Below are 56,350 nucleotides of genomic sequence, written 5' to 3'. Positions count from 1 at the left end.
GCCAGGTCGACCGGGTGATGGAGTCCGGCCACGACCCGCGTCGCTTCGTCGAGGACCTGCTCGAGCGCTATCGCGACCTCATCGTCGTGGCCGCGGTCGGCGAGCGGGCGGGAGGGCTCCTGCGGGGCATGCCGGAGGACCAGGTCGAGCGGCTTCGCCAGCAGGCGTCGGTCTATGGTCCGAGCACGCTGACCCGGTGCGCGGACGTGGTCTCCCGCGGGCTCTCCGAGATGACGGGAGCGGTGTCCTACCGCCTGCACCTGGAGCTGATCTGCGCCCGGCTGCTGCTCCCGGCCGCCGCGGGGGAGGAGGGGTATGCCGCGCGCCTGGACCGCATCGAGCGGCGCCTGGCCGCGGGGCCGGGTGGCCCTCCGGGCCCGCAACCGGACTCCGGCGCTGCCGCATCCCCTGACTCCGGCCGTCCCGCATCGTCCCGGCCCTCGCGGCCGCCTGTCGAGTCCCCTGCGGCGTCCGCGCCCGTGGCGGCCGCTCCTACCCAGCAGGGCCCCGGGCGGCAACCCGACTCTGCACAGCCGGCCCCGGGGCAGCAGCCCGTCGCCGCTCAGCAGCCCGGCCCCCAGGGGCAGCAGCCGCCCTCTGCACAGGTCCCGTCGCCCGCGTCGCCCCACTCCGCCCCCACACCGCCTACGCAGGCACCCTCACAGCCCGTGCCGTCGCAGCCCGGTCCACCGGTAGGGTCTGCCCCGCAGCCGCAGGAGCAGCAACCGTCAACCCCGCCGGCCGCGGGGGCACCCGGCTCGCTCGACACCGACGCGGTCCGCCGGTCCTGGCCCGAGGTCCTCGACAAGGTCAAGGAGATCCGGCGGGTCACCTGGACGCTGGTCTCGGTCAACAGCACCGTGCTCGACTACGACGGGCGGCGGGTGCTGCTCGGGCTGAGCAGCGAGGGCCTGGCGATGACCTTCAACCAGGGCGTCCACGCCGAGGTCGTGCGCCAGGGCCTCATCGACGCCATCGGCCTCGACGCCCGCGTCGAGGGCACGGCGGCACCCGGAGGGGGCGGTGGCCAGACCGCACCGACCGGCCGCGGCCCGGCGGCAACCGCTGGTGGCGCCGCGGGTATGGGCGCCGGCTCAGCCGGGTCATCGGCAGGACCCGCGTCATCGGCACCGCCCGGAGAGCCGACAGCAGCACCGGGGCCATCGGCGGCCGCGACACCCAGTGCGGCGGAGCAGCTCGGTGTCACCAGGGGCCCCACGTCGGGGCACAGCCCCTCAGCCGGCCGTTCCGGCCCACCGGCGGGTGCGCCGCCCGCCCAGGAGTGGGCCGAGTCGGCGCGTGAGGCACCGCCCGCCTGGGCGACCGATCCGGTTCCGGACGCGCCCGGGTGGGGCGGTGCGTCCCCGGACGCCTCCCAGGCCGGTCAGGAGTCGGCGCAGGCGTCCTCCCCGGAGCCGGTGGTCTCGCCCGGGTCGGCCGCGTCGCGGGGTGCGGGGCCGGCCGGCGGGCCCGCCGCCCCACGGTCCGCTCCTGCTCCGGCGCCCGAGGCGGCCCCCGCACCGGTGCGCCGACCGGGAGGCGACGTGCCCCGGGACGACGACGAGGACCTGGAGAGCTCCGGCGCGGTCGGGCTCCCGGTGATCGAGAGTGTCCTCGGCGGTACCGTGATTGCTGTCGACGACGACCCGACCCACTGACTGCTGGATCGCCCGGACTGCTGGAGGCCCCATGCTCTATCGCGCGCTGCGTGTCGTGGTGCGGCCGACCGCCCTGGCCATCTGGCGCCCGGACGTCGTCGGCACCGACAACGTGCCCGCTGACGGCCCGGTCATCCTGGCCAGCAACCACCTCTCGTTCGCGGACAGCCTCGTCATCCCGCTGACCTCGCCGCGGGAGGTCTCGTTCCTGGCCAAGGACGACTACTTCACCGGCACGGGCGTTCGCGGCATGATCAGCCGTCAGTTCTTCACCGCGATCGGCAGCATCCCGGTCGACCGGGACGACACGCGCGCCGCCCAGCGGTCCCTGGACCTCGCGCTCGCCCACCTGCGGACAGGGGGCGCCTTCGGCATCTACCCGGAGGGGACCCGCTCCCGTGACGGCCGGCTCTACCGCGGTCGCACGGGCGTGGGGTGGCTCGCCCTGACTGCCGGGTGCCCCGTCGTCCCGGTGGCCCTCGCCGGCACCGACCAGCTGCAGCCGGTCGGCTCGCGGCTGCCCAAGATCGTGCGGATCCGGGTGGAGTTCGGCGCCCCGATCGACTTCACCGGACGCTTCGACTCCGTGCCGGCCGGCCGCGCCCGGCGGGAGGCCACGGACGAGATCATGGCCGCGATCCACGCGATGTCCGGCCAGGAGCTGGCGGGGAAGTACAACGAGCGCGCTCCCGAGCAGGGCGCATGACGGGCTCTCCGGCGGAGGCGGCCGTCCGACCTTCCGCACCGGGACGCGCGGCGCCGCGGCACCCGGTGGTGCTCTTCGACTTCGACGGGACGCTCGCCGACACGATCCCGCTGATCCTCGCGTCGTTCCGGCACACGGTCTCGGACGTGCTGGGCGAGGACGTCACCGAGGAGGAGGCGAGGAGCTGGATCGGCCGGACCCTGGACGACATCTTCTCCGAGCGTTACCCCGACCATGCCGACCTCCTGACCCAGACCTACCGCACCTGGAACCTCGCGAACCACGACGAGCTGATCCGGCCGGTCGAGGGCATCCCGGAGCTGCTGGACACCCTGGTGGCGGCAGGCTCCCGGCTCGGCGTCGTCTCGTCCAAGGGTGCCCACGTCGTGCGCCGGGGGTTGGCGGCGGTGGGGCTGGACCACGACTTCGAGGTGGTCGCCGGGCTCGAGGCGACCGCGCTGCACAAACCGCACCCGGACCCCCTCCTGTATGCCGCCGGGGTCCTGTCGGTCGCACCCGCCGACTGCGCCTACGTCGGTGACGCGGTCGTGGACGTCCGGGCCGCGCTCGCCGCCGGCATGCGTCCGGTCGCCGTCACCTGGGGTGCCGGCACGGCCGCCGAGCTGACCGCGGCGGGTCCCTCCGCCGTCGCCTCCACGGCCGGTGAGCTGGTCGGCATCCTCACCTGACGGTGGCGCCTGGCGTGTTTCCCAGCCGGAGCGCCTAGAGTCGGACCACTGTGTATGAAGGTGTGGTCCAGGACCTGATCGACGAGCTCGGCCGACTCCCCGGCATCGGGCCCAAGAGCGCGCAACGAATCGCCTTCCACCTGCTGGCGGCAGACCCCGACGACGTCTCGCGGCTCGTCGCGGCGCTCACCGAGGTGAAGGACAAGGTGCGCTTCTGTGAGCTCTGCGGCAACGTCGCGGAGTCCGAGCGCTGCCGCATCTGTGCGGACCCGCGCCGCGACCAGGCGCTGATCTGCGTGGTCGAGGAGCCCAAGGACGTGGTCGCGATCGAGCGCACCCGTGAGTTCCGTGGGCTCTACCACGTGCTCGGCGGGGCGATCAGCCCGATCGACGGCATCGGGCCCCACGACCTGCGGATCCGTGAGCTGATGACGCGGCTGGCCGACGCGACCGTCACCGAGGTGATCATCGCCACCGACCCGAACCTCGAGGGTGAGGCGACCGCGACCTACCTCGCCCGGATGCTCGGGACGCTCGGGATCCGGATCAGCCGCCTGGCCTCCGGCCTCCCGGTCGGCGGCGACCTGGAGTATGCCGACGAGGTCACCCTCGGCCGGGCGTTCGAGGGGCGTAGGCTGATCGAAGCGTGACCCGCTAGGAACGCACCAGGGGAGGCGTCGTGAGTGAGTCGATGGACCGGGAGCTGACCGTGCTCGCCGAGGAGAGCGCACGTGAGGCCAGCACCTACCTGGTCGCGCTGCGTGAGCTGGCCTCCGGAGGTGCGCCGGACACCGCTCTACCGCTGCTCCTGCTCGCCTCGACCCAGCTGCAGGCCGCTGGCGCCCGGTTGGGGGCCATGGTCGACGTGGTGCCGCGTGAGCAGTTCGAGACCGACGCAGGACCGGACGCCAACGTCGAGGGCATCCGCACCGGCCTGCACGACCTGCTCGACGGCGTCGACGACTACGTCGAGGTGGAGGACCCGGTCGTCTCCGGCGAGGTCGTGCACCTCTTGGTCTCCGACGACCTGGCGCAGGTGGCCGCCGATCTCGCGCACGGTCTGCACCACTACGAGGCCGGCCGCCGGCAGGAGGCCATGTGGTGGTGGCAGTTCAGCTACCTGTCGACGTGGGGCGAGCGCCTCGCCTCCGCCATCCGGGTGCTCCACAGCCTGCTGGCCCACGTCCGCCTGGATGCGGACGAGGAGGTGGTCATGGAGGCCGAGATGGCCGCGCTGCACGCCGCCACGGCTCCGGACACCGACCCGGCGTCGGTCAGCGACACCAGCCCGACCACCGACCCGGCGTCGGTCAGCGACACCAGCCCGGCCACCGACCCCGTCTGAGGGCCACCTCCGCACGTTCCGCCGCGCTCGGCTGATCCCTGGCGACCCCTGCGAGAGCAGTGCTCTTGCGCTCAGGGCGATCACGCGTCATACTCACAAGGAGAGCACTGCTCACACTTTGCGAGGGAGAACCATGGGATCACACGTCATCTTCGGGGCCGGACCCGTCGGCACCGCCCTCGCGCGGCTGCTGCTGGAGCGCGGTGAGGCGGTACGCGTCGTCACGCGCAGCGGGTCGGGCCTCCCCGAAACCGAGCGGGTCGCGGCCGACGCCGCCGACGCCGCGAGGGTGCTCGCGGTGACCGAGGGGGCCGCGGCGATCTACAACTGCCTCAACCCGCCCTACACCCGGTGGGCGCAGGCGTGGCCGCCGATCGCTGCGGCGCTCCTGGGGGCGGCTGAGGCGCGCGGTGCCGTCCTGGCCACGACGAGCAACCTCTACGGCTACGGCCCCGTGTCGGCCCCCATGACCGAGTCCACCCCGCTCACCGCCACGGGGACCAAGGGACGCGTCCGCACCAGGATGTGGACGGAGGCCCTCGCCGCCCACGAGGCCGGGCGGGTGCGCGCGTTCGAGGTGCGCGGCAGCGACTACGTCGGCGGCAGCTCGCTCCTCGGGATGATCGCGCCGCGACTGGCCAAGGGCGCGACGGGGTGGTCACCGGCCCCGCTCGACGTGCCGCACACCTGGACCGATGTCCGGGATGTGGCGACCCTGCTCGCGGCCGGAGCCAGGGACGAGCGGGCGTGGGGTCGGGCCTGGCACGTGCCGAGCGGTGAGCCGTTGACGCTGCGCCAGCTGACGGCCGTTGCGGCCGAGCAGCTCGGTGTCCCGAACAGGGTGCGAGAGGTGTCCTGGCCGGCGCTGTGGACCGGAGGGCTGGTCGTGCCGGTGCTGCGGGAGCTCCGTGAGACCCGGCACCAGTTCACGGCCCCGTTCGTCCTCGACTCCACGGCGGCCCAGGAGACGTTCGGGCTGCACCCGACCCCGATCGAGGACTCGGTGACCCACGACCTAGCCGAGGCGGGCCTGACTGACCGGCAGCCGGCCAGCTCGTGACGCCGGCTCCTCACCGCGAGTCGGCGTCTCCGCCCGCGGCCGCCGCCCCCGACTGTGGTGCTCCTGCCTAGGACGTGGTTCGGTCGGCCACGGCGACCGGGTGCTCGTGCGAGCGCGCGGCGAGCACCGCGCGCACCAGGAGGGCCGCTGTGATGACCAGCCCCACGATCGTCGTCCACAGGCCGTCCGCGATGAAGACGAGGACCATCGCGACCAGGGTGGGCACCAGGTAGATGAAGGCCTGGGCGACATACCCCCCGAAGGACGGCATCGTGACGCCGGCGCCGTCGGCCACGGCCTTGACCATGAAGTTCGGGCCGTTGCCGATGTAGGTGATCGCACCACAGAAGACGGCACCCAGGCTGATGGCGACCAGGTAGGGCTCGTAGATGCCGGTGTCCGCGACGGACGGCTCTCCGCCCAGCTCGGAGGCCATCTCGAAGAACGTCACGTAGGTCGGGGCGTTGTCGAGGACCGAGGACAGGCCGCCGGTGAAGATGAAGAAGGTGACCTCGCTCAGGGGCAGCTTCGGTGCCAGCTGGGAGAGGTACTTCAGGGCGGGGATCATCGTGAGGAAGATGCCGATGAAGATGGCGGCCACCTCGAGGATGGGTCCCCACTTGAACTTGTTGTCGGTGAACCGCGCGACCTTGTCGCCGGTGAGGTAGGAGAGGGCTGCCACGCCGAGCATGACGATCTCGCGCAGCGGGACCCAGTCCATGAAGGCGGCGTGCCCCTCCTCGATGGCGTGGATGTCGATCGACGGGGCGAGGGCGACGGCCGCGACGATGACCGCCAGGTAGAGGAAGTTGACGGTCCCCTTGACCCCGAGCTTGGTCACCTGGGTGCGGTCCATCCGCAGCGCCTCGGGGCTCTCCTTGGCGTGGTACTTGCAGTCCAGCGCGTAGTAGGTCGCCAGGAGCAGGACGTTCACGAAGAGCCACATCGGCCACAGGCCGAACGTCCAGGTGAACGGCACCCCGCGGAGCATCCCGAGGAACAGCGGTGGGTCACCGAGCGGCGTGAGCAGGCCGCCGCAGTTGGCGACGACAAAGATGGTGAAGACCACCGTGTGGACTCGGAACTTGCGCTCGCTGTTGGTGTTGAGCAACGGCCTGATCAGCAGCATCGCGGCCCCGGTCGTGCCGATGAACGAGGCGATGACGCCACCGAAGGCGAGGAACAGGGTGTTGTTGCGCGGGGTCGCCTCGATGTCGCCCTTGAGGAAGATGCCGCCGGACACGACGAACAGGGCGAGCAGCAGCGCGATGAACTGCCCGTACTCGATGAGCGCGTGGACGACGGCCGAGGTGTCGCCGCCGATGATGAACCACAGGGCGACGGGCACACCGAGCACGAGCGCGACGAGCAGCTGGACGCGCTGCTTCTCCCACAGCTCGGACGTGGCCGGGATGAGTGGGGCCAGCGCGATCGTGCCGAGCATGGCGACGAACGGCAGGACGCTCCACCACTGGACTTCCATGTCCCCTCCGATTTCTGACGCTTGGGGTGATGACACCTTAATGACCCCGGGACGGGACCGCGCAAACCGCCCTGGTCCGCCACCGGTCGGCACGCCGCTACCCTGACGGCGGACAGCCGGCCCGGCGGGGCCGGCCCGAGCACGAGGACGCGGACCGGATGCACCTGACCTGGAGCGGCTTCTTCGACGCGGATCCGGGCTGGATCACCGTCGGTGGCCCCGACCACCTGATCTACGTGTCGCTGCTGCTGGGCACCGGTGCGCTCCTGATCGGGTGCCGCGGCTGGGTGCGGCGCCACGCCACGGTCGTGCGCCGGGCCGTGGCCGGCGTCGTCGTGGTGCAACAGGTCACGCTCTACGGCACCTACCTCGCTCAGGGGGCCGGCGTCGACGACGCGCTCCCGCTGCACTCGTGCCGCATCGCGATCCTGCTCGGCCTCATCTGGTTGCTCACGAGGTGGCGGCCCGCGCTCGATGTGGCGTTCTACCTCGGCCTCTACGCCTACGCCAGCTTCAGCTACCCGCAACAGGTCCAGCCCGTCGACAACGTCCTCGGGTGGAGCTTCTGGGTCAACCACGCGGTCACCCTCCTCCTGCCGGTCTTCGCCTGGCTCACCGAGCGCTGGCGGCCGACCGTCCCTGCCCTGTGGCGGGCGTTCGGCTGGTTCCTCCTGTACTACCTGGTCGCGCTGGTCACCAACGCACTGACCGGCGGCAACTACTTCTACCTGCGGGACCGGCCGGTGGCGGGGTCCTGGCCCGACTGGGCCTACCTGCCGGGCGCGGCCCTGGCGACGCTCGCCCTGTTCTGGATCGGGTATGCCGTCGCTCGCCTGGTCGGTGCGCGGACCGGGACGTGGGTGGAATCATGGAGCGGTGGCGATGAAACCGGAGCTGGTGCAGCGGGCCTACGACACGGTGGCGCGGGACTACGCCGAGCGGCTCCCGGACACCCGGACGGAGGCGCCCCTCGACCTGGCGATGGTGGATGAGCTCATCCGTGCGGTCGGCGGCGGCGTCGTGCTCGACGCCGGCTGCGGCGCCGGCCGGATGAGCCGTTATCTCGCCGACCGAGGGTGCCGCGTCGAAGGGGTCGACCTCTCGGCCGGCATGGTCGAGCAGGCCCGGGTCGTCCACCCGGACCTGACCTTCGCGGTCGCAGCGCTCGAGGCGCTCCCGCACCCGGACGACGCGTTCGATGGGGTGCTGCTGTGGTACTCGATCATCCACACGCCCCCGGAGCGGCTGCCCGGCATCCTCTCCGAGGTGGCCCGGGTCGTGCGGCCGGGTGGGCACCTGCTGGTCGGGTTCCAGTGCGGAACGGGCGTGCAGGACCTCGCTGCTGCCTACAGCACCTTCGGGCACCGGGTCGTCCTGGAGCGCTACCGGTACACCGCGGACCAGGTCAGCGCGGGGATCAGCCAGGTCGGGGGCGAGGAGCGGGCCCGCCTGGTCCGCGCCGCCGAGGGCCCAGAGACTGACCAGCAGGCCGTGATCCTCGCGCAGCTCCCCTCGTCGGACTGAGGCCGGCGGGACCGTCGCAGGGAGGAGGGGACACCGACCCAGGTCGGTGTGCAGCACGCCACCGCTCACCTACGCTCACACCATGCAGCGCCTGTCGACCCGAGCCTCGTGGTGGATGACCGCGGCGAGCTTCTCGTGGGTGTGGGGCCTGCTCTCGGTGGCCTGGCCGCCGCGCTACGCGCTGTGTCTCGGCTTGGCGGTGTGCTTCGGTGTCACCACCTGGGTGGCGACCCGGTGGCCCTGGCCGGGGGTGGTCCTCACCTCAGCGGGTCTGGTGACGCTGGGGCTGCTCGGGATCGGCACCGAGGAGCCGGCGCCCCTGGGGCCGTTGTTCATCGTCATCGTCACGGTCAGCTACCTCGTGCCGCCGCGCTGGAGCGTCCTCGTTGTGCCTGTCCTGCTGACCGCTACCGCCCTGCCGGCCCGGTGGGACCCGGCGAGCGTCGTCTTCGGGGGCGCCCTGCTCTTCCTCCCGTGGTGGTTCGGCGTGCAGGTCCGGGTGCGCGATGCACGTCGCCGGGAGGCGGCCGAGGACCTCCGGCGCCTGACCGGGGTCGACCCCTCGGCACTGGCGCGGCAGGCGGCCGTGTCGGAGCGGGACGATGTGGCCGCCTCTGCCTTCGCGGTCCTGGGGCACGCGGTGGGCCTGATGACCGAGATGGCCGTGGCAGCACGTGAGTCGCTCGATCTCGAGGCGATCGACTCGATCCACCGCAAGGGAGAGGAGTCGACGCAGCGACTCCGAGCGCTCCTCGTCCTGCTGCGGGACGAGGCACCTCCGGTGGAGGCAGGTGCCGGGGCGCAGCCGCCTGCCGGTCCACCGGCACGGCCCGAACGTGCCGGGTGGTGGCAGGCCGCCCTCGGTGGGTGGCCCGCCCTCCTGATCCTGCTCGACGTGGTCACCGCGCCCTTCCTGTCGGCCGCGCTCCGGGGGACGAGCGGCGCCGTCCACGCGACGCCGCTGTTCCTGCTGCTGGTGGTGCTCCCGCTCATGGTCGCGGTCGTGGTGCGGGACCGCTGGCCGGTGCCAGCGCTCCTCGGTGCGTCGGTCGTCCTGGCACTCGGCGCGGTGGCCGGGATCGCGGAGGTCGGCCGGGACGGCCTGTGGCTGATGATCCTGGCCATGGCGCTGTCGTGGTCGGCGGGCCGGGCCGGGACTCCGCGTTCCCTGGCTGCCTGGTTCGTCTTCACGATGACCCTGGGCTTCCTGGTCTGGAGCGACACCCCCTACTACCTGCCGATCTACCTCGCGATGGAGGCCCTGCCCTTCGGTGCGGCGGCCGTCTGGTCGGGGCACCATGCCGCCGAGACGGCGCACCTGGGCCAGGCACAGGCCAGACAGGCGGAGATCGAGGCCGCCGAGCGGGCAGCGGTGTCCCAGGAACGGCTCCATCTCGCGAGGGACCTGCACGACGCGGCCAGCCACGCCGTCGGGACGATGATGATGCAGGCCAACGCGGCCCGCGTGCTGCGAGAACGCGACCCGGACGGGGCGCGGGCGGCGCTGGCCGCCGTCATCGACATCGGCAGGGAGGCGGCTGCCGAGCTGCGGGCGATCAGAGGATTCTCAGGCGAGGTGCCGCAGGGGAGCCTGCGCTCGCTGGGTCGTGGTGCGGACGGGGCCGGGGACGTGGCCGAGGCGATCGCACCGCTGGTGACCGCGGCCCGTCGCACGGGAGCGCACGTCCGGACCGACCTCGACCTGAGGGCCGTTCCCTCACCGGAGGACGTGGTGCTGCTCCTGCGGGTGGTGCGCGAGGGGCTGGCCAATGCGGTGCGCCACGCCCCCGGGAGCGAGGTGACCGTCGCGGTCAGCGTCACCCCGTCCACGCTGCTGACCGTCGTCGCCAACGGCCCGGCACGACCCGATCCACGACAGGATGGGGCCGTGACAGCACCCATGGGGCTGGGCCTCGGCCTCCGCGGCCTGCGCGAGCTGATCGGTGAGCGTCAGGGCGAGCTGAGCGCTGCCGCGACCCGGGCTGGTTTCGAGCTGCGGGCCAGCTTCCCCTCCCACCACACGCAGCGTGAGGCGGTCGTTCCGTGATCAGAATCGTGCTGGCCGATGACCAGGCCCTGCTCCGGGCGGGACTGCGGTCGGTGCTTGCCGCCGAGGAGGACTTCACTGTTGTCGGTGAGGCGTCCGACGGCGCGCAGGCGGCCCGGACCGCGCAGGCGCTGGACGCTGACATCGTGCTCATGGACATCCAGATGCCAGGAGTTGACGGCATCGAGGGTGTGCGCCGCATGGTTGACAGCGGGGTGCGTGCCAAGGCGCTCATGCTCACCATGTTCGACCTGGATGAGTACCTCTACGGCGCGCTCAAGGCCGGGGCCTCCGGCTTCCTGCTGAAGTCGGCCCAGCCGGAGGAGATCGCGCGGGCGGTGCGCGAGGTGCACGACGGGTCGTTGCTCTTCTCGCCGACGGTCACCCGACGGTTGGTCGAGGCCTACGTCCGGACCCCCCTGCCGACAGAGGGCGTCCCCGAGGAGCTCTCCGCGCTCACGCAGCGCGAGCTCGAGGTGGTCGCGGGGATCGCGAGAGGGCTGTCCAACGTCGAGATCGGGACCGAGCTGTTCCTCGGCGAGACGACCGTCAAGGCGCACGTGAGCCACATCCTCAACAAGCTCGGCCTGCGGGACCGGGTCCAGGTGGTCGTCCTGGCCTACGAGACCGGTTTCGCGGGCCGGGCCGTCTGACGGCGTCGGGCCGGTCCCGAGTGGTGGGACGGGCCAGGCCAACGCGCGGCGTGCAGCCCGGTGGCCCAGACTCGACCTATGAGGACCGTCGGTGTCGAGGAGGAGCTGCTCCTGGTGGACATCCGGGACGGTCGCGCGCAGTCGGTCCAGGGGCAGCTCGTCCTCCGTTCGGCGCTCGGCGGCTCGGGCATGGCGGCCGAGGGTCTGGGCGGCGCGGTCGAGGGGGAGTTCCAGCAGGAGCAGCTCGAGACGCACACCGCCCCGGTGCACAGCCTCTCCGAGCTCGAGGACCAGGTGCGCCACTGGCGCAGCGAGGCGGCCGAGGCAGCGCGCGGAGCCGACTGCCGGATCGCGGCGTTGGCGACCTCGCCACTGCCCACCGGGCCGACCCCCGCCGCGGGCGAGCGTTACGCCTGGATCCGGGAGCGCTACCAGCTCATCGCCCGGCGACAGCTCACCTGCGGCCTGCACGTGCACGTCGCCGTGGACTCCGATGAGGAGGGGGTCGGTGTCCTGGACCGGATCCGTGGCTGGCTGCCGGTGATCCTGGCCCTGAGCACGAACTCGCCCTTCGCCGAGGGGGAGGACACCGGGTTCCAGAGCTGGCGCACCCAGATGATGCGTGGCTGGCCATCGAGCGGGCCGACGAGCCTCTTCGGCTCCGCCGACGCCTACCACCGGCTGGTGAATGACATGATCGCCTCGAGCGTGCTGCTGGACGAGGGGATGGTCTACTTCGACGCCCGGCTCTCGCACCACTACCCGACGGTGGAGGTCCGCGCCGCCGACGTCTGTTCGCGCGTCGAGGACACGGTCCTGATCGCGGCCCTGAGCCGGGCGATGGTCGAGACGGCTGCCGCCGAGTGGGCTGCGGGCGCCCCAGCGAGCGAGGTGCCGACGACGCTGATCGGCCTGGCGACGTTCCAGGCCAGTCGGCACGGGATGACCGGTGAGCTGCTGGACCCGGTGACGATGCGCCCCCGTCCGGCGTGGGAGGTCATGGACTCGCTGCTGGGTTGGCTGCGCCCTGCGCTCGAGGCGGCCGATGACCTGTCGCGGGTCCAGTCGGCCCTCGACGTGATCCGGGCCGAGGGGACCGGCGCAGGTCTGCAGCGGGTCACGCTCGAACGCACCGGACAGCTCGTGGACGTCGTCGCCCAGGCCGTGCGGAAGACCGCCGAGCAGGAGTGACCCGCCGGAGTGGCACTCCCTCCCTCTCAACCTTTCGGCAGGCAGGCCCGTTGTAGAGGATGGGCCCGTCCCGACGCGACGGGCCGCACGGCGAGCCGAGGAGAGCATGAGACCAGTTAATGAGGAGGAGTTCGCAGACTTCGTCCGCGCCGTCTCCCCACGGCTGCTGACCTCGGCGTGGATGCTCAGCGGCGACCCGCACGTCGCCGAGGAGATGGTGCAGGAGGCGCTGGCCCGCGTCTACCCGAGCTGGCGCAGAACGCGGCTCGACAACCCCGCCGCCTACGCCCGGCGCGTGCTCGTCAACCTCAACACCGACCGGTGGCGCAAGGGTCGCCGCGAGGTACTCACCGATGACGTGCCGGAGGTGAGGGCCACCGTACTACCGGGACCCGGTGGCCAGGTCGACCTGGGACTCGACCTGGTCAGTGCCCTCAAGACTCTGCCGCGCCGTGAGCGTGAGTGCGTGGTCCTCAGGCACTACCTCGACCTCTCCGAGAGGGACACTGCGGCAACGCTCGGCGTCTCGACCGGCACGGTCAAGAGCTCGACCTCCCGCGGGCTGGCCGCACTGCGCACAGTCCTCACAGAAGGGACACCCACCCATGCCTGACCACAACCCCGGCGGCAACAACGTGCCGCTGAGCGCCACGGAGCTGTTCGACCGGGCCGCCGAGCTGGCGCCGGCGATGTCCGTAGACCCGGATGCCGTTATCACCGTCGGACGCCGCAGGGTTCGCCGCCGTCGCCTCTCCGCTTTCGGTGCGGGCAGCGTCGCCCTCGCGATGGCCGGTGCCCTGTGGTTCGGTGGACCGCTCGACCCGTTCTCAGACCCTGACGCGCTGCAGCCGGCGGGGATCACCTGGCAGGACGGCGTGGAGGTCGACCTGTTCGACAACCAGCCGCACAGCAGCGAGCTGGGTCGTCAGCACTGGTCAGGTGAACTGCGTAGCGGCGAGGGCGACGCTCAGCCGGAGCTGGTCCTCACGCGCGACGGAGAGCAGCTGGGCCCGATCGCTGCGCAGGACGGTCCCGGGGACGTGATGGTCTTTCACGCCGATGGCCTGGCCGTCGCCGCGTGGCAGTCTCCGACCGGCAGTCTCGGTGAGTGGCCCTTGTGGACGCCTGGGATGGAGGCCGGTCAGGCGTCGTCGGTCGACGTTGAGGGGAGCGAGCTCCACTACGCAGTTGCCGAGTTCGTGCCGGGGGCCGAGCCCGGGCTCGAGGAGCTCTACTGGTTCAGCGAGGACGCTGGCTACGCTGCGAGCGGTGCGCCGGTGGAGAGCACGGTCCTCACGGCCGGGGAGTCGACCTCGATCGTGATGATCGACGAGGCCAAGCAGGTGTGGGCCACGGGCGCACCGATGCCCGGTGCGGCACCTGGCCTCAGGGTTCACGCTGAGCGAATGGTCGCCGGAGCCGGCCTTACCGGCTGGACGGGTCACGTGGCCGCGGCCGCCGCCGTCGGCGTGCTGCCTCCCGGGGCCTCCCTGTCCCGGGACGAGGGCGAGAGCGCCACGTTCGTGGAGGACGGCCTCGGGTCTCACACCGTCGTCCTCGCCTCAAGTCCGGCCACCCGCGCGACGGCACCGGTCATCAGGTTCACCGTGGACGGGAGCGTCCACACTCTGACCGACTACCTCGAGCGCGACGTGAAGACGGTGACTGTGGCCGGCGCAGGAGTGCAGGTGGACAGCACTCCGAATGGGCTCCAGCTCTTCGTGGCTCCCGGGCGGCTCGCGCTCGTCCCGAGCCAGGAGCTGGACGGGGACAGCGCCGTGCTCGGCTCTGTGGGTGACGGTCACCTCCTCGTGGTGCCGGACTGGGAGCCCGACGGGGACGTGGAGGACCTGCGGGTCCTGCGGGTCCAACGGGGATCCGACGCCGAGCAGTGGGCCCCCGTCGACTCCGCCCTGACCACCACACTCTTCGACGGCACACCGCTCATCGTGCTCGGCCTCGATGGCGGCACGCTCGAGGAGGGTGAGTCGGTCGTGGGCGTCGGGGTCGCGGACGGTGACGAGGTCGTGCCCTATCAACTCAAGACAGGAGTCCGCACCGGAGACATCGACCTGTGAGACCCTGGCGGTCATATTGACATTGCTCTATGTGGTTCACGATGATGTCCACATCAACGGATATCAATAGATCGGATCACGATGAGTCAGATTGCGCCCGCGGCCCAGAACGCTGTGCGTCAGGCCCCCGCGCACCTGTCGACGACGGACAAGTACCTCCCGGTGTGGATCGGCGTCGCGATGGTCCTGGGTTTGCTGCTGGGGCGCCTCGTGCCCGGGCTGGGGGAGGCCCTCGGCGCGGTGGAGATCGATGGGGTGTCGCTGCCGATCGCCCTCGGGCTGCTGGTGATGATGTACCCGGTGCTCGCCAGGGTCCGCTACGACCGCCTGGACACGGTGGTTGCCGACCGGCCGCTGCTGCTGAGCTCGCTCGTGCTGAACTGGGTGGTCGGCCCCGCCCTGATGTTCGCGCTCGCCTGGATCTTCCTGGCCGACCTGCCCGAGTACCGCACCGGCTTGATCATCGTGGGCCTGGCCCGGTGCATCGCCATGGTCATCATCTGGAACGACCTGGCCTGCGGTGACCGCGAGGCAGCTGCGGTCCTGGTCGCGCTCAACTCCGTCTTCCAGGTCATCGCCTTTGCCGGGCTCGGCTGGTTCTACCTCTCGGTGCTGCCCGGGTGGCTCGGGCTGGACCAGGCGGCCCTGGACGTGAGCCCGTGGCAGATCGCTACCTCCGTCCTGATCTTCCTGGGCGTCCCGCTGGTGGCGGGTTGGCTCTCCCGGGTCTGGGGAGAGCGCGCCCGGGGCCGCGAGTGGTACGAGGAGACCTACCTCCCGAAGGTCGGTCCCTGGGCGCTCTACGGGCTCCTCTTCACGATCGTGCTCCTGTTCGCCCTGCAGGGGGAGCAGATCACCTCGCGCCCGCTGGATGTCGCACGCCTCGCCGTCCCGTTGCTCGTCTACTTCGCGACGATGTGGGGCGCGGGCTACCTGCTGGGCAAGGGTCTGGGGATGTCGTACGAGCGGACGACAACGCTGGCCTTCACGGCGGCGGGAAACAACTTCGAGCTCGCCATCGCCGTGGCCATCGCGACATTCGGCGTCACCTCCGGGCAGGCCCTGGCCGGTGTCGTCGGCCCGCTGATCGAGGTGCCGGTTCTCGTCGGCCTCGTCTACGTCTCGCTCGCTCTGCGCCATCGGTTCCCACACCAGGAGGTTCCTGAGAATGTCCGCGCCTGAGACTCCCACTGCTATGGCCACGACACCGGATGACGCCTCGGCCGCGGCGGCTGTGAAGGGTGCCATCCATGACCTGGCCTACGCCTTCGAGGGCACCTTCACCGGAGAGGACGTGGAGCAGGCCGTGCGGACCGCATGGTCCGAGCTGGCCGCGGTCTCCCGCGTCCAGACCTACCTGCCGGTCCTAGCCACCCGGCTCGCCCGGGAGCGGCTCACGGCCGCCGCGCAGGCGGAGGGCCGGATCGTCAAGACCGTCCCGGAGCTGCTCTTCGTCTGCGTCCACAATGCCGGCCGCTCCCAGATGGCTGCCGCGCTCGCCGCCCACCTGGCGCCGGGTGGGGTGCACGTGCGGTCGGCCGGGTCACGGCCGACGGGCGAGCTCAACCCGGTGGTGGTCGAGGCACTGGCCGAGCGAGGCATCAGCCTCGCCGAGGCGTTCCCCAAGCCACTGTCCGACGACGTGGTGCGCGCCGCTGACGTCATCATCACCATGGGCTGCGGTGACGCGTGTCCGATCTATCCCGGCAAGCGCTACCTCGACTGGGACGTCGCTGACCCGGCCGACCAGCCCCTTGCCGTCGTCCGGGACATCCGCGACGATCTCCAGCAGCGTGTCTCCGGACTGCTGCGTGAGCTCAATCTCTGATTCATTCCTGCCGAAAGGTCTTCTCTCGTGACCGACAAGCCCACCGTGCTCTTTGTCTGTGTCCACAACGCCGGCCGCTCCCAGATGGCCGCAGCCTTCCTGCAGCACCTGTCAGCGGGACGGGTGGAGGTCCTCTCCGCCGGTTCGGCGCCGGCGGACCAGGTCAACCCCGCGGCTGTGGAGGCCATGGCGGAGGAGGGCATCGACATCGCCGCCGAGCAGCCGAAGGTGCTCACCGACGGCGCGGTGCGCTCCTCCGATGTGGTGATCACCATGGGCTGCGGGGACACCTGCCCGATCTACCCGGGCAAGCGTTACGAGGATTGGGAGCTCGACGACCCGGCCGGGCAGGGGGTCGACGGGGTCCGACCTATCCGTGACGAGATCAGGCGGCGCGTGACCGACCTGATCGAGTCCCTCGGACTCCCGGTCGCCACGAGCTGACGGACGGCGCCGCCGCTGCTGCACTGTCGGGCAGGGAGCCTCAGCACCAGGCGTCGCGGCAGCAGGCGCCGCAGCTCAGCAGCACGCGTCGCGGCTCTTCCGGACCGGGAGCGCGAGGAAGGACCCGACCCGCTCCAGTGCCTCGGGACGGATCGTGTAGTGCACCCAGCGGCCGCGCCTGTCCCGCTCGACCAGCCCCGCGTCATACAGCTTGCGCATGTGGAAGGACAACGTGGGCTGGCTGATCCCCAGGGCGCCCGGCAGATGGCAGGCGCAGGTGGTCCCGGACTCCGACTCGGCGAGGTAGTGGAGCAGCCGCACGCGCGTGGGATCGGCTAGTGCCTTGAACACGACGGCCAGGTCCTCGGCCGGCTCCCGGGACATCAGCTCGCAGTCCGCGCCGGGGCAGCACTCGTCGTCCTCGGTGTGCTGGTGAGCGGTGACCTGGGCCATCGCACCAGCCTACGTCTCATATCGACGACCGTCCATGTTTACCGCGGTGTTGTCCGAGCGCCCGCGGGTGGCTGAGCAGGCTGAGGCCGACAGCGGCCGCGTTGACGGCGGCCAGGGCGAGGAAGGCGACGGAGTAGCTGCCGAGCAGGGCGGCGAGCTGGGCGCCGACCCAGGGGGCCAGGGCGATGGCCACCGTGATCGGCGCGGTGAGCACGGCCGTGAGCTGTCCGTAGTGCCCGGTGCCCCACCGGTCGGTCACAGCCGTGGCCTGGATCAGGGTGAACATGCCGCGGCTGGCGCCGGCGAGCAGCACCACGCACACGATGGGCACCAGGGCCTCCAACAGCCCCAGGGCGGCCGTGGTCACCGCGAGGACCCCGATGACCAGGACGGTCCTGGAGCGGGGAGAAAGTCGTCGGTTCAGCACGCCGAACCCGAGCCGACCGACGACCTGGCCCACGCCGCCCAGGCCCAGCACCACCCCGGCCGTGGTGAGGCTGATCTCCCGCTCGGCCAGCAGCGGCACGAGGTTGACGACGACCGCGAAGGCCGAGAGCGCCGTGAGGGTGAGTGCCCCGACCAGCGCGATGAAGGCGGGGCTGACGATCACGGTGCGGGGTCGGGACCGAGCCCCCGTCGCTGTGGGAGCGGACGGCCAGGATCCGCGCAGGCCCCACAGGTGGGCGGGCACGGTCACCACCGCGAGGACCAGCGCGAGGACCAGGAAGGTGTCCCGCCAGCCCAGCCATCCCGACAGGGTGGCGGTCAGCGGGGCGAAGACGGTGCTCGCCAGCCCGCCGGCGACGGTCAGGATCGTCAGGGCGCGCACTCGGTCCCCGTCCCCGTGCCACCGGGTGATCGCCGCGAAGGCGGGCGGGTACAGCACCATCGACATCGCGGCACCGGCGACCAGCCAGGCCACCGTGAACCAGGCCAGCCCGGGAGCCCTGGCCACGAGGACCACGGCCGCCGCTGCCAGCACCGAACCGCCGCCCATCAGCCAGCGTGGCCCGTGGCGGTCCACGTGGCGACCGACCCAGATGCCCATCAGCGCCGCCATGAGCTGGCCCACCGTGAAGGCACCCATCACGCGCTCCAGGCCCCAGCCGGTGTCGGCGCTGATCCCTGGTGCCAGCACGGGGAAGGCGTAGAACAGGACGCCCCAGCTGGTGATCTGGGTCAGGCAGAGGGCCCCCGTGACCCGCCGGCGACCGGATCGGTCGAGTCCGGTCGGCTCCGTCGTCCTCGGGGTCACCCTCCGTCCCGCGTCAGCGCGCCGCGGTGGGTGAGAGCTCGACCAGCTGTGCCCCGGTCGGGCCGCAGCAGCCGCCACCGGCTTCGGCGGCAGGCTCGTCGAAGACGCCCGCGCCCCCGCACACCCCGGTCTCCGGAAGGACCAGCTCCACCCGCTCGGCGGCCGCGGTGTCCCCGGCGATCGCGGCCACGATGCTGCGGACCTGCTCGAAGCCGGTGAGGGCCAGGAACGAGGGGGCGCGACCGTAGGACTTCATCCCCGCAAGGTACAACCCGACCTCGGGCTGGGCCAGCTCTCTCACCCCGTGGGGGTAGACCGTGCCGCAGGAGTGCACGTTGGGATCGATCAGCGGGGCGAGCCGGCGAGGTGCCTGCAGGGCGGGGTCGAGGTCGAGCCGGACCTCCGAGAGGTAGGTCAGGTCCGGCCGGAACCCGGTGGCCACCACGACCTCGTCGACGTCCTCGACCCGCTGACCGTCCAGGGCCTCGACCGCGAGCCGACCGGACTCCTGCGCGCGGACCGCGACCGTCCGGAACGTGGTGCGGCGGGTCACGAGTGCGGACTCCACCACCTCCTGGGCCCGGCGCCCGAGCGCCCCGCGCTCGACCAGCTGGTCGTTGTCGCCGCCACCGAAGGAGGCGCCCGCGCGTCGGACCAGCCAGGTCACCCGTGTCCCGGGGTGGTCGACCGCGAGCCCTCCCAGCGACACGAGCGTGCTCTGTGCCGATGCACCGGTGCCGGCGACGACCACGTGCCGACCGGCATACCGCTCGCGCACCACCGGATCGGCCAGGTCCGGGATGCCGTAGGCGATCCGGTCGGCGTGCTCGGTCTCGCCGGCCGCGGGGTAGCCCTCGGTCCCCAGCGGGTTGGGCCTGCCCCACGTGCCCGACGCGTCGATCACGGCACCGGCCAGCAGCCGCACGGGGCCGGCGGCGGTCTGGGCGTGGACGACGAACGGCTCGGCCTCGCGCTCCGCGCCGACCATCACATCGCGACCCGACCGGGCGACGCCGGTGACCCGGTGCCCATAGGCGATCTGTATGCCGTCCTGCTGGGAGAGCGTCTCGGCCAGCGGCTCGAGGTAGACGCTGGCCCAGTCGGCTCCAGTGGGATAGGTCGCCGGGTCAGGGGCCAGCCACCCGTTGGCGTGGAGCAGCTCCACCGCCGCGGGGTCGACCAGCTCGGACCAGGGTGAGAAGAGCCGCACGTGACCCCAGCCCCGCACCGCGGAGCCGGCGGAGGACCCGGCCTCCAGCACGATGGTCTCGAGGTGACGGGCGTGAGCGTGTGCCGCCGCGGCGAGCCCGACGGGGCCCGCTCCGATCACGACAACAGGATGCTGGTGCATGACTTGCTCCTTAGATCGATGGGCGTCGATGGACACAGTATCGACGGGCGTCGATCAACGCAACCATCGATGTGCGTCGATGTATCCTCGGCTCATGACCTCGATCGCCGAGCCTGTCCAGTCCACCGCCCTCACGGCGGACACGGCGGGGACGTATGCCGAGTGGTTCGCCACCCTGGCTGACCCCACCAGGGTGCGGCTGCTGCACGCGGTCGCCACGGCCCCGAAGGGGTCGGTCCGCGTCGGTGACCTGGCGGAGAAGCTCGAGATCAGCCAGTCCACCTGCTCGCACCACGTCCGCAGGCTGGCGGACGTGGGGTTCCTGCACGTCGACAGGGTCGGCACCAGCAGCGTGGTCTCGGTGAACCAGTCGTGCTGCGTCGGCCTGCCGCACGCGGCCGACGTGGTGATGGGCGCCCTGCAGAACGCTCCCTGCTGCCCCGCTGACCTCCCGGACGACGTCTCCGTCCGCGCGATCGAGGACTCGGACCTGCCGGCGGTGCTGGCCATCTACGCCGAGGGGATCGCGAGCGGCAACGCGACCTTCGAGACACGGGTCCCCACCGCGCGGGCCCTGCGGCGCCGCTGGTTGCCCGGCCACGCCTGGGTCGCCGAGCGCGGTGGGGCCGTCGTCGGCTGGACGGCCCTCAGCCCGGTCTCCGACCGCGAGTGCTACGCCGGGGTCGCCGAGTCCACCGTGTATGTCGCGGCGTCGGCTCGCGGCACGGGTGTCGGCAAGGCGCTGCTGTGGCGTCAGGTGAACGAGGCGGACGACGCCGGACTGTGGACCCTGCAGACCTCGATCTTCCCGGAGAACCGCGCCAGCCTGGCGCTGCACCACTCGGCCGGATACCAGACCCTGGCCGTGCGGCACCGCATCGCCCAGCTCGACGGGGTCTGGCGCGACACGGTCCTGCTGGAGCGTCGTCGCGCGGGGGACTGAGCTCCGGCGTCCGTCGTCCTGCGCAGTCGTCCACGTCGAGTCCTCTTGCAGCAACACAAGATGTAGGGGTTACACGGCTGTAGTTCCTGGTATATGGTGTCGACCAGCAGCTGGTTCGACCCTCACCCCCGGGTGGTGGTCGTCGCAAGAGGGAACCCGGTGAGAGTCCGGGACTGCCCCGCAGCGGTGAACGGGAACGACCTTCGCCATACGCACTGGACCGATCCAGGTCCGGGAAGCGGCGAACAGTAGGCGTCCCGGGACGAAGGTCCCGGGGCTGGCCCGTGAGTCCGAAGACCTGCCAGTGCACCGCCGTCCCGACGACGGCGGTGGTCCGCGACCGCGTGGGACGGTCCAGGGCCCGGACTGCGACACCCCGCACAGGGTGCACGGCAATCCCGACCCCTCCCCCCGCGCCGAGCGGTCCTGCTCCGCTTCGAGTTCACGAGGGGTGAACCGATGACACTCACGGTCATCAAGCGCGACGGCACGCGCACGGCATACGACGGTTATGAGGTTGCCAGGTCCATCGAGTCCGCGGCCCGCGGTCTGGACGATGCCCTCACACGCAGCACCCAGCTCCAGACCGAGCTGGAGATCACGCTCTTCGACGGCATCACGAGCGCCGAGCTGGACCAGGCCGTGATCCAGGTGGCGCTCCAGAACGTCAAGGACGACCCGGACTACGACGTCATCGCCGCACGGCTGCTGGTCAAGTCGCTCTACAAGGCGGTCTTCGGTGACACCCACGACCTGTTCGGGGACGGCGACACGGGCACCCTTGCGCGGTTGCACCGGGACCACTTCCCGGGCTTCATCGAGCGCGGCGTGCGCTCGGCCCAGCTCGACCGCCGGCTGACCGAGCTGTTCGACCTGGAGCAGCTGGCCGCCGCGCTGGAACCGTCACGCGACGACCTGCTGCGCTTCATCGGCGCCCAGACGATGCGCAACCGCTACCTGCTGGACGGCGCGGACGGCGAGCCGCTGGAGGTGCCACAGTTCTTCTGGATGCGCGTGGCCATGGGGTTGGCCCTCACCGAGGACGACCCGACCGCGGCCGCTGTCACCTTCTACGACAAGATGTCCCGCCTGGAGTACCTCGCCGCCGGATCCACCCTGGTGAACGCGGGGACGGCGTACTCCCAGCTCTCCAACTGCTTCGTCATGCAGATGGAGGACGACATCGAGCACATCGCCAAGAGCGTGCGCGACGTGATGTGGCTGACCAAGGGCACGGGGGGCATCGGCCTGTCCGTCTCGAAGCTGCGCAGCGAGGGCAGCCCAATCCGGTCGAACAACACCGCCTCCACGGGCCCGATCCCGTTCATGCACACCATCGACTCGACGCTACGCGCGGTGAGTCGGGGTGGGAAGAAGTTCGGTGCCCTGTGCTTCTACATGGAGAACTGGCACCTGGACTTCGCCCAGTTCCTGGACCTGCGCCAGAACTCCGGTGACCCGTACCGGCGCACCCGCACCGCGAACACCGCCGTCTGGATCTCCGACGAGTTCATGAAGCGGGTCGAGCAGGACGAGGAGTGGTTCCTCTTCGACCCGCTGGAGACGCCGGACCTGGTCGAGGCCACGGGCGCGGAGTTCTCCCGGCTGTATGCGGAGTACGTCACCCGGGCGAGGGCCGGGGAGCTGCGCCACCGCCGCCTGAGGGCACGGGAGCAGTTCCGGGCGATCCTGATGTCCCTGCAGACCACGTCCCACCCGTGGCTGACGTGGAAGGACACCATCAACACCCGCGCCCTGAACCACAACACCGGCACGATCCACCTGTCCAACCTGTGCACCGAGATCTGCCTCCCCCAGGACAGGGACAACGTCTCCGTGTGCAACCTCGCCTCGATCAACCTCTCGCGGCACCTCAGCGGTCGTCGGGCCGCCGCGCGGATCGACTGGGAGCGCCTGGCTGAGTCGACGCGCCTCGCGGTGCGACAGCTCGACAACCTCATCGACATCACGATCAGCTCGGTGCCTGAGTCGGAGCGCTCCAACGAGCTCAACCGTGCCCTCGGCCTGGGGGTCATGGGGTTCACGGACGTCATCGAACGCTTCGGCTGGTCCTACGAGTCCGAGCAGGCCTACGACCTGATCGACCAGGTGATGGAGTTCGTCAGCTGGCACGCGATCGACGCCTCGGCCGACCTGGCGCGCGAGCGGGGCGCCTATCCGAACTTCGCGGGGAGCCGGTGGAGCCAGGGCATGGTGCCGATCGACTCCCTGGGGCTGCTCGACGCCGACCGTGGCTCGCCGGTGGAGGTGGACCGGACCACCCGTCTGGACTGGGACACGTTGCGGGACAAGGTCCGCGGTGGCATCCGCAACTCCACCCTGATGGCGATCGCCCCGACCGCCTCGATCGGCCTGGTCGCCGGCACCACGCCGGGCCTCGATCCTCAGTTCAGCCAGATCTTCAGCCGGTCCACCAGCTCGGGCAAGTTCCTGGAGGTGAACCGCAACCTGGTGCAGGACCTGCAGGAGGCGGGTCTCTGGGAGCAGGTGCGGGAGGAGCTGCTGCGGCAGCAGGGCGACCTGTCCGCGGTCGACGGTGTGCCCGCCGAGCTGCGGGAGATCTATCGGACCTCCTTCCAGCTCTCGCCGTATGCCTTCCTGCGGGTCGCGGCCCGGGCGCAGAAGTGGATCGACCAGGCGATCAGTCGCAACATCTACCTGGCCAGTCGGGACGTCGGCGAGATGGTGGACCTGTACTCCGCAGCCTGGCGGATGGGCGTGAAGACCACCTACTACCTGCACATGATGCCCCGCCACCAGGCGGAGCAGTCCACCGTGCGGGTGAACAAGGCGGAGACCGCCGCCGGCGCCGACGGCGGCACCCGCCGGGGCTTCGGCGCCCGCCGGGCCGCCCCGGCGACCGGGGCGACCGTCTCCGGCGACGCGACGGTGCTGGCCGTCGTCGATCCGGAGACGTGCCCGATCGACCCGCAGGAGCGCCTGCAGTGCGACTCCTGCCAGTGAGACGCCGCCCCCGACCTGTTCGCCGGAGCCAGCCCTCCGGCATACCCGAAAGGACCTGACATGACCACACCCAGCCCCGGACCGGGCATCCTCGGCACCGGCATCCAGGAGGGCCTGCTGCTCAAGCCCGTCACCTACCCGTGGGCGATGGAGCTGTATGACCAGGCCGTCGCCAACACGTGGTTCCCCAACGAGATCCAGCTGGGGGAGGACCTGGGGGACTTCGGGCGGATGACCGACGACGAGCGGCACGCCCTGACCTTCCTGATGAGCTACTTCAACCCCAACGAGCTGCTGGTCAACAAGGCCCTCGCGTTCGGGGTCTACCCCTACGTCAACGCGGCCGAGTGCCACCTGTATCTGGCCAAGCAGATGTGGGAGGAGGCCAACCACTGCATGGCCTTCGAGTACGTCCTGGAGACCTTCCCGGTCGATCGCGAGCGGGCCTACGAGTCGCACGTCCGGGTGCCGTCCATGGTGGCCAAGGAGGAGTTCGAGGTCCGCTACATCCGCCGGATGACCGAGCAGACGCTCGACATCACGACCCTCGAGGGCAAGCAGGACTTCGTCCGCAACCTGGTCGCCTACAACGTCGTCCTGGAGGGGATCTGGTTCTACTCCGGCTTCATGGTGGCGCTGAGCTTCCGACAGCGGAACCTGCTGCGCAACTTCGGCTCCCTCATCGACTGGATCGTGCGCGACGAGAGCCTGCACCTGAAGTTCGGCATCAACCTGATCCTGACCGTGCTGGAGGAGAACCCGGAGGTCGCCACCGACGCGTTCGCCGAGGAGATCCGGCAGATGATCCTGGACGGCGTGACCATGGAGGAGCAGTACAACCGGGACCTGCTGCCCACCGGGATCCTGGGGCTGAACGCGGACTACATCAACCAGTACGTGCAGTACCTCGCGGACCGGCGGCTGGAGGAGCTGGGCCTCGAGCCGCACTACCGCGTCGACAACCCCGCGAAGTGGATGGCCGCGGCCAACGACACGCTCGAGCTGGTCAACTTCTTCGAGGCGACCAACACGTCCTACGAGGTCAACGCCCGGGCGCACTGAGCACCGGCCGGAACCAGGACCGGCCCTGACCGCGTTTCCGCAGGTCAGGGCCGGTCTTGTGTGGTCGGGGTGACAGGATTTGAACCTGCGACCTCCTCGTCCCGAACGAGGCGCGCTACCAAGCTGCGCCACACCCCGTGGCTCGTGCCGTGCGGCACGCAGCGTCGGCAATGTTAACCCAGGCCGGGCCGCTGGGCCGAATCGCCCTCAGACCAGGGTGAGCAGGGTCGCCTCGGGCCGGCAGGCGAGCCGGAAGGGCGAGTATGGCGAGGCGCCGAGTCCGGCGGAGACCTCCAGCCAGGCGGCGGTCGGCGGAGCGGTGGAGGAGGGGGCCGCACCGGCGCCGGGCCACCAGCGCGACAGGCCCCTGGCGCGGCCGGTGTCGAGGTCGCAGTTGGTGACGAGGGCGCCGTGGAAGGGCAGGCAGACCTGGCCGCCGTGGGTGTGACCCGCGAGGACCAGCCCGGTCCCGTCCGCGGTCATCGCGTCAAGGATCCGTTGGTACGGCGCGTGAGCCACCCCGACGAACACGTCGGTGCCGGGTGCGGCGGGCCCGGCCACGTCCCGGTAGCGGTCGTAGCCCAGGTGCGGGTCGTCCACCCCGACGAACCCGAGCCGGAGCCCGCCCACCTCGAGGACACCTCGGGCGTTGGTCAGGTCGAGCCAGCCGGCCGACGTGAAGCCGTCCACGAGGTCCTGGGTCGGCAGTCGGTGGCCGGTCAGCTCCGCACCCTTGCGGTGGCTGTCGTTGAAGTAGCGCATCGGGTTCTTGGGCGTGGGCGGGAAGTAGTCGTTGCTGCCGAGCACGAAGACCCCCGGCCGGGTCAGCAGGTCGCGGTAGGTGTCCAGGACGGCCGGCACCGCGTCCTCGTGCGCCAGGTTGTCGCCGGTGGTCACCACCAGGTCCGGCTCGAGCGCAGCCAGGGAGCGCACCCAGTCCTGCTTGGCCCGCTGGCCCGGCACCAGGTGCAGGTCGCTGAGGTGCAGGACGCGGAGCGGCTCTGCGCCGTCCGGCAGGACAGGCACCTCGAACTCCCGCAGCGCGAACGCCCGCGGCTCGACCAGCGTGCTCCAGGCGAGCACCCCGGCCCCCAGGCCGGTCAGCCCGGCTGCCACACGCCATACGGAGTTCATCGCCAGATCATCGCAAATCCGGGCGGCCGCCGCGGTGGCACGGTGAGAGACTGGGCCCATGACCGAGCAGACGGCACTCAAGGACACCCTCCAGCGCGACCTGCACGACTCGATGCGCGCCAAGGACCGGGTGCGCTCGGCGACGTTGCGCATGGCGCTCACCGCGATCTCCAACGAGGAGGTGGCGGGCACGCAGGCCCGGGTGCTCAGCGACGACGAGGTGCTCAAGGTGCTCACCAAGGAGGCCAAGAAGCGCAGGGAGGCAGCCGAGGCCTACGTCGGCGCGGGCCGTCAGGAGCTCGCCGACCAGGAGGAGGCCGAGCTGGCCGTGCTCGAGACCTACCTGCCCGAACAGCTGGACGACGCGGCCCTGGACGAGCTGGCCACGGCGGCGGTCGCCGAGACCGGTGCCACCGGCATGGCCCAGATGGGCCAGGTCATGAAGGTCCTGCAGCCGCGGGTCGCGGGCCGGGCCGAGGGCGGCCGGATCGCCGCAGCGGTGAAGCGGGCGCTCGGCGCCTGACCCACCGGCCCCTGGTCAGTCGTTGTCGCGCGGCGGGCCCGGGATCCCGGGTCGTCCCGGGCCGTTGCCCGGCGGCTCGGGGATGCCGGGCTGGCCGGGCATCCCGGGTTGCGGCTCCTCCACCGGTGGATCCTCCTGCTCCGGCGGGTCCTCCTCCTCCGGTGGCTCGTCCGCCGGTGGCGGCTCGGGGGTGTAGGAGCGCGACGCCACCGAACCGCTGGAGACATAGACGTGCACCGTCTTGCCGGCCTTCATCATCGTCCCGGGGGAGGGGGAGGTGTACAGGACCGTGCCCTCCGGCTCGCTCGAGCGCCGCTCGTGGTCCTCGGTGATGAAGCCCGCCTCACCGAGCATGCGGATCGCGTTCTCCAGCGACTGTCCCTCGACGTCCGGCACCGCACGGTCCTCGCCGTAGAGGATCTCGTTGGACGGCTCGTCGAACTCCTCGACCGGCTCGTCCTCGAGGGCGGTGTCCATGAGCTCCTTCCACAGGATCGCCGCCAGCTTGGAGCCGTAGAACCACCCGTCGATCTCGTGGTCGCCCAGCGTGAAGTCCTTGAGGTCGCCGTCGTACTTGGCGCCTGGGCTGCCGATCCACACCGCGGTGGACAGCTGCGGGGTGTACCCGGCGAACCAGGTGTGCTTGCTCTCGTCGGCGGTGCCGGTCTTGCCGCCGGCGGGACGCTCGTCGTCCAGGACGGCGCGGAAGCCGGAGCCGGGCAGGCTGACGACCTCCTGCATCAGCTCGGCGGTGCCGGCCGCGATGTCGGGGTCGATGACCTGCTCGCACTCGGGCAGGTTGAGCGGGATCTCCTTGCCGTCGGCGTCGACGATCTTGGTCACCGGGACCGGCGGGCAGTAGAGGCCGCCGGCGGCGATCGTCGCGTAGGAGGTCGCCACGGTGAGCGGGCTGGCGTTGTCCGCGCCGAGCACGAACGTCGGAGCCACGCTCGCGCCACCGGCACCGTAGGCCTCACCGTCGGCGGCGTGCAGGCCCATCTCGGTCATCGTGTCGCGGATGTTGCAGGTGCCGACCTGGGAGGCGAGGGTCGCGAAGGCCGTGTTCACCGAGGACATGGTGGCCTTGCGCAGCCGGATCGTGGTCTCGTGGTTGGCGCCCTCGGCGTTGCGCACGGCCCACTCCGCCTCGCCGATGCTGCAGCCCTCCTGGAAGTCCTCGGGCTCGAAGATGACGGCCGGCTGGGTGTCTCCCTCGGGCCGCGAGCCGGGGACCTCGGGGTTGCGCCAGTTGTTGTTGGAGTCGACCTGCACCGCGTCGCGGATGTTGATCGAGGCCTCGACGGGGATCCCGGTCTCCAGGGCCGTGACGATCGTGAAGGCCTTGGCGACCGAGCCGATCTGGAAGCCCTCGCTGCCGCCGTAGCGGCTGTCGACGCTCCAGTTGACCGACGTCTCGCTGAACCGGTCGCGGGACTCCTCGATGTTGTACTCCGAGCTCTGCCCGAAGGCGAGGACGTGACCGGTGCCCGGCTCGACCATGGCGGCCGCGGAGGCCAGCTGGTACTCGTTGCCGGGCGGCGCGAACTCGCGGGTCCTCTCCTCGATCAGGTCGGCCAGTGCCGGGTCCAGGGTCGTGGAGATGGTCAGACCACCCGTGGTCAGCTTCTGCTCCCGCTCCTCGCGGGTCGCGCCGAGTGCCTCGTTCTGCAGCAGCCACTCCGTGACGTAGTCACAGAAGTAGGGGTGGGCGGAGTTCATGCAGGAGCGCTGGCTGTCGGTGACGTTGAGCTCGATCTCGGACTCGCGGGCCTTGCGCCACTCGGGCTCGGTGATCATCCCCTGCTGGTACATCTTGTCGAGCACGACGTTGCGGCGGGCCCGGGAGGCGTCGTAGTCGTGGATCGGGTCGGTGATGCTCGGGGCGCGCACGATCCCGGCGAGCGTCGCCGCCTCGGGCAGGTTGAGGTCGCTCGCCTTCACGCCGAAGTAGTGACGGGCGGCCGCCTCGACGCCGTAGACCCGGTCACCGTAGTAGGCGAGGTTGAGGTAGCCCTCGAGGATCTCGTCCTTGGTCAGCCGCTGCTCGAGGGTCACGGCGTACTTCAGCTCGCGCAGCTTGCGGACGTAGCCCTCGATGCCGCTCCGGGCCCGCAGGGCGTTCAGCGCGGCGGCGTCCTCCTCAGCCAGCGCCTCCTGCTGGAGCCGCAGCTTGACGTACTGCTGGGTGAGGGTCGAGCCACCCTGGGTGCTGTCCGACGTCGCGTTGCTCACCAGCGCGCGGGAGAGGGCCCGCAGGTCCATGCCGCCGTGGTCGTAGAAGCGCTCGTCCTCGATCGCGACCTGCGCCTGCTTCATGAACGGCGAGATCTCGTCCAGGCCGACCAGGATGCGGTTCTCCTGCGCCGGGGTGGCGATCAGGTCACCGTTGGCGGCGACGATCCGAGACTGCTGGGCGAGCGGGTTGCTCTCCAGGTCACCCGGGAGCTCCTCGAACAGGCCGACGCCCTCCCGGGCGGCCGTGCCACCGGCGCCGATGACGGGCAGCAGGAGGCCGGCCCCGATGAGACCCATCAGGACCGAGATCGCCAGGAACGCCCCCAACAGGGAGGTCACGCGGGCAAGGGTGGTGGCACGCATGGCCACAAGGGTACCGGCGCACCCTGGAAATCAGGGTGTGCAGAGCGCCTCGGCGACCTCCCGGAGGGCCGGCAGGTCAGCGATGTCGGCACCGGCCAGGGGGACCTGGACGGTCGCCAGCCGGGGGTGGGCGGCGGCGGTGTCGCGGATCAGGCGTCGGTGCCGGGCGGCCACCTCGGCCCGGTCGGCGTGGACCCGCAGCACGGCGGCCGTATGCCGTTCGCCGGACTCCGCGAGTGTCTCCGCCGCGTCCCGGGCTCGGTCCGCGGAGATCCTGGCCCGGGAGACCGCGACGCGGTTGAGGACGAGCCCGGCGAGCGGCATACGGTCCCTGGCCAGCCGCTGCACGAAGTAGCCGGCCTCCCGCAGGGCGTCGCGCTCGGGGGTGGCCACCACGACGAACCGGGTGCCCGGGTCCTGCAGCAGCCGGTAGGTCTCGTCCGCCCGGGCCCGGAAACCGCCGAACACCGTGTCCATGGCCGCCACGAACGTGCTCACGTCGAGCAGCAGCTGCCGGCCGAGGAGCTTGCCCAGCGTGGCGGCCGCCACGGACATCCCGACGCCGAGGGCGCGGGCCCCGACCCGGCCACCCGCGCGTGCCGGTGCAGTGAGCAGCCGGATGAAGCGCCCGTCCAGGAACGACCCGAGCCGGGTGGGAGCGTCCAGGAAGTCCAGCGCGGACCGGGAGGGCGGGGTGTCGACGACGATGAGGTCCCAGCTGTCCTCGGCGTCCGCCTGCGCCCGGAGCTGTCCGAGCCGTTCCATCGCCATGTACTCCTGCGTGCCCGCGAACGAGGAGGACAGGGCCTGGTAGACCGAGTTGTCCAGGATCTGCTGGGCGGTCCCCGGGTCGGCGTGCGTGAGCACCAGCTCGTCGAAGGTGCGCTTCATGTCGAGCATCATCGCGTCGAGCGACCCGCCCGCCGAGGTGTCGACGCCGACGACCGGGCGGGGGGTGTTGTCCAGCTCGTCCAGCCCGAGTGCCTGTGCCAGGCGGCGGGCGGGGTCGATGGTCAGCACGACGACCCGGCGCCCACGCTCGGCCGCGCGCAGCGCGAGGGCCGCCGCGGTCGTCGTCTTGCCGACGCCACCGGCGCCGCAGCACACCACCACCGAGGTGGTGGAGTCGTCCAACAGCGCCCCGAGGTCCAGGTCAGTCACGGTGCCACCCCCTGCGCGGCGAGCTCTGCGGCCAGCCGGCGCACCGCGTCGGGACCGACGCCCTCGGGCAGGTGCGGCAGCGTCAGCACCGGCCGGCCCGCGCCGACGACGGCGTCCTCGAGCGTCGCCTCCAGGTCCCGGCGGGTCACGGCCTCGGCGGCGGTCTGCACCAGGCCCTCGATCATCGCGGGGGAGGTGCGGATGCCCACCGACTCCAGCCGCTCCGCCAGCCGGGCCGGGTCGGTCTCGCCGGCGGCGACGACCTCCACGTCCTCGCGGACCGAGGCGTCCGGGGTCTGGTTGACCACGAGCGTCCCGATCCGCAGCCGGTCGGTCTCCAGCTCCGCCGCGGCGTCGAGCGTCTCCTGCACCGGGAGCTGCTCGAGCAGGGTCACCAGGTGCACCACGGTGGTGCCGGAGTGCAGCAGCTGGCGGATCGCGTCGGCCTGGTTGCGGATGGGGCCGACCCTGGCGAGGTCGGCCAGCTGACCGGTGACGTCCAGGAAGCGCCCCACGCGTCCGGTCGGCGGGGCGTCCAGCACCACGGCGTCGTAGGCCGGTGGCTCACCGAGGTGGCGTCCGCGCCGCGACCCGGGGGCACGGCCCGAGGCGGTGCGCCGGACCGACTCATAGACCTTGCCGCCGATCAGCACGTCCCGGACCCCGGGCGCGATGGTCGTCGCGAACTCGATCGCTCCCATCCGGTGCAGCAGGTCGCCCGCCCGCCCGAGGCGGTAGAAGAGCCGGAGGTACTCGACCAGGGCGGCGCCGGCCACGATCGACAGGCCCCAGACCTCGCCACCGTCCAGCCCGGTGGAGACCTCCGTCTCCTGGGTGCCCAGCGGGGCGACGTCCAGGACCTGGCTGATGCCCTGTCGCTCCTCGGTCTCGACCAGCAGCACGCGCCGGCCCTCGCCGGCCAGGGCGGTCGCGAGGGCCGCGGCGACGGTGGTCTTGCCGGTGCCGCCCTTGCCCGTGACGATGTGCAGGCGGGGCTCCGCGTCGGTCCCGTGCCAGCTCACGGCGCCGCGGTCCGACCGGTGCCGTGGAGCGCGCGGACCTGCTCCACCACGGTCGGCCACGCCGCGGACCCGGGGTCGATGAGGTCGTAGTGGTCGACGTCCTCCAGGACGACGAGCTGGTCGCGGCCTGCCGTGGCACTGCGCGTCACCCAGGACTCGGACACGGCCAGCGGGACCTCCTGGTCCTCCCGGCCGTGCACCACGCGGACGGGGGCCGGGGTCGGCCCGAGCTCGGCCGGGTCGGCGCCCAGGGACGGCTCACGCTGCCAGTCGCTGCAGCCCATCAGCGCGTCGACCGCACCGTCGTCCAGGCCCAGGCCGCCGATCATCCGCAGGTCGAGACAGCCGGCCAGGCTGACCGCGCCGAGCACCCCGACCGCCTCTGGTCGGTGCAGCAGCCAGACCGCGAGGTGGCCGCCGGCCGAGTGACCGACCAGCACGGTGGGGTCGGGTAGCCCGTCGTCCGCCCGGACAGCGGCCAGGGCCGCCGCGACGTCCTCGCCCGGGCCGGGCCAGGTGCCCCCGGGCATGCCGGTGCGCCGGTACTCCGGCAGCGCCACCGCGTAGCCGGCGTCGGCCAGGGCCGCGGCCATCGGCCGCAGGTGGCTGCGGTCCCACTCCGCCCGCCAGAACCCGCCGTGCACCAGGACCACCGTGACCTCCGACGCAGGACCCAGCCACACGTCATACAGCTGGGTGGGGTCGGGCCCGAAGGTCGTGGTGCGGTCCGGCTCGCGGGCGGGGCGGGTCAGGACGTCACGGGACACGGCACCAGTCTGTACCAGGTGGGGACCGGGTACCTGCCGGGCGTCCCCGGTTGGTACGGTCCGGGGCATGGCAACGTCGCCGCAGAACACACAGACTCCGGAGCACGTGATCATCGTCGGAGCCGGCATGGTCGGCCTGTCCACCGCGTGGTTCCTCCAGCAGCGCGGCGTGAAGGTCACCGTGCTGGAGCGCTCGGCGGTCGCCGCCGGCGCGTCGTGGGGCAACGCGGGGTGGATCACGCCCGCCATGGCGATCCCGCTCGCCGAGCCCGCGGTCCTGCGCTACGGCGTCAAGGCACTGCTGGACCCCTCCGCCCCCTTGCACGTCCCGATCAGTGTCGACCCGCCACTGTGGAGCTTCCTGCTGCGCTTCGCGGCCCGCTGCACCGGCCGGACCTGGCGTCGCACGATGGCGTCCTTGGTGCCGCTCAACGTGGCGGCGCTGGACGCCTACGACGAGCTGGAGACCGACCCTGACCTGAGCGTGCGCCTGACCGCCGGGCCGATCCTGGCAGCGTTCCGGGAGGGCGAGCACGCGGACGGCCTGCTGCAGGAGTTCGAGCACATCCGTGAGGCCGGCCTGGACCTGGAGTTCAGCGACGTGCCGGCGGACCGGATCCGCGAGCTCGCGCCCGTCGTGGCGCCGGACATCAGCCGGGCCATCCGGATCGACGGGCAACGGTTCATGAACCCCGGGGCGTATGTCGCGGGGCTGGCCGATGCGGTCCGCGCCCGTGGGGGAGAGGTCCGGGAGGGCGCCGACGTGCGCGGTCTGCGGCACGGGCCCGGCGGGATCTCCGTCGACCTCGTGGGCGCGCCGCCGGTCACGGGCGATGCCGTGGTGCTGGCGACCGGGGCCTGGCTGCCCACGCTGGCCAGGCAGTACGGCGTGCGCACCAGTCTGCGCGCCGGCCGCGGCTACTCCTTCTCGGTGGCGCAGCCGACCGACGGACGCACGGTGACCAACCCGATCTACTTCCCCTACGAGCGGATCGTCTGCACCCCGCTGGGCGACACCGGCCGGATCCGGATGGGCGGCACCATGGAGTTCCGGCCGACCGACGCACCGCTGTATCCGCAGCGGATCGAGTCGATCGTGGCCAACGCCGCACCGCTGGTCGAGGGCCTGGACCTGGCCGACCGGCAGGACGAGTGGGTCGGCGCCCGGCCGGTCACCGTCGACGGGCTCCCTCTCGTCGGGCCGACGAACGCACCCGGCGTATGGGTGCACGGTGGCCACGGCATGTGGGGGATGTGCCAGGGCCCGGCCACCGCGCGGCTGCTCGCCGAGCAGATGGTCACCGGCGTCACCCCGTCCGCGCTGCGGCCGCTGTCGCCGACCCGCTGAGGCCGCTGTTGCGGACCTGTTGAGACTGCTTTCGCGGACCCGCTGAGCCTGGCGCAGGCACGGGGACGAGAACTACCCACGGTGTGGCGGAATCCCGGGTAGGACCCGGACACGTGCTGCCGTGACCGTCCCGTCACCGGCTCGGTAGAGTCGGGCCATGGCCAACTGGGAATACGCAACCGTGCCGCTCATCGTGCACGCCACCAAGCAGATCCTCGACCAGTGGGGGGAGGACGGCTGGGAGCTCGTGCAGGTCGTTCCGGGCCCCGACGGCACCAACCTGGTCGCCTACCTGAAGCGAGAGAAGGCATGAGCGCCGTCGAGGAGAGGCTCGCCGCGCTCGGGCACACCGTGCCCGAGGTCGTGCCGCCGGTCGCCGCCTATGTCCCCGCCGTCCAGCAGGGCGAGCTGATCTTCACCTCCGGTCAGCTGCCCATGGTCGACGGTGCGCTCCCCGCGACCGGCAAGGTCGGCGAGGGTGAGGGCCTGGTCGACCCGGCCGAGGCCAAGCGTCTGGCCGGGATCTGCGCCCTCAACGCCATTGCCGCCGTCAAGTCGGTCGTCGGTGACCTGGACAAGGTCGCCCGGGTCGTCAAGGTCGTGGGCTTCGTGTCCAGCGACCCGTCGTTCACCGGTCAGCCGGGCGTGATCAACGGTGCCAGCGAGCTGCTCGGCGAGGCCTTCGGCGACGCCGGCGTCCACGCCCGCTCCGCCGTCGGCGTGGCGACGTTGCCGATGGACACCCCCGTCGAGCTCGAGATCATCGTCGCCGTCTCGGCCTGAGCCGTGACCTACCGCGACTTCCCGATGCCTGAACGGCTTCGGGGGCACGCTCGCGACTGGCTGGATGCCGGTGGCACGGTGGGTGAGCCGGCACCCGCCAAGCTGTCCGCCACCGTCATGCTGCTGCGCCCGGCGGCGGACGGGCCGGAGGTGTTCGTGCTGCGCCGGGCCTCCACGATGGCCTTCGCCGCCGACATGCTGGCCTTCCCCGGTGGTGGCGTGGACGTCCGTGACGCCGACCCGGGCGTGCCCTGGACGGGGCCGTCCCCGGAGGAGTGGGCCGCTCGTCTGAGCACGCCCGTCGACGAGGCGCGGGAGCTGGTGATCGCGGCCGCCCGCGAGGTGTTCGAGGAGTGCGGTGTCCTGCTCGCCGGCCCTGACGCCGACTCGGTCGTCGCCGACCTCACCGACCCGGCGTGGGACGACGAGCGGGACGCCCTGCTGGCCCGTGAGCAGTCCTTCGCCGAGCTGCTCATCCGTCGCTCCCTGGTGCTGCGCACGGACCTGCTCGAGCTGCGGGCGCACTGGACCACGCCCGAGTGTGAACCCAAGCGCTACAACACCAGGTTCTTCGTGGCCCGGCTGCCGGAAGGCCAGCTCGCCGACGACCGGAGCTCGGAGGCCGCGGAGGTGCTCTGGGCGACGCCCGAGCGCCTGCTGGCCGCACAGGAGGCGGGCGAGCACCGGATGCTGCCCCCGACGCGCGTCATGATCGAGCAGCTGGCCCGTGCTCGCAGCCTCGACGAGGCGCTCACCCCTGCCCCGCAGGTGTGGCCGGTCATGCCGTGGCCGGTGGAGCACGACGACGCCCTGTGGATGCGGGCACCGATCGACGACCGGGGTGACGGCCTGCCACCGGCCGGGGCCCTGGACGTCCCGACGACCGGGAGTGAGCTGCTGTGACGTCATGGAAGGGTGGCCCGCTCAACGAGCGGGTGACCTGCACGCTGTGCCCCAACCCGGGGCCGATGACCCTGGAGGGCACCAACACCTGGATCCTCTCCGCGCCGGGCTCCGACGAGGCGATCGTCATCGACCCCGGCCCGCTGGACGAGGAGCACCTCCAACAGGTCCTGGCCGACGTCGCCGGGCGCGGAGCACGCGTCGCCCTGGCGCTGTTTACCCACGGCCACTGGGACCACGCCGAGTCCCTCGAGCGGTTCGCCGAGCTGACGGGCGCGCCGGTGCGGGGTAATTGCCCCGGGGCGGAGCCGGTCTCCGACGGCGAGGTCCTCGAGGTGGCCGGCCTGCGGACGGTCGCCGTGCTCACGCCCGGCCACACGATGGACTCGGTCTGCTTCCTGCTCGAGCAGGACGGCGTGCTGTTCACCGGCGACACCATCCTCGGGCGGGGCACCACGGTCGTCGCGCACCCGGATGGACAGCTGGCGGCCTATCTCAGCTCGCTGGACAGGCTCGCGGGTCTCGCTGCCGACGGCACGGTCCGCACGCTGGCTCCGGGGCACGGGCCGGTCCTCACCGACGCCGCGCCGACGGTGCAGCAGTATGCCGACCACCGGCAGGAGCGCCTGGCGCAGGTGCGCGACGCGGCGCGGGAGAGCGCGGACCTGTCCCGCTCCGACCTGGCGGACGCCGTGGTGGCCAGCGTCTACGCGGACGTGCCGAGGGACGTCTGGCCTGCGGCGCGCCAGAGCGTCCTGGCCCAGCTGGACTACCTGGACCTCGGCCGCCCCTGACCCCTCCAGGCTCGACCGAGCGCGTGGGAACCTGAGCTTGTGCCCCACCGGGCGCGGCGTGGCCTGAGGTCTGGCTCGATTGCTACGCCGTATGCCGCTGGGCTAGCGGGAGCGTCGACGCAGCCTCTCGAGGTCGAGCAGGGTGACCGACTTGGCGCCCAGCACCAGCCAGCCACGGGTCGCGAAGTCGGCGAGAGCCTTGTTGACCGTCTCTCGCGAGGCACCGACCAGCTGGGCCAGCTCCTCCTGCGTGAGGTCGTGGGCGACCTTGACGCCCTGGTCGGTGCGCTTGCCGAACCGCACCGACAGGTCAAGCAGGGCCTTGGCGACCCGGCCTGGGACATCGGTGAACACCAGGTCGGACATGTCCTCGTTGGTCCTGCGGAGGCGACGGGCCAGCCCGGCCAGCATCATCATCGCCACCTCGGGGTGCTCGTTGAGGAACGAGCGCAGGTCAGCATTGCCCAGCGAGATCAGCTCGGCCTCGGCAACCGCACGCGCGCTGGTCAGCCGAGGACCCGGGTCGAAGAGACTGAGCTCGCCGAACATCTCACCGGGACCGAGCACCGACAGCAGGCTCTCGCGTCCGTCGCCGCTCGTGCGGGCAAGCTTCATCTTCCCGGTGACGATCACATAGAGCGAGTCACCCGGGTCACCCTCCTCGAACACGGACTCTCCGCGCGCCAGACGGATCGGCGTCATCGAGTCGGCGAGCCGCATCGCGGTCTCGTCGTCCAGGGCCGCAAACAGCGGTGTCTTCTTCACGACTTGACGGTCCACGGTGGTCATCCTGCCACTAACGCCCGGCGCTGTGTCGAGTGTCTCCCCCGATGTCTAAGGTGGACACCGTGATCCAGCCTGTCGAGACCCCCACCGGAGAGACCCCTCTGGCACTCACTCGGCGAGCACGACGCATCTACCGTCTCCTCGCCGAGCGTTACCCGGACGCCCACTGTGAGCTGGACTTCACCAACCCCTTCGAGCTGCTCGTGGCGACGGTCCTGTCCGCTCAGACCACGGACGTGCGGGTCAACATGGTGACGCCCGAGCTGTTCCGTCGCTACCCGGATGCAGAGGCCCTTGCAGGCGCCGACCGCACCGACGTGGAGACGATCATCGCCTCCACCGGCTTCTTCCGCGCCAAGACCGAGTCCCTGCTGCGCCTCGGTGTGGCGCTGGTCGAGGACCACGGTGGGGTCGTTCCGGGCCGGATGGTCGACCTGGTCAAGCTTCCCGGGGTGGGTCGCAAGACCGCCAACGTCGTGCTGGGCAACGCCTTCGGAGTGCCGGGCATCACGGTGGACACCCACTTCGGCCGCCTCGTCCGACGGTTCGGCTGGACCACCGAGGAGGACCCGGTCAAGGTCGAGCACGCGGTCGGTGCGCTCGTCCCGCGCAAGGAGTGGACCCAGCTCTCCCACGTCCTGATCTTCCACGGGCGCCGCACCTGCCACGCCAAGAAGCCCGCGTGCGGCGCCTGCCCGATCGCGCGGTTGTGCCCCTCCTACGGCACCGGCGAGACCGACCCTGACAAGGCCGCCAAGCTCGTGCGGACGGCGCCTCCACGGTGACTGTCCCCCGGTGGCTGACCGGTCTCGTGGAGAGCGCCGCGGGTCCGGACGGCGACCACCCCTGGAGGCGTCAGCTCGCCCCTGCCGGCCAACCCGGGCAGCGACAGTCGGCCGTGCTGCTGCTCTTCGCCCCCGCTGTCCCGGCCACCAGGAGAGACCACGCGGTGGCGACGTCGTCATCAGCCGGGCCCGCGCTGGAACTGCCCACGCACTCGACGGGCGGCGACCCGTCCGAGGCTGCCGAGATCGCGCCGGAGGCCATCTCGCTGCTGCTCACCGAGCGCGCGCACACCCTGCGCTCCCACCCGGGCCAGGTCTCCTTCCCCGGCGGGAGGGCGGAGCCGACAGACCGGGACCTCGTGGCGACGGCCCTCCGTGAGACGCATGAGGAGGTCGGTGTCGAGCCGGACACCGTCGAGGTGGCTGGTCTCCTGCCGCCCCTCAACCTGTCCGTCAGCTCACACGACGTCTCTCCGGTGCTCGGATGGTGGCAGCATCCGGGCCGGGTGTGGGCCCGGGACCCGCGGGAGGTGGCCAGTGTCGTGCAGATCTCGGTCGCCGAACTGGTCGACCCGGCACACCGGTTCCGGGTCGGCCACCCGAGCGGCTGGATCGGGCCCGCCTTCCAGGCACACGACCTCGTGGTGTGGGGCTTCACCGCGATGGTGCTGGACGGCATCCTGCGGCTCGGCGGGTGGGAGGTCCCATGGGACGAGTCGGACGTGCGGCCCGTGCCCTGAGCGGCACGGGCCCCCAGCGTGGCGACAGGCTGCCGTCGCGCCAGCGTGGCGTCAGGCTGCCAGCGACTCAGTGGCTGCCGTCGCCCCAGCCGGGCGTCAGGCTGCCGCGCCGGGCTTGCCCTGCTGGTTGAGGCTGGCCTTCAGCGACGTGATGGTCTGCTGGGCGTTGTCGATGGCCCGGACGGGCTTGGGCTTGGCCTTCTTGAACTCCTGCACCGCGAAGAACGCCAGGCCTCCCACGATCAGCAGGAGCACGCCGGCGACGATGAGGAGCCCTGCCCACAGGGGGAGCCCGGCCGCCTCAATGCCCCAGGCCCCGGCGAGGAGCAGCAGCCCCAGCGCATAGAGCGCGAGCACCAGGGCCACGACTCCGGCAGCCGCGCCCTTGCCTGCCCGGGTGGCGCTCGCCGTCACCTCGCTCTTGGCGAGCTCGATCTCGCTGCGGACGATCGCGGACAGGTCGTTGGTCGCGTCGGACACGAGCTGCCCGATGGTCCGCTCTGATGTCTGGTTGCCGGTCGTCATGGTCAAAACCCTAACCCCTGAACGCCTGCGGCACAGGTCGATCCCCTGCCCGCCCGCAACCTGCCGGCGGGGAAGAGTCCGCACCGGTCGCAGAGCACACAAAAAGAGGTGCCCACCCGACACCCCCTGTTCGTGTCGGGTGGGCACCCTGTCGACGCCGGTCCCGTGACAGCCGGTGCTCGCCGCTATCCGAGGGAGTGGACCGCGGCGGCGTGTCGATGGCTCAAGTCTGCCGCGACCTTGCTCTAAAGCGGCCCCCGGAACGGTAAGTTCTTCGCAAAGAAAAACAGGCCCTGAAAAATGGTTGAAATGGAGGCCTCGCGGCCCCGCATTTCGTCCGGCAGATCAGCTCTCGTCGCCACCCGCGCCAGACCCGCTGGAGCCCAGCCCGGTCTTGATCAGGTCCATCACCGAGCTGTCGGCCAGCGTGGTGACGTCGCCGACCTCGCGCTTCTCCGCGACGTCGCGCAGCAGGCGCCGCATGATCTTGCCGGACCGGGTCTTGGGCAGCTCGGCGACGACCAGGATCTGTCGGGGCTTGGCGATCGGCCCGATCTCCTTGGCGACGTGGTTGCGCAGCTCGGCCACCAGGTCAGCGCCCTCGCCGACCTCGTCGGCCTCGTCGATCGCCTCGGACCGGAGGATCACGAAGGCCACCACGGCCTGACCGGTCATCGCGTCCGTGGCACCGACCACGGCGGCCTCGGCGACCTTGTGGTGGCTCACCAGGGCCGACTCGATCTCGGTGGTCGACAGCCGGTGGCCCGAGACGTTCATGACGTCATCGACCCGACCGAGCACCCACAGGTTGCCGTCCTCGTCCTTCTTGGCGCCGTCTCCCGCGAAGTACAGGCCCGGGAAACGCGACCAGTAGGTCTCCTTGTAGCGCTCCAGGTCTCCCCAGATGCCGCGCAGCATGGCCGGCCACGGGCTGCGGGCGACCAGATAGCCGCCGGACCCGTCCGGCACGGACTGACCCGCCTCGTCGACGACATCGAGGTCGATGCCGGGGATCGCCAGCTGGGTGGAGCCGGGGCGCGCCGGGGTCACTCCGGGCAGCGGGCTGGCCATGATCGCGCCGGTCTCGGTCTGCCACCAGGTGTCGACGATGGGGGTGCGGTCGCCGCCGATGACGCGGCGGTACCACATCCACGCCTCCGGGTTGATGGGCTCGCCCACCGACCCCAGCAGCCGCAGCGAGGACAGGTCGTGCGCCTTGGGGAACTCCTCACCCCACTTCATGCAGGCGCGGATCGCCGTGGGGGCGGTGTAGAGGATGGTGACCTTCTTGTCGGCGACGATCTCCCACCAGCGCCCCTGGTGCGGGGTGTCGGGGGTTCCCTCGTACATCACCTGGGTCGCCCCCAGCGCCATCGGCCCGTAGACCGTGTAGCTGTGGCCGGTGACCCAGCCGATGTCGGCGGTGCACCAGTAGACGTCGGTCTCGGGATGGATGTCGTGGACGGCGTAGGACGTGAAGGCGCACTGCGTGAGGTAGCCGCCGGTGGTGTGCAGGATGCCCTTGGGCTTCCCGGTCGTGCCGGAGGTGTAGAGGATGAACAGCGGGTGCTCGGCGTCGAACGCCTCTGCGGTGTGCTCTGGTGCGGCCGCCTCGAGGGCTTCGTGCCACCACAGGTCGCGGCCCTCGGTCCACTGGACCTCGGTCTCCGTGCGCCGGACCACCAGGACGTGCTCGACGGTCGTCTCACCGGAGATCGCCTCGTCGACCGCGGGCTTGAGGGCGGAGGGCTTGCCCCTGCGGTAGCCGCCGTCGGCGGTGATGACGACCCTCGCCTCGCCGTCGGCGATGCGGCTGCGCAGGGCGTCGGCGGAGAAGCCGCCGAAGACGACCGAGTGCGGTGCGCCGAGCCGGGCGCAGGCGAGCATCGCGACAACTGCCTCGGGAATCATGGGCAGGTACAGCGCCACCCGGTCGCCGGTCCTGACGCCGAGGTCCACCAGCGCGTTGGCCGCGCGCTGCACCTGGTCGTGCAGCTCGGCATACGTGATGTCCCGGGTGTCACCCGGCTCGCCGACGAAGTGGAAGGCGACCCGGTCACCGTTGCCGGCCTCGACGTGCCGGTCCACACAGTTGACCGCGGCGTTGAGCCGACCACCGAGGAACCACTTGGCAACGGGAGCCTCGGACCAGTCCAGCACCTGGTCGAAGTCGGTGTCCCAGGTGAGGTGGGTGCGGGCCTGCTCGGCCCAGAAGGCCTCCCGATCGGCCGAGGCCTGGTCGTACATCGCCTGGGTGCCGTTCGCCTGGGCGGCGAAGTCGGCCGAGGGCGGGAAGGTCCGCTCCTCGTGCAACAGGTTGGACAGGGTCTCCTCGGCCACGGTGCCTCCTCAGATCAGGGTGTGTCTCTTGACAGCCAACACTCTCACCCGGCGGGAGGCAACAGGCCCGCGCCCCCGTCGCGACGACCGGCGGCCCCGGTGGGGTCAGCGGTCGCCGCGCGGCAGGTCACCGGTCCGGCACGTCACCACCGGTGGGCGACGTCGACCACCAGGCGGGCGCCGTCACCCGGTCCGTCGAGCACCAGGACCCGGAACGGCAACCGCGCCCGGACCCCGAGACCGACCGTGGTCTGCCCCTCGAAGCTGCCGGCCAGGGCGACCTGCCGGAAGGTGCTCCAGCCGGCCACCGCGACCAGGTGGGCGGGGTCGGTCGGGTCGTAGGTGGGTGCCCCGTCCTCGTAGGCCGGTGCCCGGAGGATGATCCTCAGGTCCGCGCCACCGGAGAGGGGCACGACCTGGCCGGAGCCGTCCGCCCGGACGGCGTCGACATAACGCACGTCATAGGTCAGGGACCCCGGGACGTCGTCGACGTCGATCACGAGACGGTCGAAGCAGGTATGCCGTCCGGCCCGGACGTCCTCGACCGTGCCGGTGGTGTGGGTGGTGCCGTTGGACCTGGCCAGGGAGCCCCAGGTGATCCCGCAGTAGGGGCTGGCCTGCATCACCCCGCTGACGGCCGTGTCGAGGGAACGGATGTGGGCCGGTGCCTCCGGTGCCGTGGCGAGCGCGGGGGCGCCGGTGGCGAGGGCCAGGGTCGCGGCCAGGGCCGCCCAGGTGCGTCGGTGTGCGTGCATGGTCTTCCTCCTTCTGTGGTCGGGTCGTGGCCCCGGGTGGCCCCTTGGTTCGTGCCCGTTCTGACATCCGGTATGACGCCGGTCGGGTCGGGCGGGTTGGTCGCGCCTACGCTGGGTCGGTGAGTTCCGGGACGGGTGTTGCTGATCAGGTGCAGGCGTTGCTGGGGCTGCCGGGCGTGCGGGAGGCGGTCGAGGACGCGAGGACGGCCTGCACCGAGCTGCGGTGGCACCAGGCGCTGCGCCGCCGCATCCCTGAGGCGGCGGCCGAGTCCCGGGTCCGCGGGGCCACGGCGACGGCTCTGCTCGAGGGGGCCGAGCCCGCCGGGTCCCAGGGCACGGTCTCGCTCGTGCGCGACCTGGTGCGCGGTGCGGCGGCCTGGCCGACCGAGCCCGACCCGGTCGAGCGGGTCCTCAAGGCGGCGGTCCAGGTGACCGCGGCGACCGAGTCGGCGACCTCGGCCGGGCTGAACAGCCCGGCCCACCTGCTGGCCCACCTGCACCTCGCGGCCGGAGCCGACCTGCTGCCGCCCGAACAGGTGGGTCGCCCGCGGCTGCCGGGGGAGGGCTGCAGCGAGTTCGGCGACCTCGGGGAGCCCCTGCCCGCCGAGGACCTGCCGGAGCGGCTGAACCTCGTGTATGACCTGCTCGGGACCCTGCGCACCGGCGGCTCGGCCCTCGCGGTCGCCGCCCTCGTGCACGCCGAGCTCGTCACGGTGCGCCCGTTCGTGAGCGGCAACGGGCTGGTCGCCAGGGCGCTGGAGCGCGTGGTCCACCGGGTCGGTGGGCTGGACCCGACCGGGGTCGCGGTCCCCGAGCTGGGCCACAGCCAGAAGGTGGGCGCGGACTACCGGGGCGCCCTCACGGCATACGGCCAGGGCGGCACCGAGGGGGTCCGGTTGTGGCTGCTGCACTGCGCCGAGGCGGTCGTGACGGGTGCCGGTGCGGGCACCGCGATCGCCGACTCCGTGCTCGCCGGGAAGCTCGTCTGAGCACGGGGGGCTTCCCAAAAGGCCTCGTCAGGAGTAGAAAGGGGAGGTGTAGCGGATCCGTCCGCTACCGGCGGTGACGACCCGGGCACCCACGCGCGGGCAGTCCACTGGTGGACCGTTCGAGGCCCGGCTGGCCGGACCCGACAAACTGTTTGCACGCACTGTTCACCCGGGTGGCCACCGCCGTGGATGACGCCCTTCACGGGGCGTCATCCCATGTCCGGGCCCGACTCCCCGGCGACCGGGAGGCCCCGTCGGCCGGCCGTCGCCCTGACGGTTGCCGGGTGGTTGTCCGGGCGTGGCGAGTCCTCCATGGTCCCGTCACGTAGCGTTTCCCCGAAGTTTGCTCAACGCGTTGGCTGTGGTGCATACTTGGACGTACAGCGCTCCCCGCAAGGGTTGAGCGCGGGCGTTGTGGGTCATCCCCCCCTGACCTACAACGTCGACGGCCCCCGCTCCCCCCGCGGGGGCCGTCCCCTTTCCCGGGTCAGGTGCTCGCCCGGACACCTGGGGCCCTTTCACCTGGCAGTAGCTGCGGGCCTTGACGTCTCCAGGTCATGGGTCAACAGTGGGCAGGTGCGACCCGTTGATGAGGTGCGCGGAGCCAGGGAGGCTTGATGGGCCGCTTGTACCGTCTTTTGTACGCGGTGGGACTCACTCCCTGGGAAGCGGATGCCGAACGTGTGGCACCTGAGCTGAGGACGCTCATGGATCGGGTCGAGCAGAGTGTGGAACGGCCTCTTGGTGCTGCACTTGACCTCGGGTGCGGCAGGGGGAGGTGGTCGCGAGAACTGGCCGCACGTGGTTGGGACGTCACAGGCATCGACGTCGTCCCCAGGGCCGTGCAGGACGCTCAGCGCCGGGCCGAGGAGTGGGGTGTCGCGGTCCGTTTCGTCCAGGGGAGCGTGACCGCACTGCGCGACGCTGACGTCGGCACGGGGTATCGCCTCATCCTCGATGTCGAGTGCTTCAACCATCTCAGCGACGTGCAGCGGGCAGCAGTTGGTCGAGAGGTCGACGCTGTCGCGGGCCACGATGCCCAGATCGTGCTGCTCGTGTGGTCGCGGGCACGCCGGGGGCCCCTTCCGCCGGGTGCGAGGCGAGAAGATGTTGCGGCGGCGTTTCCCCGGTGGAGGATCGTTGACGAAACGCCCTACCAGGCAAAGCTCCCCCCACTGATGCGCAGCATCAGGCCGCGGTGGTACCGCCTCGCGCGTATGTGACCTCAACTCGCGTTCGCGAGGTGTCTCACCGGCATGATGGCTGTGCCCGCACACCGTGCCTCACCGATCGCGGCAGAGTCGGATACGACCGTGTCGGCGGGGTACATGTCGTCTTGGAGCCGCGCATCGTTCTCAGAGCGTGAAATAGCCGGCTCGAAGAACGCTTGGCGGCTCCAAGACGACATCGGACTCCAAAGGAGTACGTCCGACATTCGGCGGAGGGGGAGGACACATCCAATGCCCCCGGATGATGGTCGGCAAGGGCGCCGTCGTGGTGGGTGGTTTCGATTCCGTCGCGGTGACAGTCAAGGGCTGCCAGGCCACACAGGTGACGCCTACCGAGTCGATCAGACGATGGTTGTGCGGCAGATGAACTGTGGAGCAGCGCTCTTGCCACTGGACAGTGCCGTCTGCCCACAGGATGGGTCGAAGCTCTGCGCTATCCACAGCCACGACTTCACCGCGTCGGAGGTCCCACCGCCGGTTGCACGCTGGTCCCATGACAGCGACGAACCAAGCGGATCGGCCAGCCGGTGGAGGCGTCGTCCTCGGCGTGCTGGGCGCCTCCGGCGGCGTAGGTGCCAGCACCCTGGCCACGGCCTGCGCGGTTCGCGCGTCGGCCGCGAGGCGGGACGTCGTCCTGGTGGACGCGCACCCGTGGGGCGGTGGCCTGGACGTGCTGGCCGGACTGGACGCGGAGCCGGGCCTGCGGTGGACCGATCTGCAGGGGATCCGTGGCGACGTGGATCCCCACCGCCTGGTCGGCGAGTTGCCGGCCACCGACGAGGGGTTGCGCTGTGTGTCCTGGGGAGTGCAGCCCCCCGAGGGTGATCCTCCCGGCCCCAGGCCGGTGCTGACAGCAGTGCGCGCAGCCGTGGAGCTCACGGTGGTGGACCTGCCGCGACCGGCGGCACCCGTCCTCGGGCACCAGCAGTGGTGGGCGATGTGTGACGAGGTGGTGCTGCTCGTCGAGGCCTCCGTGGTCGGCCTGGGGGCTGCCGCGACCGTGTCCAGGGCGGTGCACGGGCTGTCCGGCGTGGTGCTGCGCTGGCCGTCCGTGTTGCCGGAGGAGGACATCGCCTCCGCCCTCGGAGCCCCTGTGCTCGCCCGCCTCGCAGAGGACCGGACGGTGCGCTCGTGCCTGGAGCGCGGCCGGGCCGTCGCCAGTGAGTCAGGTCCACTGACCGATGCTGCGGACGAGGTGCTCTGTGTCCTGCTCCCGGGGCTCAGGGCAGCCTGACCGTGACCGATCAGGACACGACCGATGAGCGGGTGTGGCACCAGATCCGCCGAGGTCGCGCATCCTCGGCGCAGGCGGTCGACGCGATCGCCGACCGTGACGCGGTGCGGCTGGGCAGCGCCGGTGTCGCGTCGTTGCGCCAGGAGCTGCGCAGCGAGGTCCTGGGGGCGGGTCCGCTCGAGCCGCTGCTGGCCGACCCGACAGTCACCGACGTCCTGGTCAACGGGCTCGACGGCGTGTGGGTCGACCGGGGGGACGGTCTGCACCAGGAGCCCATCAGGTTCGCGGAGGCCGACTCCGTCCGACGCCTCGCGGTGCGCCTCGCCACCCTCGCTGGTCAACGGCTCGATGACGCCAGTCCCTGGGTGGACGGGCTGCTCCCAGGGGGTGTCCGCCTGCACGGCATCCTGCCGCCGCTGGTGGCCGGTGGGGCCCACCTGAGTCTCCGGATCCCACGGAGCACCAGTCCCGACCTTGCCACGCTGGAGCAGTGGGGGATGCTCAACCGTCAGGTGGCGCAGATCCTGCGCGAGGTCGTGCGTAAGCGGGTGTCTTTCGTGATCACGGGTGGCACCGGATCGGGCAAGACCACCCTGCTCGGGGCGATGCTCCAAGGGGTGGATCCGGCCGAACGGATCGTGCTGGTCGAGGACACCAGGGAGCTCGCGGTCCGGCACCCGCACGTCGTGCGCCTGCAGGGCCGCGCCGCCAACGTCGAGGGCCGCGGCGAGGTGACCCTGACCACCCTGGTCCGGCAGTCCCTTCGGATGCGACCCGACCGCCTAGTCATCGGTGAGGTCCGGGGTGCGGAGGAGCCGCGCACCCGAGGGTGCTACGACCCGTCTGCTGGTGGTGGCGTGATGCGGGGCTACGACCCGGCCGCGGACTCCAGCCCGGGCCTCGCCGGGGACGCCCCGGGCGGCGTCCCCGGCGCTCGATCAGCGCACCGGGTTGTGCTGGTGCGGGTGCGAGGCGGCCCTCCCGGCGCCCGGCCGGTTCCTACCCGGGCACGACGCGGCCCTGGCCGCGAAGCTGGCCCGGGCCGACGCCGCAGGCGTCCTCGTGGTTGCCCTCCACGACGACGGCGACCTGTCCTACCCGCCGCAGCCCGCCCGCGACATGGCGCGGTACTTCGGCTGGGCCGACTGACGCTCAGCCCCGAGGCCTCTTGCGGCGGCCGACCTGGCTTCGGGCCGCGCACTTGGGGCAGATCCCGCGGCGCTTGACGCGGTTGGCCACCTGCGCCTGCCACCGGTAGCCGCAGTCGAAGCACTCCCACCACGCGAGCATCGTGGAGGTCCCACGGACCTGGGCGGGGTGCATGCCGTTGGCCTCGATGTCGAACTCGGTCGCGGCCCAGGGCGCCCTGTCCAGCAGCGAGGACCCAGGCTTGACCTCAGCGTGCTTGCGGGCGGTGCAGACCGGGCAGCCGGACCCGAGGTACGTGCGGTTGGAGACGATCGCCTCCCACTCCGTCGCGCAGACCGAGCACCGCCAGCGCACGCGCCGGGCCGACCCGGCCCTGACCGTCTCGGGGGCCAGTGCGTTGTCCGGGTGCCATTCCGCTGCGATGTCAGGCCGCGCCTCGGCCAGCATCGGCTGGCGGCTCCAGCGCTTCCTCGCGTTCTCCGGCACGGCGCCAGGCTACCGACCCCCGGCAGCGTCGTAGGGTCTGCGCATGAGGAAGGCATGGACGATCGCAGCCGCGGTGCTTGGCGCCTTGCTTCTCGCCGCGACCGCCATCGTGGCCTTTACCGACGCCTGGGGAATCGCTGCGCGGCTCGCGCAGCGGCACCCGGCCGGGGGCTGGGCCATCGCGGCCGTGGCCGTCGTGGCCGTCCCGGCGGCCTGGGCGCTGGGGAGGCACGGCCAGGTGGGGGAGGGGGCCGCCCTCCGGCGGGCCCGGGTAGCGCGCGCCGACGTGGGCCATGTCGCCCACCAGCAGTCCGGAGCGGGCCGGAGGCAGCCGCCCGTCCTAGGCGTACTGGGGAGGGACGGCCGGGCGCGTCGGTTCCTGCGCGACATGCCCGTCGACAAGAAGTTCAGTAGCGAGGCCGCCCGCGACATGGACGGCGTAGCGGAGCGCTGGGCGGAGGCGGCCGAGCCCATCTTCGACCGGAAGCTACGAGCGGCCATGTCCTCGGCCAAGGTCGCCTTCGAGGCGTACTGGGGGACGCTCGGGATCCGCTTGAACGCGCCCGGCCACCTCAAGGGCCAGTACCTCGATCTGCAGGTGGAAGCGCCGGAAGGTGCGGCAGAAGAGGGGGACGCGAGGTACTACGCCTTCCTGAGCGACGTACGCTCCCGGCGCAGGGAGCTTCTGGAGAGCCTGGCCCCGGTCGACGCGCGTCTTCACGAGCTGCGCGTGGAAGCCGACGCGCTGAAGAACTGATGTCGCGGAACGCCCGAACGGCGGGTCCCCCAGCACGATGGCTAGGAGACCCGCCGCCCGGTTGGGGCGGGGCAGCCCTACTTACGCTTCTTCCCCGCGTCTGAGCGCGTGCGCCTCCAGCTGCCGTCCTTGTTGCGAGAGCGCGGCTGGCTGCCGCCGCCCTCCTCCGGGACGTGGGGCACCTTGCCCGCCCGACGGTCAGCCATGCTGAACCAGCGTCCAGGTCACGGCCTGCCCGGCGTAGGGCGGTATGGTGTTGCCCCGAGCGATCGGGGCGGTCGTCCCGTTGGTGCCGGGGCGCCAAAGCCCGGACTCAGGGCAGTCCTGCCCCGTCTTGGCGGTGGTCCCGAGCGGCTTGCGTGCGGCGGTCGTGTAGACCATTACTCTTCTCCAGCTCCCGGAGCGTGACTGAGCACCTCGTCGGGCGGCAGAAAGCCAGGGCGTGGCCGCGCCAGGATGTGGCGAACCCTGCCATGCAGGGCTAGAGTCGAGTTGCTTACCAAGGCACTCGGCCCTCGGTGTCCGCCTTAACCGGCGGTCGCCGGGGGCTTCTACATGAGTCAGCCTAGTCCGATTGCATGACAGTCCTGACCCGGCTCGGGTGGCCTGTGGATAACTTTGGCCCCACCAGTCACTCCGGCACCACGACCTGGCGACGGCGTGGGGCTGCGGGCGCGTCTGTGACCTGCGGGTATGCGTAGCTGCGGGTCGCGCGAGAGCATCGCCTGCGGAACCTCGAAGTTCCGCACGCGGCCGCGCGTGTCGCATTAGGGTGACCGTAATCGCTAGAGCCCGCGCGGTGTGGGAGAACACGCCGCGCGGTGGCGATCCGGCGCAGCCCTGCCCGGCCGCCCCGCGGGCCGAGCGGCCTGCAGTAGGTCGCGTTCGCGCAGGTCAGCGGCCCTTGGGGCTGCGGCGGTGGCCGGACTGCCAGCCCGGAACCCTGGCGCGAGTGAGACCTTCGTCACAGGCGTTCGTCACATCCGGTCCGCAGGGCGCGGGGATGGTGTACAAAATTGTCCTGCGCGCTTCAGCCTGACCCCGGAGGACCGGGATTTCCTGGGGGGCGCAGTCCGGCTACAGCTGCCGACAACCGCGGGGCGAGCAATACGCGGCACGGGATACTCCGTGCTGATGCTCGAGCAACCGGCTCTGGCGCCGCGGGGGTCCCTCCTACCGAGGAGGACCGCATGACCACCATCGACATCACCTTCCGCCCCGCCGAGCCCGGCTGGCGCGTTGCGACGGCCAGCACGCCGCGCAACTACTACGGCGGCTGGGAGCAACAACTTCCTGACCGCGCCGACCACAAGGCTTGGTCAGGTTGCCTGCGCCTGGCGCCCGTGGCCGGTTGGGTAACCGAGGACGGGGTGAAGGTCCCCATCGGCGGCGACGGGCGGGCGCTCCCGACGTCCACAAGGCTACGCAGCGCCGTGCTCGGCGTGCTGGGGCCCGGTGACCCCGACCCAGACCTGCAAGACGCGATCGACACGGCCATGGAGTGGGTGGTCGCCGACGACCCGTATTTCACGCGCAGCGATGGAGTAGACGAGGCGATCGCCGAGCAGTTCGCTGACGAGGACGAGGCCCGCCTCCTGGCCCGCGCCGCCGAGCAGCGACCGGTCAAGCCCGAGGTCAGGAAGCTGCTCCAGCGGCAGACGCATGAGGATCTGCTTGCGCTTCGTGCGGAGGTCGATCGGGAGCTGCTCCGTGTCTACCACGCCGTGGCGCACCGCGGGCGGGTCCCGGCGGGGCCTCCCGCGGTCTCTGGGGGCTCCGGGCGGGGCTGAGGCCGGGCGCCTGCCCTGAGGCCCGAGAAGAGGGCACGCCGCCGGGGTCGGTCTTCCGGACGACCCCGGCAGCTAGTAGCGCCTGAGCGAAGGGCGCGTATCAATCGGACCATGCGCGCCGGGCGGCTGGCCAGCGTTGCGCGGCGTGTGGAACCACACGTCGGTGATCGCTGGTCACGAGGCCACTGGCGCTGGTCCGATTCAAGAGTCTCCGTTGTGGCCGATCGGGTTCCCCTGGGGCGCAGCGCAACCCGCAATGGTGCGCCTCAGGGAACCCGTGGCCCGGGGGCAGCGGCACGACCACAACGAGCACAAGGAGCCACCAAGATGAGCAATGACGCGTACGCCCAGGCCGTCCGGATGGCCAGGGTCGGGCACAGGGTGTTCCCGCTGCGGGGCAAAGCGCCCGCGACGAGCAACGGTTTCCACGGGGCCAGCAACGATGCGCAGCAGGTGGAGGTCTGGGGTCGGGGGTTCCCGGAGGCCAACTGGGGCCTAGTGACAGACAATTTCACCGTCATCGACGCGGACGCCCAGTGGCTGGCGGACGCGCTGGCCGACGCATTCCCGGAGGCGCCGCGCGTCCGGACGGGCAAGGGCGGCCACTTCTACTTCGCCGGTGATCCGGCGGTAGGCCGGACGGTCCGGCCAGGAGGCAGGCCGAAGACGGACCGCGACGGCGTCCTCCTCGAGGCTGAGTGGCTTCCCCTCGACTCCTGCTCGGGGCCGACGGGCTACGTCGTTCTCCCCGGGTCGGTACACCCGGACACCGGGGACCGGTACGAGCTCGCGGGGGGCGCCCTGGACGGGCCTCTGCCGCCGCTCCCGGCGGCGCTGGCTGCGATCGCCACCAAGGAACTGTTCGCCGGGGGGCGGGCTGCGAAGGGCACCGCGCTCCGGCGCCACCTGGCCGAGGCGCCAGGCGGCCCCGGCTCGGGGCGCAACGACTGGGCGACGGCGCTCGCAGGGCACCTAGCCGGTCTGCTGCGCGCGGACCCCGTGCACAAGTGGCTCTACGACGCCGTCATCGGCCACTTCTGCGCCCAGTTGGACCCGCACGACTGGGACGAGGCCACGTGGACGGACATCGGCGAGCGGATCTGGGTGAAGGAGACCGAAAAGCCAGGCGGGACCGACGGCGGCGGGGGAGGGCGCGGGCCGTCGGTCGCGACCGTCCTCGTCGACATCCTCGACGCCGGGTATCGCGCCGTCCGGTCCGAGGACGACGCTGCGCTCGTGGCGGTGCCCGTGGACGGAGGAGCGGTCCTAGACGTCAAGTCGGTCTCGCTCTCAGACAGCCTCGCGGCGGCCGCCTACGACCAGACGGGGAAGGTCCCGTCCGCGTCCGCCGTCAACGAGGCCCTCGGTGTGTGGCGCGGGCGCAACGTCGGCGCGCCTAGCGAGCGTGTGTTCGTCCGGGTGGGTTCGACCCCCGAAGGCTGGGCGGTCCTCGACCTGTGCAACGACCGAGGCGAGGTCGTCGTGATCCGGCCGGGAACGTGGGAGGTCACCGCAGACTCGCCCGTCCTTTTCCGTCGCCCCAACGGCTCCCTGCCGCTGCCGACGCCGCTCCCCGGCACGGGCGACGTCTACGCGGGGCGCGAGCTGCACAACGTCTCGGACGAGACTTTCCGCCTCCTGCGGGCCTGGCAGTCCGCGGCACTTCGCGAGGACATCCCCCATGCGATCGCCGCTGTGACCGGCCAGCCGGGCTCGGCGAAGACCACGCTCACCCGCCTGCTGACGCAGCTCATCGACCCGCACGTCGCCAAGGACATCGTGGTGCCGCCGGAGAAGGACTGGGTGCAGGTGCTGCGGTCTTCGTGGTGCGCCGCGTTCGACAACGTCTCCAGGCTGGCCGACTGGACCTCGGACGCCTTGTGCAAGGCGGCGACCGGGGACGGCCGCCGGGGGCGGACGCTGTTCACCGACTCCGACACCAACGAGCAGCGGATCCGCCGCGTGATCGCCTTCAACGGTCTCGGTCTGGCCGGGGTCCGGGGCGACCTTGCCGACCGCTCCATGCTGGTTGAGAGCCTGCCCGTGACCACCCGGCTGGAAGACCGGGAAGTCTCGGAGCGGGCCGCGGCGGCGGCGGCCAAGGCACTCGCCGGTGTACTGGACCTGACCGCCGACGCGCTCGCGTGCTTGCCCGACGTGAGGCTCGAGAACGCGCCCCGGATGGCCGACTTCGCGCGGCACCTCGCCGCGATCGACAAAGCCAGGGAGTGGGACACCCTCAAGGAGTTCAGCGGCACCCGGTCCAGCATCTCGGCGGCCATCCTGGAGACAAGCGCCCTGGCGGCCGCCCTCCTGGAGGTTGTCGGGTTTCGCGAGGGCCGCTGGGGGACCTCGGAGCTGCACAACCGGCTGTCCGGCACTCGGCACATGTCGGGCAAAGCCATGCCGCCCCTGAACGCCCTGACGTCCGAGATCAACGCCCTCGCACCCCTCATGAAGGAGGTCTGGGGTATCGAAGCAACCCACGTGAAGGGCCGAAAGGGCAACGGGTTCGAGTTCAGAAGGCTGCTTGTGGAGGCTGTGGAAGTTCCGCAACTTGTGCCGGACTTCCAAGGAGAAACGGAGGGGTACCCCTCGTTCCTCTCTCCCGGGGCGCCCGCCGAAGTCACGGAACCTCCACAGCCTCCACAGCCTCCACACCTCTCGCGTGACCAGCGAGACGCGCTCCTGGCGCACGTCCTCAAGGAGCACCGGCGCCTGCTGGCCCGGCAGCGCGTTGGCCAGCCCAGCGGGGAGGGCTGACGTGGCCGCGGCAACCCGTGCCGGAGCGCCCGACCGCGCCCCGCAAAACCCAAGCACCGCCAACCGGAAGGACAACAGCATGAACCCTTATCCGCTGCCCCTCGGCGTCCGGCAGCGACAGATTCTCGCCGAGATGACCTCATCCGACCGGCCCACCTGGGCCGCCGAACTCGCCCGGGCAACCGGGTCGCCGCGCGGCCACATCCGCAACACGCTGCGTGCCCTCGAAGCTCGCGGGTTCGTCGAGGAGGTCCCGCCCGGCTCCCGACTGGACGCGCCTCGAAGCAACCCGGCGCCTCGCCTGCTGCAGATCACGGCTGCCGGTGCGGCCGAGGTCGCCCGCCGCGCCGGGGCGGGTGCCTTGCCGTGAGCCGACGCCTACTGCGCGCCCGCTCGCTCGCCTGCGGGTACTTCGGCGCCCTCCCCGCGGCCCGTCGCGGCCCCTCCGACGGTCCTGTGCACCCGGAGCGGGCCTCGGGCGCACCCTGGCCTTCGCGCCTCCACGGAAGGCCCTCGGGCAGTGGCTAGGCATGGGCAGGTCCGCGTCTACACCCTTTACCCCTCGGTGACCGGCTACGTCGCGGATCGGGGGCTTGCGGCTAGCAACGCCGAGTACGCCGTTGCGGCGGCCACCCCCGGCCAGGCGGCCCAGTTCGCCAGTGATGACCGGTGGGCCGACGCGCGCTCACCGAAGGGCATCCTCGGCATCCGGTACGGCGGCTCCTTCGCGCTGCCGTGCGGCTGCCGCCAGGCGGAGGTACCGGACCCCGAGGCCGTGGCCGCCCACCTCCGGGTGTGCGATGCCAGCCCGCCTGCCGCCGAGGCGGACCCGGCACCGGCCCCGACCCGCCGGGCGCGGAGGCCTCCAAGGGTGAGGGGCGCCTCCTGGTTGCCCGGCAGCAGTTGCCCCGCGGGGGCTCACACACTGACCTCCGACCTGATCTACCGGATGAAGAGCGGCCGTCGCCAGTGCCGCGCGTGCCGGGCAGCCCGGGCGTCCGCCGCGCGGCAGGCCTCGCTGTGATTCCGCAGGGCGGCCCCGCATGGTCCGATGGACGTAGGCGCAGCGTTGTGCCCCTTTCTTGCGCCAGGACGCCCGGGCCTCTCTTCGGGCCGCGAAAGCGGTTGAGGTCCGGGCGTCCGCGCTTCCCTCTCCCCGGTGCCCGCCGCCCCGGGTGTCAAGCGACACAGACGAGTTCCCTTGCTGGGAACGTCTCAAGGGGAGTTTGATTGAAGTTACAACTAATCGAACTCAAGGAGCACACAATGAGCGAACCGTGGTCCCCGCCCCGGCGGGTCGAGATGGGCGGCGTCGGGCTCGGCCCCAACCAGCGTCTCGTCCTAGCGGCCGCCGCCCGGCTTGCGACGCAGCACGGCGGCACCACCGCCTACGAGCTGGGTCGCCAGCCCGAGGCCCCAGACCGGCGCAGCGCGCTGGTCCGGGCGATCAACACCCTGCGCGAGCGGGGGCTGATCGAGGACGTCCCGGCCCGGTACCGGCCCGGCGTCAGCCCCGGCGCGCGCCTGCTGCGCCCGACCCACGCCGGGCTCAGGGCGCTCCGGCACGCCCGCGAAGCGGGAGGGGACCGGTGACCGACGACGACAAGTTCGAGCAGGACGTGGAGGCGCTGGTGGACAAGCTGAGCCGTTTCCAAGCCGACGTTGAGGCGCGTGCCTACGAACTCCGGGTCGAGCACGAGGCCAGGCGCCGGATCGAGGCCGACCGGGACGCCGCGGACCGAGCCGCGATCGCGGTCCGCATCGACTGCGAGGTGGCGGACGCCGTCTTCCGGCTGTCCTACGAGTACTTCTCGACCTTCGCCGACGAGGTCGCGGAGTTCACCGGGCTCCACGTCGTCCGGGTCCGCCAGAGCTTCGAACGGCTCCGGCGCAAGGGCGTGATCCGCCAAGAGGCGACCTACGAAAGCGGTGTTCCCGGCCTGAGGCACGACACCAGAGGCCCGAAGCCCAACGACGGCGAGACGCTCTGGACTCCGACCTACGAGGTCACGGCGCGGAGCGCCTGCGATGACTGACCTCGCTCGCGTTGAGGCGGCTTTGGCCCCGAAGGTCCCGTCCGCGGCCCTCGGGTGGGGCTCTAGCCGCGACGGAGCCCGCATGGTCACCCTCGGCGGCCGTGACGCCCGGCCGAACCTGACCGCGCTCTCGTACGTCGAGGCGCGTGTGACGCCCTCCGCGGGCGGCGGGCGCTGGGCTGTCGCGACCGCGGTGAGCGCCCTGACCGGCGGCAACGTCATCCGCTGGACCAAGAGGGCTGTGATCCCGCTAGGTGTCGACGTCCGCGGGGGCGACAGGTTCCTGGTGGCCGTCCCGCGCGGGCTGCGGCCCGCCTTTGATGGCGTGGCGGTCCTGACCGGGGACGGCGCCAGCGCGCGGGCAGCGTACCGGGTCGAGTTCGGGCACGCGCACGACCCGGACTTACCCCCGGTCTCGGAGGGTGACCCCGAGCGCGTCGAGTTCGCGTGGGCCGCGGCGGACACGACCCTGTCGGCGCATGTCAGCGCTGACGCCCGCGCCCGGGTCCGCGAGCGGGCCTACGAGGTCGCCGCCCAGATCACCGCCTACGACAACCGGGAATGGCTATGAGCACCAACCTACGAGGAGCGAAGCAATGAGCACCGAGAGCAAGATGCTGGCCGCCGCGCTGCGCGGCCTAGACCCCTTCGGCCGGTTCGGCCTGGGTACCGACAAGCCGGACGTTCCGGCGTTCGACCCCGGGAGCGTCCAGAGGTACGCGGAGCGGGTTATGGACGTCCCCGAGGTCGCGGGCATCCTCGCGGCGTTCGGGGCCGTCTCTTACGACGGCGCCAGCCACGACGCCTCGATCTTGCTGCACGCGTTCGCCGGGCCGGGCAAGCTGGTACGGGACAGCGCGCTGAGCAGCCACCCGATCAGCCGCACCGCCTCGCCCGCGCTTGGGGTCTGGGGCAGCCGTGAGGCGCTGGTCGGGCTGCACGCCGAGGTTGCCCCGGCGACTCCGGTCGGCGACGCGGAGCGCGTAAGCCCTTGGGTGAACGGCGGGGTCTGGGCCGTGTGCCCGGCGTCGGACGGCACCGACCCCCGCGTCGACGCCGCCCTGCGACTCGCCGGGACCTCCGGGGAATTGCGCGCGACCCCGCAGGGCTGGGTGACCGGCACCGACCCGATCGCGCCGGTACTGGGCTGGCTGCTGTGGCGCAGGCGGACGTTGCTCCGCGGCGCCGGGTGCATCTGGCCCAACAAGGCCTGGTTTACCGGCCCGGTCCGGGGCGGCGTCCCGCTCGCGCAGCTGCCCGGCCGGGACTACCAGGACGTCGCTGGGGCGCTCGAGGCTGCGGGCAAGCGGTGAGCGACGTCACGCGGGCGTGTGGCTACGTGAGGGTCAGTACCGAACGGCAGGTCATCGCTGGCTACAGCCTGCCTGAGCAGAGGCTCGCAATCGAGGCCGAGTGCAAGCGTCGCGGCTGGGTCCTGCTCGGCATCCGTGCCGACGAGGGCGTTAGCGGCAAGAAGGGCGCCGACCGCAAGGAGTGGGAGGCGCTGCTGGACGCCTGCCGGGTCGGCGCGGTTGACGCGGTGGTCGTCACCAAGATCGACAGGTTCAGCCGTTCCGCGGCGGACATGATCGCGCGCACCGACGAGCTGACGGACCTTGGCGTCACCTTCGTCTCGATCGCGGAGTCCATGGACCTCTCGACGCCCGCGGGCAGGTTCATGCGCACGATCTACGCCGGTGTCGCCGAGAACGAACGCGAGACGCTCGCGGCCAGGAGCGCGATGGGGCTCCGCGGCAAGGCGCGGGCCGGACTATGGCCGGGAGGCGAGCCGCCGCTTGGGTACCGCGTCCAGGGCAAGAGGCTTGAGCTCGACCCGGACGAGATTGCGACCCTGCGGCGGATGGCGCGTCTCGTCGTCGAAGACGGCTGCACCACCGGTCAGGTTGCCGCGATCCTGGAGGCCGAGGGCGTCCGCGGTCGCAAGGGCGGCCGGATGACGCACCAGAACATCCGGCGGATGCTCAGCTCGCCCGCCCTGCGCGGTGAGGTCGCCTACGGCAAGCTGCCGGAGGCAAGGCGCGGCGGGCAGGGCACGACCCGGACCGATGCCAAGGGCCGGGCGGTCTGGGGCGAGCCAGTCGTCTGGCAACTGGAGGAGTCCCCGCTGACCGGCGGGGAGTTCGAAGCCCTCCAGCGCGTGCTGGCCTCCTTCTCCCACGGCCCCAAGGCCGACTCCG

At 71.6% G+C, this 56,350-nt stretch carries 55 protein-coding genes, 1 tRNA gene and 1 riboswitch (2 of these 57 running past the window's edge); of the genes, 41 read left to right on the top strand and 15 right to left on the bottom strand.

From position 1 onward, the window contains the following. The 6 genes from DA085_RS00565 to DA085_RS00540 form a co-directional block, all read left to right on the top strand. Nucleotides 1–1,658 carry the 3' portion of a DNA polymerase III subunit gamma and tau gene (locus tag DA085_RS00565; RefSeq protein ID WP_109470986.1) on the top strand. It extends 802 nt beyond the left edge of the window, so the window shows 1,658 of its 2,460 coding nt (coding positions 803–2,460); its start codon lies off the left edge, out of view; it ends in the stop codon at nt 1,656–1,658. 31 nt (nt 1,659–1,689) lie between these two features. Beyond that, nucleotides 1,690–2,364: a lysophospholipid acyltransferase family protein gene (locus DA085_RS00560; RefSeq protein ID WP_109470985.1), complete on the top strand. Its 675-nt coding sequence runs from the start codon at nt 1,690–1,692 to the stop codon at nt 2,362–2,364. Beyond that, on the top strand, nt 2,361–3,053 hold the full coding sequence (locus DA085_RS00555; RefSeq protein WP_109470984.1) for an HAD family hydrolase: 693 nt from the start codon (nt 2,361–2,363) through the stop codon (nt 3,051–3,053). Before DA085_RS00560 ends, DA085_RS00555 begins: the two co-directional genes overlap by 4 nt. A 50-nt stretch (nt 3,054–3,103) precedes the next feature. Beyond that, complete coding sequence (gene recR / locus DA085_RS00550; protein ID WP_109470983.1) at nt 3,104–3,703, top strand: recombination mediator RecR; 600 nt, start codon at nt 3,104–3,106, stop codon at nt 3,701–3,703. Nucleotides 3,704–3,732: 29 nt separating this feature from the next. After that, the gene (locus DA085_RS00545) at nt 3,733–4,398 is read left to right on the top strand and encodes a DUF5063 domain-containing protein (protein WP_337189746.1); all 666 of its coding nucleotides are present in this window, start codon (nt 3,733–3,735) and stop codon (nt 4,396–4,398) included. 133 nt (nt 4,399–4,531) lie between these two features. Beyond that, nucleotides 4,532–5,458, top strand: coding sequence for an NAD-dependent epimerase/dehydratase family protein (locus DA085_RS00540; RefSeq protein ID WP_109470982.1), 927 nt, complete (start codon nt 4,532–4,534; stop codon nt 5,456–5,458). A 67-nt stretch (nt 5,459–5,525) separates the two neighbouring features. On the opposite strand, the gene DA085_RS00535 is transcribed toward DA085_RS00540, so the two are convergent. Then, complete coding sequence (locus DA085_RS00535) at nt 5,526–6,941, bottom strand: sodium:proton antiporter (RefSeq protein ID WP_109470981.1); 1,416 nt, start codon at nt 6,939–6,941, stop codon at nt 5,526–5,528. A gap of 158 nt (nt 6,942–7,099) precedes the next feature. Here DA085_RS00535 and DA085_RS00530 point away from each other — a divergent pair, with 158 nt between their 5' ends. The 10 genes from DA085_RS00530 to DA085_RS00485 all read left to right on the top strand — a co-directional run bounded on the left by DA085_RS00530 (nt 7,100) and on the right by DA085_RS00485 (nt 16,706). Then, on the top strand, nt 7,100–7,933 hold the full coding sequence (locus DA085_RS00530) for a YwaF family protein (protein ID WP_109470980.1): 834 nt from the start codon (nt 7,100–7,102) through the stop codon (nt 7,931–7,933). Next, on the top strand, nt 7,824–8,465 hold the full coding sequence (locus DA085_RS00525; protein ID WP_237565230.1) for a class I SAM-dependent methyltransferase: 642 nt from the start codon (nt 7,824–7,826) through the stop codon (nt 8,463–8,465). The genes DA085_RS00530 and DA085_RS00525 overlap by 110 nt, the downstream gene beginning before the upstream one ends. An 82-nt stretch (nt 8,466–8,547) precedes the next feature. Then, nucleotides 8,548–10,512 carry a histidine kinase gene (locus DA085_RS00520; protein WP_154402047.1) on the top strand — a complete coding sequence of 655 codons (1,965 nt, stop codon included), beginning with the start codon at nt 8,548–8,550 and terminating at the stop codon, nt 10,510–10,512. After that, nucleotides 10,509–11,165: a response regulator gene (locus tag DA085_RS00515; RefSeq protein WP_109470977.1), complete on the top strand. Its 657-nt coding sequence runs from the start codon at nt 10,509–10,511 to the stop codon at nt 11,163–11,165. Before DA085_RS00520 ends, DA085_RS00515 begins: the two co-directional genes overlap by 4 nt. Nucleotides 11,166–11,243: 78 nt before the next feature. Next, the gene (locus tag DA085_RS00510) at nt 11,244–12,356 is read left to right on the top strand and encodes a carboxylate-amine ligase (RefSeq protein WP_109470976.1); all 1,113 of its coding nucleotides are present in this window, start codon (nt 11,244–11,246) and stop codon (nt 12,354–12,356) included. Between the two features lie 106 nt (nt 12,357–12,462). Further along, nucleotides 12,463–12,969 carry a SigE family RNA polymerase sigma factor gene (locus DA085_RS00505; RefSeq protein WP_109470975.1) on the top strand — a complete coding sequence of 169 codons (507 nt, stop codon included), beginning with the start codon at nt 12,463–12,465 and terminating at the stop codon, nt 12,967–12,969. Next, a complete protein-coding gene (locus DA085_RS00500) occupies nt 12,962–14,434 on the top strand; it encodes a hypothetical protein (RefSeq protein ID WP_109470974.1) in 1,473 nt (490 codons plus the stop codon). The genes DA085_RS00505 and DA085_RS00500 overlap by 8 nt, the downstream gene beginning before the upstream one ends. A gap of 81 nt (nt 14,435–14,515) precedes the next feature. Further along, the gene (gene arsB, locus DA085_RS00495; RefSeq protein ID WP_109470973.1) at nt 14,516–15,616 is read left to right on the top strand and encodes an ACR3 family arsenite efflux transporter; all 1,101 of its coding nucleotides are present in this window, start codon (nt 14,516–14,518) and stop codon (nt 15,614–15,616) included. Nucleotides 15,617–15,629: 13 nt separating this feature from the next. Continuing rightward, a complete protein-coding gene (locus tag DA085_RS00490) occupies nt 15,630–16,262 on the top strand; it encodes an arsenate reductase ArsC (RefSeq protein ID WP_202619052.1) in 633 nt (210 codons plus the stop codon). 27 nt (nt 16,263–16,289) lie between these two features. Beyond that, complete coding sequence (locus tag DA085_RS00485; RefSeq protein WP_109470971.1) at nt 16,290–16,706, top strand: arsenate reductase ArsC; 417 nt, start codon at nt 16,290–16,292, stop codon at nt 16,704–16,706. Nucleotides 16,707–16,781: 75 nt separating this feature from the next. On the opposite strand, the gene DA085_RS00480 is transcribed toward DA085_RS00485, so the two are convergent. Genes DA085_RS00480 through DA085_RS00470 form a run of 3 tightly spaced genes read right to left on the bottom strand, consistent with a single transcriptional unit; the run spans nt 16,782 to nt 19,765 of the window. Continuing rightward, a complete protein-coding gene (locus tag DA085_RS00480) occupies nt 16,782–17,159 on the bottom strand; it encodes an ArsR/SmtB family transcription factor (RefSeq protein ID WP_109470970.1) in 378 nt (125 codons plus the stop codon). 16 nt (nt 17,160–17,175) lie between these two features. After that, nucleotides 17,176–18,414 (bottom strand): MFS transporter, encoded by a 1,239-nt coding sequence (locus DA085_RS00475; RefSeq protein WP_109470969.1) that lies wholly within the window; start codon nt 18,412–18,414, stop codon nt 17,176–17,178. 13 nt (nt 18,415–18,427) lie between these two features. After that, entirely contained in the window at nt 18,428–19,765 is a 1,338-nt protein-coding gene (locus DA085_RS00470; protein WP_109470968.1) for an NAD(P)-binding domain-containing protein, read from the bottom strand. A gap of 94 nt (nt 19,766–19,859) precedes the next feature. Here DA085_RS00470 and DA085_RS21910 point away from each other — a divergent pair, with 94 nt between their 5' ends. The 3 genes from DA085_RS21910 (at nt 19,860) to DA085_RS00455 (ending at nt 24,755) form a co-directional block, all read left to right on the top strand. Further along, entirely contained in the window at nt 19,860–20,708 is an 849-nt protein-coding gene (locus DA085_RS21910; RefSeq protein WP_109471205.1) for a metalloregulator ArsR/SmtB family transcription factor, read from the top strand. Between the two features lie 93 nt (nt 20,709–20,801). Continuing rightward, a riboswitch (cobalamin riboswitch) is annotated at nt 20,802–21,028 on the top strand. 139 nt (nt 21,029–21,167) lie between these two features. Beyond that, nucleotides 21,168–23,693, top strand: coding sequence for a ribonucleoside-diphosphate reductase subunit alpha (locus DA085_RS00460; protein WP_109470967.1), 2,526 nt, complete (start codon nt 21,168–21,170; stop codon nt 23,691–23,693). A 60-nt stretch (nt 23,694–23,753) separates the two neighbouring features. Beyond that, complete coding sequence (locus DA085_RS00455) at nt 23,754–24,755, top strand: ribonucleotide-diphosphate reductase subunit beta (protein ID WP_109470966.1); 1,002 nt, start codon at nt 23,754–23,756, stop codon at nt 24,753–24,755. A gap of 61 nt (nt 24,756–24,816) precedes the next feature. Here DA085_RS00455 and DA085_RS00450 read toward each other — a convergent pair. Then, nucleotides 24,817–24,893 (bottom strand) — tRNA-Pro (locus DA085_RS00450). Nucleotides 24,894–24,962: 69 nt separating this feature from the next. Beyond that, nucleotides 24,963–25,889 carry a metallophosphoesterase gene (locus DA085_RS00445; protein WP_109470965.1) on the bottom strand — a complete coding sequence of 309 codons (927 nt, stop codon included), beginning with the start codon at nt 25,887–25,889 and terminating at the stop codon, nt 24,963–24,965. Between the two features lie 58 nt (nt 25,890–25,947). Between DA085_RS00445 and DA085_RS00440 the strand changes: the two genes are divergently transcribed. Continuing rightward, the gene (locus DA085_RS00440; RefSeq protein WP_109470964.1) at nt 25,948–26,412 is read left to right on the top strand and encodes a GatB/YqeY domain-containing protein; all 465 of its coding nucleotides are present in this window, start codon (nt 25,948–25,950) and stop codon (nt 26,410–26,412) included. A 15-nt stretch (nt 26,413–26,427) separates the two neighbouring features. On the opposite strand, the gene DA085_RS00435 is transcribed toward DA085_RS00440, so the two are convergent. From DA085_RS00435 to DA085_RS00420, 4 genes are read right to left on the bottom strand one after another with little or no spacing between them, the layout of a single operon-like run. Next, entirely contained in the window at nt 26,428–29,010 is a 2,583-nt protein-coding gene (locus DA085_RS00435) for a transglycosylase domain-containing protein (protein ID WP_109470963.1), read from the bottom strand. Between the two features lie 30 nt (nt 29,011–29,040). Further along, a complete protein-coding gene (gene bagB, locus DA085_RS00430; RefSeq protein ID WP_419866485.1) occupies nt 29,041–30,171 on the bottom strand; it encodes an ArsA family ATPase in 1,131 nt (376 codons plus the stop codon). Then, nucleotides 30,168–31,193 carry an ATPase BagA gene (gene bagA / locus DA085_RS00425; RefSeq protein ID WP_109471204.1) on the bottom strand — a complete coding sequence of 342 codons (1,026 nt, stop codon included), beginning with the start codon at nt 31,191–31,193 and terminating at the stop codon, nt 30,168–30,170. The genes bagB and bagA overlap by 4 nt, the downstream gene beginning before the upstream one ends. Continuing rightward, nucleotides 31,190–31,960: an alpha/beta fold hydrolase gene (locus DA085_RS00420; protein WP_202619051.1), complete on the bottom strand. Its 771-nt coding sequence runs from the start codon at nt 31,958–31,960 to the stop codon at nt 31,190–31,192. The genes bagA and DA085_RS00420 overlap by 4 nt, the downstream gene beginning before the upstream one ends. Nucleotides 31,961–32,027: 67 nt before the next feature. Between DA085_RS00420 and DA085_RS00415 the strand changes: the two genes are divergently transcribed. The 5 genes from DA085_RS00415 (at nt 32,028) to DA085_RS00395 (ending at nt 35,788) form a co-directional block, all read left to right on the top strand. Continuing rightward, entirely contained in the window at nt 32,028–33,308 is a 1,281-nt protein-coding gene (locus tag DA085_RS00415) for an NAD(P)/FAD-dependent oxidoreductase (RefSeq protein WP_109470961.1), read from the top strand. A gap of 157 nt (nt 33,309–33,465) precedes the next feature. Further along, on the top strand, nt 33,466–33,621 hold the full coding sequence (locus DA085_RS00410; RefSeq protein ID WP_109470960.1) for a Sp36 family protein: 156 nt from the start codon (nt 33,466–33,468) through the stop codon (nt 33,619–33,621). Then, nucleotides 33,618–34,091: a RidA family protein gene (locus DA085_RS00405; protein WP_109470959.1), complete on the top strand. Its 474-nt coding sequence runs from the start codon at nt 33,618–33,620 to the stop codon at nt 34,089–34,091. Before DA085_RS00410 ends, DA085_RS00405 begins: the two co-directional genes overlap by 4 nt. A gap of 24 nt (nt 34,092–34,115) precedes the next feature. Next, on the top strand, nt 34,116–34,994 hold the full coding sequence (locus DA085_RS00400) for an NUDIX hydrolase (protein WP_154402046.1): 879 nt from the start codon (nt 34,116–34,118) through the stop codon (nt 34,992–34,994). After that, complete coding sequence (locus tag DA085_RS00395) at nt 34,991–35,788, top strand: MBL fold metallo-hydrolase (protein WP_237565229.1); 798 nt, start codon at nt 34,991–34,993, stop codon at nt 35,786–35,788. Before DA085_RS00400 ends, DA085_RS00395 begins: the two co-directional genes overlap by 4 nt. A gap of 102 nt (nt 35,789–35,890) precedes the next feature. Here the strand turns inward: DA085_RS00395 and DA085_RS00390 are convergent, their stop codons facing one another. Continuing rightward, entirely contained in the window at nt 35,891–36,568 is a 678-nt protein-coding gene (locus DA085_RS00390) for a Crp/Fnr family transcriptional regulator (protein ID WP_109471201.1), read from the bottom strand. A gap of 50 nt (nt 36,569–36,618) precedes the next feature. Here DA085_RS00390 and nth point away from each other — a divergent pair, with 50 nt between their 5' ends. Then, complete coding sequence (gene nth / locus DA085_RS00385) at nt 36,619–37,359, top strand: endonuclease III (protein WP_109470957.1); 741 nt, start codon at nt 36,619–36,621, stop codon at nt 37,357–37,359. Continuing rightward, nucleotides 37,356–38,099 (top strand): NUDIX hydrolase, encoded by a 744-nt coding sequence (locus DA085_RS00380; RefSeq protein WP_109470956.1) that lies wholly within the window; start codon nt 37,356–37,358, stop codon nt 38,097–38,099. The genes nth and DA085_RS00380 overlap by 4 nt, the downstream gene beginning before the upstream one ends. Nucleotides 38,100–38,195: 96 nt before the next feature. Here DA085_RS00380 and DA085_RS00375 read toward each other — a convergent pair whose 3' ends face one another. The 3 genes from DA085_RS00375 to DA085_RS00365 all read right to left on the bottom strand — a co-directional run bounded on the left by DA085_RS00375 (nt 38,196) and on the right by DA085_RS00365 (nt 41,719). Beyond that, complete coding sequence (locus tag DA085_RS00375; RefSeq protein ID WP_109470955.1) at nt 38,196–38,624, bottom strand: phage holin family protein; 429 nt, start codon at nt 38,622–38,624, stop codon at nt 38,196–38,198. 345 nt (nt 38,625–38,969) lie between these two features. Further along, on the bottom strand, nt 38,970–40,964 hold the full coding sequence (gene acs, locus DA085_RS00370; RefSeq protein ID WP_109470954.1) for an acetate--CoA ligase: 1,995 nt from the start codon (nt 40,962–40,964) through the stop codon (nt 38,970–38,972). A gap of 143 nt (nt 40,965–41,107) precedes the next feature. Continuing rightward, complete coding sequence (locus tag DA085_RS00365) at nt 41,108–41,719, bottom strand: AMIN-like domain-containing (lipo)protein (protein ID WP_109470953.1); 612 nt, start codon at nt 41,717–41,719, stop codon at nt 41,108–41,110. Between the two features lie 119 nt (nt 41,720–41,838). On the opposite strand from DA085_RS00365, the gene DA085_RS00360 reads away from it, so the two are divergent. From DA085_RS00360 to DA085_RS00340, 4 genes are all read left to right on the top strand, one after another. Then, nucleotides 41,839–42,708, top strand: a complete 870-nt coding sequence (locus DA085_RS00360) for a Fic family protein (RefSeq protein ID WP_109470952.1) — start codon at nt 41,839–41,841, stop codon at nt 42,706–42,708. A gap of 617 nt (nt 42,709–43,325) precedes the next feature. Next, complete coding sequence (locus DA085_RS21960; RefSeq protein WP_109470951.1) at nt 43,326–43,931, top strand: class I SAM-dependent methyltransferase; 606 nt, start codon at nt 43,326–43,328, stop codon at nt 43,929–43,931. Nucleotides 43,932–44,430: 499 nt separating this feature from the next. Next, nucleotides 44,431–45,171: a septum site-determining protein Ssd gene (gene ssd, locus DA085_RS00345; protein WP_161958363.1), complete on the top strand. Its 741-nt coding sequence runs from the start codon at nt 44,431–44,433 to the stop codon at nt 45,169–45,171. Nucleotides 45,172–45,173: 2 nt separating this feature from the next. Further along, nucleotides 45,174–46,397 carry a TadA family conjugal transfer-associated ATPase gene (locus DA085_RS00340; protein ID WP_237565228.1) on the top strand — a complete coding sequence of 408 codons (1,224 nt, stop codon included), beginning with the start codon at nt 45,174–45,176 and terminating at the stop codon, nt 46,395–46,397. On the opposite strand, the gene DA085_RS00335 is transcribed toward DA085_RS00340, so the two are convergent. Further along, entirely contained in the window at nt 46,324–46,806 is a 483-nt protein-coding gene (locus DA085_RS00335; RefSeq protein WP_154402045.1) for a zinc-ribbon domain-containing protein, read from the bottom strand. The genes DA085_RS00340 and DA085_RS00335 overlap by 74 nt on opposite strands. 43 nt (nt 46,807–46,849) lie before the next feature. Between DA085_RS00335 and DA085_RS00330 the strand changes: the two genes are divergently transcribed. The 10 genes from DA085_RS00330 to DA085_RS00275 form a co-directional block, all read left to right on the top strand. Continuing rightward, on the top strand, nt 46,850–47,563 hold the full coding sequence (locus tag DA085_RS00330) for a hypothetical protein (protein WP_109470947.1): 714 nt from the start codon (nt 46,850–46,852) through the stop codon (nt 47,561–47,563). Between the two features lie 1,190 nt (nt 47,564–48,753). Continuing rightward, on the top strand, nt 48,754–49,353 hold the full coding sequence (locus DA085_RS00320; protein ID WP_109470945.1) for a hypothetical protein: 600 nt from the start codon (nt 48,754–48,756) through the stop codon (nt 49,351–49,353). A gap of 327 nt (nt 49,354–49,680) precedes the next feature. After that, nucleotides 49,681–52,116: a bifunctional DNA primase/polymerase gene (locus tag DA085_RS20815; protein ID WP_161958362.1), complete on the top strand. Its 2,436-nt coding sequence runs from the start codon at nt 49,681–49,683 to the stop codon at nt 52,114–52,116. A 79-nt stretch (nt 52,117–52,195) separates the two neighbouring features. Continuing rightward, nucleotides 52,196–52,486, top strand: coding sequence for a helix-turn-helix domain-containing protein (locus tag DA085_RS00300; protein WP_109470944.1), 291 nt, complete (start codon nt 52,196–52,198; stop codon nt 52,484–52,486). 150 nt (nt 52,487–52,636) lie between these two features. Further along, nucleotides 52,637–53,140 carry a hypothetical protein gene (locus DA085_RS20810; RefSeq protein WP_154402043.1) on the top strand — a complete coding sequence of 168 codons (504 nt, stop codon included), beginning with the start codon at nt 52,637–52,639 and terminating at the stop codon, nt 53,138–53,140. A gap of 242 nt (nt 53,141–53,382) precedes the next feature. Next, complete coding sequence (locus DA085_RS00290) at nt 53,383–53,709, top strand: hypothetical protein (RefSeq protein WP_109470942.1); 327 nt, start codon at nt 53,383–53,385, stop codon at nt 53,707–53,709. Further along, nucleotides 53,706–54,152, top strand: a complete 447-nt coding sequence (locus DA085_RS00285; protein WP_109470941.1) for a hypothetical protein — start codon at nt 53,706–53,708, stop codon at nt 54,150–54,152. Before DA085_RS00290 ends, DA085_RS00285 begins: the two co-directional genes overlap by 4 nt. An 82-nt stretch (nt 54,153–54,234) precedes the next feature. After that, nucleotides 54,235–54,723 carry a hypothetical protein gene (locus DA085_RS00280; RefSeq protein ID WP_109470940.1) on the top strand — a complete coding sequence of 163 codons (489 nt, stop codon included), beginning with the start codon at nt 54,235–54,237 and terminating at the stop codon, nt 54,721–54,723. A gap of 25 nt (nt 54,724–54,748) precedes the next feature. Then, nucleotides 54,749–55,465: a hypothetical protein gene (locus tag DA085_RS21090; RefSeq protein ID WP_161958361.1), complete on the top strand. Its 717-nt coding sequence runs from the start codon at nt 54,749–54,751 to the stop codon at nt 55,463–55,465. A gap of 26 nt (nt 55,466–55,491) precedes the next feature. Next, nucleotides 55,492–56,350, top strand: partial view of a recombinase family protein gene (locus tag DA085_RS00275; RefSeq protein ID WP_161958360.1) — the 5' portion only. The gene runs 698 nt beyond the window's last position; only the first 859 of its 1,557 coding nucleotides appear in the window; its start codon is at nt 55,492–55,494; the stop codon falls past the right edge of the window.

Source organism: Ornithinimicrobium cavernae, assembly GCF_003121625.1.
Classification (GTDB): Bacteria; Actinomycetota; Actinomycetes; order Actinomycetales; family Dermatophilaceae; genus Ornithinicoccus; species Ornithinicoccus cavernae.
Note: the sequence above shows the minus strand (reverse complement) of the source record. Positions and strands in the feature narration are given on the sequence as shown.

Excerpts from the sequence above, each read along its gene's own strand:
- DA085_RS00560 (WP_109470985.1), top strand. The coding sequence starts at position 1,690 with ATGCTCTATCGCGCGCTGCGTGTCGTGGTGCGGCCGACCGCCCTGGCC.
- DA085_RS00365 (WP_109470953.1), bottom strand. The coding sequence starts at position 41,719 with ATGCACGCACACCGACGCACCTGGGCGGCCCTGGCCGCGACCCTGGCC.
- arsB (WP_109470973.1), top strand. The coding sequence starts at position 14,516 with ATGAGTCAGATTGCGCCCGCGGCCCAGAACGCTGTGCGTCAGGCCCCC.
- DA085_RS00490 (WP_202619052.1), top strand. The coding sequence starts at position 15,630 with ATGGCCACGACACCGGATGACGCCTCGGCCGCGGCGGCTGTGAAGGGT.
- DA085_RS21910 (WP_109471205.1), top strand. The coding sequence starts at position 19,860 with ATGACCTCGATCGCCGAGCCTGTCCAGTCCACCGCCCTCACGGCGGAC.
- DA085_RS00300 (WP_109470944.1), top strand. The coding sequence starts at position 52,196 with ATGAACCCTTATCCGCTGCCCCTCGGCGTCCGGCAGCGACAGATTCTC.
- DA085_RS00400 (WP_154402046.1), top strand. The coding sequence starts at position 34,116 with ATGCCTGAACGGCTTCGGGGGCACGCTCGCGACTGGCTGGATGCCGGT.
- DA085_RS00320 (WP_109470945.1), top strand. The coding sequence starts at position 48,754 with ATGACCACCATCGACATCACCTTCCGCCCCGCCGAGCCCGGCTGGCGC.
- DA085_RS00445 (WP_109470965.1), bottom strand. The coding sequence starts at position 25,889 with ATGAACTCCGTATGGCGTGTGGCAGCCGGGCTGACCGGCCTGGGGGCC.
- DA085_RS00290 (WP_109470942.1), top strand. The coding sequence starts at position 53,383 with ATGAGCGAACCGTGGTCCCCGCCCCGGCGGGTCGAGATGGGCGGCGTC.
- DA085_RS00510 (WP_109470976.1), top strand. The coding sequence starts at position 11,244 with ATGAGGACCGTCGGTGTCGAGGAGGAGCTGCTCCTGGTGGACATCCGG.
- DA085_RS00280 (WP_109470940.1), top strand. The coding sequence starts at position 54,235 with ATGGTCACCCTCGGCGGCCGTGACGCCCGGCCGAACCTGACCGCGCTC.
- DA085_RS00330 (WP_109470947.1), top strand. The coding sequence starts at position 46,850 with ATGAGGAAGGCATGGACGATCGCAGCCGCGGTGCTTGGCGCCTTGCTT.
- DA085_RS00470 (WP_109470968.1), bottom strand. The coding sequence starts at position 19,765 with ATGCACCAGCATCCTGTTGTCGTGATCGGAGCGGGCCCCGTCGGGCTC.
- DA085_RS21090 (WP_161958361.1), top strand. The coding sequence starts at position 54,749 with ATGAGCACCGAGAGCAAGATGCTGGCCGCCGCGCTGCGCGGCCTAGAC.
- DA085_RS00535 (WP_109470981.1), bottom strand. The coding sequence starts at position 6,941 with ATGGAAGTCCAGTGGTGGAGCGTCCTGCCGTTCGTCGCCATGCTCGGC.
- DA085_RS00530 (WP_109470980.1), top strand. The coding sequence starts at position 7,100 with ATGCACCTGACCTGGAGCGGCTTCTTCGACGCGGATCCGGGCTGGATC.
- DA085_RS00440 (WP_109470964.1), top strand. The coding sequence starts at position 25,948 with ATGACCGAGCAGACGGCACTCAAGGACACCCTCCAGCGCGACCTGCAC.
- DA085_RS00500 (WP_109470974.1), top strand. The coding sequence starts at position 12,962 with ATGCCTGACCACAACCCCGGCGGCAACAACGTGCCGCTGAGCGCCACG.
- DA085_RS00525 (WP_237565230.1), top strand. The coding sequence starts at position 7,824 with ATGAAACCGGAGCTGGTGCAGCGGGCCTACGACACGGTGGCGCGGGAC.
- DA085_RS00455 (WP_109470966.1), top strand. The coding sequence starts at position 23,754 with ATGACCACACCCAGCCCCGGACCGGGCATCCTCGGCACCGGCATCCAG.
- DA085_RS00435 (WP_109470963.1), bottom strand. The coding sequence starts at position 29,010 with ATGCGTGCCACCACCCTTGCCCGCGTGACCTCCCTGTTGGGGGCGTTC.
- nth (WP_109470957.1), top strand. The coding sequence starts at position 36,619 with ATGTCTAAGGTGGACACCGTGATCCAGCCTGTCGAGACCCCCACCGGA.
- DA085_RS00505 (WP_109470975.1), top strand. The coding sequence starts at position 12,463 with ATGAGACCAGTTAATGAGGAGGAGTTCGCAGACTTCGTCCGCGCCGTC.
- DA085_RS21960 (WP_109470951.1), top strand. The coding sequence starts at position 43,326 with ATGGGCCGCTTGTACCGTCTTTTGTACGCGGTGGGACTCACTCCCTGG.
- ssd (WP_161958363.1), top strand. The coding sequence starts at position 44,431 with ATGACAGCGACGAACCAAGCGGATCGGCCAGCCGGTGGAGGCGTCGTC.
- DA085_RS00460 (WP_109470967.1), top strand. The coding sequence starts at position 21,168 with ATGACACTCACGGTCATCAAGCGCGACGGCACGCGCACGGCATACGAC.
- DA085_RS20815 (WP_161958362.1), top strand. The coding sequence starts at position 49,681 with ATGAGCAATGACGCGTACGCCCAGGCCGTCCGGATGGCCAGGGTCGGG.
- DA085_RS00415 (WP_109470961.1), top strand. The coding sequence starts at position 32,028 with ATGGCAACGTCGCCGCAGAACACACAGACTCCGGAGCACGTGATCATC.
- DA085_RS00480 (WP_109470970.1), bottom strand. The coding sequence starts at position 17,159 with ATGGCCCAGGTCACCGCTCACCAGCACACCGAGGACGACGAGTGCTGC.
- DA085_RS00375 (WP_109470955.1), bottom strand. The coding sequence starts at position 38,624 with ATGACGACCGGCAACCAGACATCAGAGCGGACCATCGGGCAGCTCGTG.
- DA085_RS00520 (WP_154402047.1), top strand. The coding sequence starts at position 8,548 with ATGCAGCGCCTGTCGACCCGAGCCTCGTGGTGGATGACCGCGGCGAGC.
- DA085_RS00540 (WP_109470982.1), top strand. The coding sequence starts at position 4,532 with ATGGGATCACACGTCATCTTCGGGGCCGGACCCGTCGGCACCGCCCTC.
- DA085_RS00405 (WP_109470959.1), top strand. The coding sequence starts at position 33,618 with ATGAGCGCCGTCGAGGAGAGGCTCGCCGCGCTCGGGCACACCGTGCCC.
- DA085_RS00410 (WP_109470960.1), top strand. The coding sequence starts at position 33,466 with ATGGCCAACTGGGAATACGCAACCGTGCCGCTCATCGTGCACGCCACC.
- DA085_RS00555 (WP_109470984.1), top strand. The coding sequence starts at position 2,361 with ATGACGGGCTCTCCGGCGGAGGCGGCCGTCCGACCTTCCGCACCGGGA.